The sequence below is a fragment of the Brevundimonas intermedia genome (assembly GCF_027922165.1).
In the GTDB taxonomy this organism is placed as follows: Bacteria; Pseudomonadota; Alphaproteobacteria; order Caulobacterales; family Caulobacteraceae; genus Brevundimonas; species Brevundimonas intermedia.
This window is the reverse complement of sequence record NZ_BSFD01000010.1, coordinates 55,996-107,626: the sequence shown is the minus strand read 5'-3', so window position 1 is coordinate 107,626 and position 51,631 is coordinate 55,996. Positions and strand designations below refer to the sequence as shown.

Annotated in this window: 77 protein-coding genes (1 of these 77 cut by a window edge); 56 read left to right on the top strand and 21 right to left on the bottom strand. The window is 65.5% G+C overall.

Features of this window, described 5'->3' with window-relative positions:
- Positions 1-204: 204 nt before the first annotated feature.
- The 14 genes from PKE72_RS13195 to PKE72_RS13130 form a co-directional block, all read right to left on the bottom strand.
- The gene (locus PKE72_RS13195; RefSeq protein WP_271165847.1) at positions 205-612 is read right to left on the bottom strand and encodes a hypothetical protein; all 408 of its coding nucleotides are present in this window, start codon (positions 610-612) and stop codon (positions 205-207) included.
- Positions 609-821, bottom strand: a complete 213-nt coding sequence (locus tag PKE72_RS13190) for a hypothetical protein (protein ID WP_271165846.1) — start codon at positions 819-821, stop codon at positions 609-611. Before PKE72_RS13190 ends, PKE72_RS13195 begins: the two co-directional genes overlap by 4 nt.
- Positions 811-1,371, bottom strand: a complete 561-nt coding sequence (locus tag PKE72_RS13185) for a hypothetical protein (protein ID WP_271165845.1) — start codon at positions 1,369-1,371, stop codon at positions 811-813. Before PKE72_RS13185 ends, PKE72_RS13190 begins: the two co-directional genes overlap by 11 nt.
- Positions 1,371-1,514 (bottom strand): hypothetical protein, encoded by a 144-nt coding sequence (locus PKE72_RS13180; protein WP_271165844.1) that lies wholly within the window; start codon positions 1,512-1,514, stop codon positions 1,371-1,373. Before PKE72_RS13180 ends, PKE72_RS13185 begins: the two co-directional genes overlap by 1 nt.
- Positions 1,514-1,765, bottom strand: a complete 252-nt coding sequence (locus PKE72_RS13175) for a hypothetical protein (protein ID WP_271165843.1) — start codon at positions 1,763-1,765, stop codon at positions 1,514-1,516. The genes PKE72_RS13180 and PKE72_RS13175 overlap by 1 nt, the downstream gene beginning before the upstream one ends.
- A gap of 119 nt (positions 1,766-1,884) precedes the next feature.
- Positions 1,885-2,283, bottom strand: coding sequence for a helix-turn-helix domain-containing protein (locus tag PKE72_RS13170; RefSeq protein WP_271165842.1), 399 nt, complete (start codon positions 2,281-2,283; stop codon positions 1,885-1,887).
- An 89-nt stretch (positions 2,284-2,372) separates the two neighbouring features.
- Positions 2,373-2,609 carry a hypothetical protein gene (locus PKE72_RS13165; protein WP_271165841.1) on the bottom strand — a complete coding sequence of 79 codons (237 nt, stop codon included), beginning with the start codon at positions 2,607-2,609 and terminating at the stop codon, positions 2,373-2,375.
- On the bottom strand, positions 2,606-2,863 hold the full coding sequence (locus PKE72_RS13160; RefSeq protein ID WP_271165840.1) for a hypothetical protein: 258 nt from the start codon (positions 2,861-2,863) through the stop codon (positions 2,606-2,608). The genes PKE72_RS13165 and PKE72_RS13160 overlap by 4 nt, the downstream gene beginning before the upstream one ends.
- A 2-nt stretch (positions 2,864-2,865) precedes the next feature.
- Positions 2,866-3,150 (bottom strand): nucleoid-associated protein GapR, encoded by a 285-nt coding sequence (gene gapR, locus PKE72_RS13155; RefSeq protein ID WP_271165839.1) that lies wholly within the window; start codon positions 3,148-3,150, stop codon positions 2,866-2,868.
- Between the two features lies 1 nt (position 3,151).
- Entirely contained in the window at positions 3,152-3,358 is a 207-nt protein-coding gene (locus PKE72_RS13150) for a hypothetical protein (RefSeq protein ID WP_271165838.1), read from the bottom strand.
- Between the two features lie 154 nt (positions 3,359-3,512).
- Complete coding sequence (locus PKE72_RS13145) at positions 3,513-3,815, bottom strand: hypothetical protein (RefSeq protein ID WP_271165837.1); 303 nt, start codon at positions 3,813-3,815, stop codon at positions 3,513-3,515.
- Between the two features lie 26 nt (positions 3,816-3,841).
- Entirely contained in the window at positions 3,842-4,198 is a 357-nt protein-coding gene (locus PKE72_RS13140; protein WP_271165836.1) for a hypothetical protein, read from the bottom strand.
- Positions 4,195-4,377, bottom strand: a complete 183-nt coding sequence (locus PKE72_RS13135) for a hypothetical protein (RefSeq protein ID WP_271165835.1) — start codon at positions 4,375-4,377, stop codon at positions 4,195-4,197. Before PKE72_RS13135 ends, PKE72_RS13140 begins: the two co-directional genes overlap by 4 nt.
- 238 nt (positions 4,378-4,615) lie before the next feature.
- Positions 4,616-5,041: a hypothetical protein gene (locus PKE72_RS13130; RefSeq protein ID WP_271165834.1), complete on the bottom strand. Its 426-nt coding sequence runs from the start codon at positions 5,039-5,041 to the stop codon at positions 4,616-4,618.
- Positions 5,042-5,053: 12 nt separating this feature from the next.
- On the opposite strand from PKE72_RS13130, the gene PKE72_RS13125 reads away from it, so the two are divergent.
- The 5 genes from PKE72_RS13125 (at position 5,054) to PKE72_RS13105 (ending at position 8,649) form a co-directional block, all read left to right on the top strand.
- Positions 5,054-5,296 carry a YdaS family helix-turn-helix protein gene (locus PKE72_RS13125; RefSeq protein ID WP_271165833.1) on the top strand — a complete coding sequence of 81 codons (243 nt, stop codon included), beginning with the start codon at positions 5,054-5,056 and terminating at the stop codon, positions 5,294-5,296.
- A complete protein-coding gene (locus tag PKE72_RS13120; protein WP_271165832.1) occupies positions 5,293-5,523 on the top strand; it encodes a helix-turn-helix domain-containing protein in 231 nt (76 codons plus the stop codon). Before PKE72_RS13125 ends, PKE72_RS13120 begins: the two co-directional genes overlap by 4 nt.
- 930 nt (positions 5,524-6,453) lie before the next feature.
- On the top strand, positions 6,454-6,900 hold the full coding sequence (locus tag PKE72_RS13115) for a hypothetical protein (protein WP_271165831.1): 447 nt from the start codon (positions 6,454-6,456) through the stop codon (positions 6,898-6,900).
- Positions 6,897-7,565, top strand: a complete 669-nt coding sequence (locus PKE72_RS13110) for a hypothetical protein (RefSeq protein WP_271165830.1) — start codon at positions 6,897-6,899, stop codon at positions 7,563-7,565. Before PKE72_RS13115 ends, PKE72_RS13110 begins: the two co-directional genes overlap by 4 nt.
- Before the next feature lie 352 nt (positions 7,566-7,917).
- Entirely contained in the window at positions 7,918-8,649 is a 732-nt protein-coding gene (locus PKE72_RS13105) for a hypothetical protein (protein ID WP_271165829.1), read from the top strand.
- Between the two features lie 287 nt (positions 8,650-8,936).
- On the opposite strand, the gene PKE72_RS13100 is transcribed toward PKE72_RS13105, so the two are convergent.
- Together PKE72_RS13100 and PKE72_RS13095 are read right to left on the bottom strand one after the other, a co-directional pair.
- Complete coding sequence (locus tag PKE72_RS13100; protein ID WP_271165828.1) at positions 8,937-9,371, bottom strand: type II toxin-antitoxin system HicB family antitoxin; 435 nt, start codon at positions 9,369-9,371, stop codon at positions 8,937-8,939.
- A gap of 90 nt (positions 9,372-9,461) precedes the next feature.
- On the bottom strand, positions 9,462-9,668 hold the full coding sequence (locus PKE72_RS13095; protein ID WP_271165827.1) for a hypothetical protein: 207 nt from the start codon (positions 9,666-9,668) through the stop codon (positions 9,462-9,464).
- Positions 9,669-9,842: 174 nt separating this feature from the next.
- Here PKE72_RS13095 and PKE72_RS13090 point away from each other — a divergent pair, with 174 nt between their 5' ends.
- The 4 genes from PKE72_RS13090 (at position 9,843) to PKE72_RS13075 (ending at position 11,379) form a co-directional block, all read left to right on the top strand.
- Positions 9,843-10,523, top strand: a complete 681-nt coding sequence (locus PKE72_RS13090; protein WP_271165826.1) for a division plane positioning ATPase MipZ — start codon at positions 9,843-9,845, stop codon at positions 10,521-10,523.
- Positions 10,507-10,836 (top strand): stability/partitioning determinant, encoded by a 330-nt coding sequence (locus PKE72_RS13085; protein ID WP_271165825.1) that lies wholly within the window; start codon positions 10,507-10,509, stop codon positions 10,834-10,836. The genes PKE72_RS13090 and PKE72_RS13085 overlap by 17 nt, the downstream gene beginning before the upstream one ends.
- A 115-nt stretch (positions 10,837-10,951) precedes the next feature.
- A complete protein-coding gene (locus PKE72_RS13080; RefSeq protein WP_271165824.1) occupies positions 10,952-11,164 on the top strand; it encodes a hypothetical protein in 213 nt (70 codons plus the stop codon).
- Complete coding sequence (locus PKE72_RS13075) at positions 11,164-11,379, top strand: hypothetical protein (protein ID WP_271165823.1); 216 nt, start codon at positions 11,164-11,166, stop codon at positions 11,377-11,379. The genes PKE72_RS13080 and PKE72_RS13075 overlap by 1 nt, the downstream gene beginning before the upstream one ends.
- Positions 11,380-11,709: 330 nt before the next feature.
- Here the strand turns inward: PKE72_RS13075 and PKE72_RS13070 are convergent, their stop codons facing one another.
- The 4 genes from PKE72_RS13070 to PKE72_RS13055 all read right to left on the bottom strand — a co-directional run bounded on the left by PKE72_RS13070 (position 11,710) and on the right by PKE72_RS13055 (position 16,103).
- Positions 11,710-11,976, bottom strand: coding sequence for a hypothetical protein (locus PKE72_RS13070; protein ID WP_271165822.1), 267 nt, complete (start codon positions 11,974-11,976; stop codon positions 11,710-11,712).
- Between the two features lie 132 nt (positions 11,977-12,108).
- Positions 12,109-12,918: a DNA adenine methylase gene (locus PKE72_RS13065; RefSeq protein WP_271165821.1), complete on the bottom strand. Its 810-nt coding sequence runs from the start codon at positions 12,916-12,918 to the stop codon at positions 12,109-12,111.
- A 210-nt stretch (positions 12,919-13,128) separates the two neighbouring features.
- Complete coding sequence (locus tag PKE72_RS13060) at positions 13,129-14,211, bottom strand: phage portal protein (RefSeq protein WP_271165820.1); 1,083 nt, start codon at positions 14,209-14,211, stop codon at positions 13,129-13,131.
- Complete coding sequence (locus PKE72_RS13055; RefSeq protein WP_271165819.1) at positions 14,208-16,103, bottom strand: terminase large subunit domain-containing protein; 1,896 nt, start codon at positions 16,101-16,103, stop codon at positions 14,208-14,210. The genes PKE72_RS13060 and PKE72_RS13055 overlap by 4 nt, the downstream gene beginning before the upstream one ends.
- A 159-nt stretch (positions 16,104-16,262) precedes the next feature.
- Here PKE72_RS13055 and PKE72_RS13050 point away from each other — a divergent pair, with 159 nt between their 5' ends.
- The 29 genes from PKE72_RS13050 (at position 16,263) to PKE72_RS17525 (ending at position 37,513) form a co-directional block, all read left to right on the top strand.
- The gene (locus PKE72_RS13050; protein WP_271165818.1) at positions 16,263-17,165 is read left to right on the top strand and encodes a GPO family capsid scaffolding protein; all 903 of its coding nucleotides are present in this window, start codon (positions 16,263-16,265) and stop codon (positions 17,163-17,165) included.
- Positions 17,166-17,220: 55 nt separating this feature from the next.
- The gene (locus PKE72_RS13045; protein ID WP_271165817.1) at positions 17,221-18,255 is read left to right on the top strand and encodes a phage major capsid protein, P2 family; all 1,035 of its coding nucleotides are present in this window, start codon (positions 17,221-17,223) and stop codon (positions 18,253-18,255) included.
- Positions 18,256-18,296: 41 nt separating this feature from the next.
- Complete coding sequence (gene gpM / locus PKE72_RS13040; RefSeq protein WP_271165816.1) at positions 18,297-19,310, top strand: phage terminase small subunit; 1,014 nt, start codon at positions 18,297-18,299, stop codon at positions 19,308-19,310.
- 159 nt (positions 19,311-19,469) lie between these two features.
- Positions 19,470-19,961 carry a head completion/stabilization protein gene (locus tag PKE72_RS13035; protein ID WP_271165815.1) on the top strand — a complete coding sequence of 164 codons (492 nt, stop codon included), beginning with the start codon at positions 19,470-19,472 and terminating at the stop codon, positions 19,959-19,961.
- Positions 19,961-20,179, top strand: coding sequence for a tail protein X (locus PKE72_RS13030; protein ID WP_271165814.1), 219 nt, complete (start codon positions 19,961-19,963; stop codon positions 20,177-20,179). The genes PKE72_RS13035 and PKE72_RS13030 overlap by 1 nt, the downstream gene beginning before the upstream one ends.
- 2 nt (positions 20,180-20,181) lie before the next feature.
- Positions 20,182-20,436, top strand: a complete 255-nt coding sequence (locus PKE72_RS13025) for a hypothetical protein (protein WP_271165813.1) — start codon at positions 20,182-20,184, stop codon at positions 20,434-20,436.
- Positions 20,433-20,711, top strand: a complete 279-nt coding sequence (locus tag PKE72_RS13020; RefSeq protein ID WP_271165812.1) for a hypothetical protein — start codon at positions 20,433-20,435, stop codon at positions 20,709-20,711. Before PKE72_RS13025 ends, PKE72_RS13020 begins: the two co-directional genes overlap by 4 nt.
- Positions 20,708-21,169 carry an N-acetylmuramoyl-L-alanine amidase gene (locus PKE72_RS13015; protein WP_271165811.1) on the top strand — a complete coding sequence of 154 codons (462 nt, stop codon included), beginning with the start codon at positions 20,708-20,710 and terminating at the stop codon, positions 21,167-21,169. Before PKE72_RS13020 ends, PKE72_RS13015 begins: the two co-directional genes overlap by 4 nt.
- Positions 21,169-21,618, top strand: coding sequence for a hypothetical protein (locus tag PKE72_RS13010; RefSeq protein ID WP_271165810.1), 450 nt, complete (start codon positions 21,169-21,171; stop codon positions 21,616-21,618). Before PKE72_RS13015 ends, PKE72_RS13010 begins: the two co-directional genes overlap by 1 nt.
- Positions 21,619-21,637: 19 nt before the next feature.
- Positions 21,638-21,823, top strand: coding sequence for a hypothetical protein (locus PKE72_RS13005; protein ID WP_271165809.1), 186 nt, complete (start codon positions 21,638-21,640; stop codon positions 21,821-21,823).
- A gap of 3 nt (positions 21,824-21,826) precedes the next feature.
- On the top strand, positions 21,827-22,306 hold the full coding sequence (locus PKE72_RS13000; protein ID WP_271165808.1) for a hypothetical protein: 480 nt from the start codon (positions 21,827-21,829) through the stop codon (positions 22,304-22,306).
- Between the two features lie 102 nt (positions 22,307-22,408).
- Positions 22,409-22,537, top strand: a complete 129-nt coding sequence (locus tag PKE72_RS12995) for a hypothetical protein (RefSeq protein WP_271165807.1) — start codon at positions 22,409-22,411, stop codon at positions 22,535-22,537.
- A gap of 56 nt (positions 22,538-22,593) precedes the next feature.
- Positions 22,594-24,048, top strand: coding sequence for a WD40/YVTN/BNR-like repeat-containing protein (locus PKE72_RS12990; protein ID WP_271165806.1), 1,455 nt, complete (start codon positions 22,594-22,596; stop codon positions 24,046-24,048).
- Positions 24,049-24,079: 31 nt separating this feature from the next.
- Positions 24,080-24,589 (top strand): phage tail protein, encoded by a 510-nt coding sequence (locus tag PKE72_RS12985; protein WP_271165805.1) that lies wholly within the window; start codon positions 24,080-24,082, stop codon positions 24,587-24,589.
- Between the two features lie 8 nt (positions 24,590-24,597).
- Positions 24,598-25,284, top strand: coding sequence for a phage virion morphogenesis family protein (locus tag PKE72_RS12980; RefSeq protein ID WP_271165804.1), 687 nt, complete (start codon positions 24,598-24,600; stop codon positions 25,282-25,284).
- A gap of 91 nt (positions 25,285-25,375) precedes the next feature.
- Positions 25,376-26,317 (top strand): baseplate assembly protein, encoded by a 942-nt coding sequence (locus PKE72_RS12975; protein WP_271165803.1) that lies wholly within the window; start codon positions 25,376-25,378, stop codon positions 26,315-26,317.
- Entirely contained in the window at positions 26,314-26,877 is a 564-nt protein-coding gene (locus tag PKE72_RS12970) for a phage tail protein I (RefSeq protein ID WP_271165802.1), read from the top strand. Before PKE72_RS12975 ends, PKE72_RS12970 begins: the two co-directional genes overlap by 4 nt.
- Before the next feature lies 1 nt (position 26,878).
- Complete coding sequence (locus PKE72_RS12965; RefSeq protein ID WP_271165801.1) at positions 26,879-28,723, top strand: tail fiber protein; 1,845 nt, start codon at positions 26,879-26,881, stop codon at positions 28,721-28,723.
- A 10-nt stretch (positions 28,724-28,733) separates the two neighbouring features.
- Positions 28,734-29,372: a phage tail assembly chaperone gene (locus PKE72_RS12960; protein WP_271165800.1), complete on the top strand. Its 639-nt coding sequence runs from the start codon at positions 28,734-28,736 to the stop codon at positions 29,370-29,372.
- 84 nt (positions 29,373-29,456) lie between these two features.
- A complete protein-coding gene (locus PKE72_RS12955; RefSeq protein WP_271165799.1) occupies positions 29,457-30,014 on the top strand; it encodes a phage baseplate assembly protein V in 558 nt (185 codons plus the stop codon).
- The gene (locus PKE72_RS12950) at positions 30,011-30,364 is read left to right on the top strand and encodes a GPW/gp25 family protein (RefSeq protein WP_271165798.1); all 354 of its coding nucleotides are present in this window, start codon (positions 30,011-30,013) and stop codon (positions 30,362-30,364) included. Before PKE72_RS12955 ends, PKE72_RS12950 begins: the two co-directional genes overlap by 4 nt.
- Before the next feature lie 18 nt (positions 30,365-30,382).
- Positions 30,383-31,537, top strand: coding sequence for a phage tail sheath protein (locus tag PKE72_RS12945; RefSeq protein ID WP_271165797.1), 1,155 nt, complete (start codon positions 30,383-30,385; stop codon positions 31,535-31,537).
- 60 nt (positions 31,538-31,597) lie between these two features.
- Positions 31,598-32,107: a phage major tail tube protein gene (locus PKE72_RS12940; protein ID WP_271165796.1), complete on the top strand. Its 510-nt coding sequence runs from the start codon at positions 31,598-31,600 to the stop codon at positions 32,105-32,107.
- Positions 32,108-32,265: 158 nt separating this feature from the next.
- Positions 32,266-32,640, top strand: coding sequence for a phage tail assembly protein (locus PKE72_RS12935; protein ID WP_271165795.1), 375 nt, complete (start codon positions 32,266-32,268; stop codon positions 32,638-32,640).
- Positions 32,538-32,783 carry a GpE family phage tail protein gene (locus PKE72_RS17475; RefSeq protein ID WP_309298343.1) on the top strand — a complete coding sequence of 82 codons (246 nt, stop codon included), beginning with the start codon at positions 32,538-32,540 and terminating at the stop codon, positions 32,781-32,783. The genes PKE72_RS12935 and PKE72_RS17475 overlap by 103 nt, the downstream gene beginning before the upstream one ends.
- Before the next feature lie 6 nt (positions 32,784-32,789).
- Positions 32,790-35,642, top strand: coding sequence for a phage tail tape measure protein (locus PKE72_RS12930; RefSeq protein ID WP_271165794.1), 2,853 nt, complete (start codon positions 32,790-32,792; stop codon positions 35,640-35,642).
- A 2-nt stretch (positions 35,643-35,644) separates the two neighbouring features.
- Positions 35,645-36,061, top strand: coding sequence for a phage tail protein (locus tag PKE72_RS12925; RefSeq protein WP_271165793.1), 417 nt, complete (start codon positions 35,645-35,647; stop codon positions 36,059-36,061).
- Positions 36,058-37,110, top strand: coding sequence for a contractile injection system protein, VgrG/Pvc8 family (locus PKE72_RS12920; RefSeq protein WP_271165792.1), 1,053 nt, complete (start codon positions 36,058-36,060; stop codon positions 37,108-37,110). The genes PKE72_RS12925 and PKE72_RS12920 overlap by 4 nt, the downstream gene beginning before the upstream one ends.
- 100 nt (positions 37,111-37,210) lie before the next feature.
- The gene (locus tag PKE72_RS17525) at positions 37,211-37,513 is read left to right on the top strand and encodes an Ogr/Delta-like zinc finger protein (RefSeq protein ID WP_373878099.1); all 303 of its coding nucleotides are present in this window, start codon (positions 37,211-37,213) and stop codon (positions 37,511-37,513) included.
- 180 nt (positions 37,514-37,693) lie between these two features.
- On the opposite strand, the gene PKE72_RS12915 is transcribed toward PKE72_RS17525, so the two are convergent.
- Positions 37,694-39,304 (bottom strand): AbgT family transporter, encoded by a 1,611-nt coding sequence (locus tag PKE72_RS12915; protein ID WP_271165791.1) that lies wholly within the window; start codon positions 39,302-39,304, stop codon positions 37,694-37,696.
- Positions 39,305-39,509: 205 nt separating this feature from the next.
- Here PKE72_RS12915 and PKE72_RS12910 point away from each other — a divergent pair, with 205 nt between their 5' ends.
- The 18 genes from PKE72_RS12910 to nuoL form a co-directional block, all read left to right on the top strand.
- The gene (locus PKE72_RS12910) at positions 39,510-39,887 is read left to right on the top strand and encodes an NADH-quinone oxidoreductase subunit A (protein WP_271165790.1); all 378 of its coding nucleotides are present in this window, start codon (positions 39,510-39,512) and stop codon (positions 39,885-39,887) included.
- Positions 39,857-40,480, top strand: a complete 624-nt coding sequence (locus PKE72_RS12905; RefSeq protein ID WP_271165789.1) for a NuoB/complex I 20 kDa subunit family protein — start codon at positions 39,857-39,859, stop codon at positions 40,478-40,480. Before PKE72_RS12910 ends, PKE72_RS12905 begins: the two co-directional genes overlap by 31 nt.
- Positions 40,477-41,106 carry an NADH-quinone oxidoreductase subunit C gene (locus PKE72_RS12900; RefSeq protein WP_271165788.1) on the top strand — a complete coding sequence of 210 codons (630 nt, stop codon included), beginning with the start codon at positions 40,477-40,479 and terminating at the stop codon, positions 41,104-41,106. Before PKE72_RS12905 ends, PKE72_RS12900 begins: the two co-directional genes overlap by 4 nt.
- Entirely contained in the window at positions 41,106-42,380 is a 1,275-nt protein-coding gene (locus PKE72_RS12895) for an NADH-quinone oxidoreductase subunit D (protein ID WP_271165787.1), read from the top strand. Before PKE72_RS12900 ends, PKE72_RS12895 begins: the two co-directional genes overlap by 1 nt.
- Positions 42,377-43,054, top strand: coding sequence for an NADH-quinone oxidoreductase subunit NuoE (gene nuoE, locus PKE72_RS12890; RefSeq protein ID WP_271165786.1), 678 nt, complete (start codon positions 42,377-42,379; stop codon positions 43,052-43,054). Before PKE72_RS12895 ends, nuoE begins: the two co-directional genes overlap by 4 nt.
- Positions 43,054-43,335, top strand: coding sequence for a hypothetical protein (locus PKE72_RS12885; protein WP_271165785.1), 282 nt, complete (start codon positions 43,054-43,056; stop codon positions 43,333-43,335). Before nuoE ends, PKE72_RS12885 begins: the two co-directional genes overlap by 1 nt.
- A 393-nt stretch (positions 43,336-43,728) precedes the next feature.
- Positions 43,729-45,042, top strand: a complete 1,314-nt coding sequence (nuoF, locus tag PKE72_RS12880; protein WP_271165784.1) for an NADH-quinone oxidoreductase subunit NuoF — start codon at positions 43,729-43,731, stop codon at positions 45,040-45,042.
- 2 nt (positions 45,043-45,044) lie between these two features.
- Entirely contained in the window at positions 45,045-45,416 is a 372-nt protein-coding gene (locus PKE72_RS12875; RefSeq protein ID WP_271165783.1) for a hypothetical protein, read from the top strand.
- Complete coding sequence (locus PKE72_RS12870; RefSeq protein WP_271165782.1) at positions 45,409-45,903, top strand: hypothetical protein; 495 nt, start codon at positions 45,409-45,411, stop codon at positions 45,901-45,903. The genes PKE72_RS12875 and PKE72_RS12870 overlap by 8 nt, the downstream gene beginning before the upstream one ends.
- Complete coding sequence (locus PKE72_RS12865; RefSeq protein ID WP_271165781.1) at positions 45,903-46,148, top strand: hypothetical protein; 246 nt, start codon at positions 45,903-45,905, stop codon at positions 46,146-46,148. The genes PKE72_RS12870 and PKE72_RS12865 overlap by 1 nt, the downstream gene beginning before the upstream one ends.
- Complete coding sequence (gene nuoG / locus PKE72_RS12860; RefSeq protein WP_271165780.1) at positions 46,148-48,193, top strand: NADH-quinone oxidoreductase subunit NuoG; 2,046 nt, start codon at positions 46,148-46,150, stop codon at positions 48,191-48,193. Before PKE72_RS12865 ends, nuoG begins: the two co-directional genes overlap by 1 nt.
- 3 nt (positions 48,194-48,196) lie before the next feature.
- Positions 48,197-49,276 carry an NADH-quinone oxidoreductase subunit NuoH gene (nuoH, locus tag PKE72_RS12855; RefSeq protein ID WP_271165779.1) on the top strand — a complete coding sequence of 360 codons (1,080 nt, stop codon included), beginning with the start codon at positions 48,197-48,199 and terminating at the stop codon, positions 49,274-49,276.
- Positions 49,277-49,510, top strand: a complete 234-nt coding sequence (locus tag PKE72_RS12850; RefSeq protein ID WP_271165778.1) for a hypothetical protein — start codon at positions 49,277-49,279, stop codon at positions 49,508-49,510.
- On the top strand, positions 49,507-49,725 hold the full coding sequence (locus tag PKE72_RS12845; RefSeq protein ID WP_271165777.1) for a hypothetical protein: 219 nt from the start codon (positions 49,507-49,509) through the stop codon (positions 49,723-49,725). The genes PKE72_RS12850 and PKE72_RS12845 overlap by 4 nt, the downstream gene beginning before the upstream one ends.
- Positions 49,725-50,216, top strand: a complete 492-nt coding sequence (nuoI, locus tag PKE72_RS12840; RefSeq protein ID WP_183195166.1) for an NADH-quinone oxidoreductase subunit NuoI — start codon at positions 49,725-49,727, stop codon at positions 50,214-50,216. The genes PKE72_RS12845 and nuoI overlap by 1 nt, the downstream gene beginning before the upstream one ends.
- Positions 50,217-50,289: 73 nt before the next feature.
- Entirely contained in the window at positions 50,290-50,916 is a 627-nt protein-coding gene (locus PKE72_RS12835) for an NADH-quinone oxidoreductase subunit J (protein ID WP_271165776.1), read from the top strand.
- A complete protein-coding gene (gene nuoK, locus PKE72_RS12830; RefSeq protein ID WP_008264046.1) occupies positions 50,916-51,224 on the top strand; it encodes an NADH-quinone oxidoreductase subunit NuoK in 309 nt (102 codons plus the stop codon). The genes PKE72_RS12835 and nuoK overlap by 1 nt, the downstream gene beginning before the upstream one ends.
- 2 nt (positions 51,225-51,226) lie before the next feature.
- Positions 51,227-51,631 carry the 5' end (the start) of an NADH-quinone oxidoreductase subunit L gene (nuoL, locus tag PKE72_RS12825; RefSeq protein ID WP_271165775.1) on the top strand. The gene runs 1,689 nt beyond the window's last position, so only the first 405 of its 2,094 coding nucleotides appear in the window; the start codon lies at positions 51,227-51,229; its stop codon lies off the right edge, out of view.

Below are 51,631 nucleotides of genomic sequence, written 5' to 3'. Positions count from 1 at the left end.
TGAGATTCGCTGGGGTGACGTAATAGGCGCCGCCGACATAGGAGGCCGTCAAGCGCTCACGTCCGATCTCGAGGCGCAGGGTGGACACCGCGCAGGGATAGACGCCGGAAAACACCGCCACAATTTCTGGTAGGGTCATGGGATCATCATCTGACCAATCCGAGGGGAGCGGTCGATCAATAGAGCGGTCGCGGCGACGCGCAGTCATCCGTTTGCCCCGATCTTCTCCGTCGTGAAACGGGTTCCGCGCGCGCGCATGGTCCGCAGCCGGCCCAGCGGCGTTAGGCGCCAGCTCACAGCGCGCACCGTCTCGATCGCATCCGCCCCAAGGCGTTCACGGATCTCGATCATGCAGATCTCGGGCGGCCTCGGTCGCATGTCGAGAACCTGACCGCGACGGCCGATAGTACGGGCGGCGTCTTGGAGGTGGACCAGCCGGCCGTTCGCCTGGGCTAATTGGTCCAGCAGACAGGCGGCGTCGGCGCGGAGGCCGAAAGCGTTGTGGTAGATCGCTCGGCGGCGGTCGGCCGCGCGGCGGTCTCGCAGGGATTTGCCGCCGACGACGACGTGCACCAGGCGCTGTGAAAGCTGGGCGAGATCTAGGCGCATCATGCGGCCTCTTCGAACAGATCGGGGTGGGCGTCGGCGGCGTCGCCGTAGCGGATGATCAGCACCTGGTCCGCCCAGGTGTTGTGGCCGGTGGCGTCGTGATGACGAGCCGCTAGGGCCATCGCGTTCTTGCCGGTCCAGCGTGGATCCGCGCCGTTGCAGACGAAGCAGCCGGCGCGGACGTCCGTCTTGGTGAACTTCCTACGCGCCATGCTGGATGCTCCCGAAAAACAGCCTCTGGATCCGCAGCGCCTTTTCGCGCGCCTCCTCTAGGCTCCATGATCGGGTGGCGTCGTCCATGGCAACGTCGGCGCAGTAGGCGGCCGGATCGACCAATCGGGCGATGTCGTCCACGGAAACTCTGTAGGTGGCTTCAATCGCCATCTTCAGTGCTGCTCGCGCCTGCTCATTGGTCATGACTACCTCGACGCTGTCGGGCATCTGTCCCAGCGCCATAATCCACGCTGCGTGCGCGCGGGTGAGGGTCTCTTCATCCTGTGGTGAAGGCGGGGCTTGAGACCTCATCAATGGTACGGAACTTTTGGGCGTCGGGACCTTCGCTCCCGGCGCTGTTGCAGCGGCTGCCGTGGCGACCTCGAGCTTCTGCCCGATCTCGGCCAGTCGTATCAGGGCGGCCACGAAAGCGTCTGGCTGGCCGTCGACATGGACGGTCCCCGCCGGAGTCTCGCACGTGGTCAACTGACGACCCTTGCGGGCCTGCAGGTTCTTCAACCAGGCAAAGTCGATCATCGGCCGGGCCATCAGGGTTCCATCCCTGCTTCAATGAGAACGCCGAGTTCGACGTTGAACAGCCAGGCAATGTACTTCGCCGTGACGCCGGACCGGCGCATTGCGTTGGCCCAGACCATCAGTCGCGGATGGTGCTCAGGAATCGGATCAAACATCAGGCGGCCAGCCTCCGCTTGTTCAGCAGCTCGGCCGCCTCGGCGTAGGCGAAGCCGGTGAGGAGCTCCTGCTCCCCAACGAACAGACGCGGCCCGATATACCGGCCGGCTTTGTCGTGGCGTGTGACCAGCACCATCGATGGGAACTCCAGGGCGACGTGCAGACGGTCTTCCCCGGTCTCGTCCTTGACGGTACCGCGCAACTCCATCGTGGCGTGCTCCAGATGAACCGGCCGGATAGGATGGATCAAAGGCGCGTCTGGGCACGCCGTGCAGCGGTCGGCCGACAACCAGGCGCAACCGCTCTCGCAGGCTTGAAGCTGCCAGCACCCGCAGGCGCGGCAGATCCGGGCGTCGGCCGGCGCGCGCATCAGGCGGCCGCCATCCGAGCCAGGTCGCCGGCCGAGGGGCCGGTCATGGCGCGAACGATGCTGATCAACGAACGGCGGTGATCCTCGGACATCTTGACGAAGCTGTCGGCCAGCTCGAGTCCGTCATGGGTGCGGCGGAGCTGGCTCAGCGGGTCGCCGGCGTCCGCCGCCTGATCGGCGTAACCATAGAAGTCGGCCGGGTGCGCTTGAAGGAAGGCTGCGATCAGGGCGAGCCTCGCCGCGCTGACGCGGTTCACGCCGCGCTCGTACTTCTGGATCTGCTGGAACGTCACCTCTGCGGCGGCCGCGAGCTGGGCCTGAGTGACCTTCAGCGCCTCGCGCCGTTTACGGATACGCGCGCCGAGCGCGACGTCGAAGGGGTCGGGTAAGTCGGACATGGTCTACCTCTGCAGTTGAAGGATGAGCACCACGGCGATCGCGGCGCAGTAGGCGAGAACGAAGGTCAGCAGGACAGGGCGACGGCGCATCAGCGGCTGGGCCAGAAGCACCAGGCGCCATAGGCCACCCCGATCAGGACGATGCAGAACGGCTGTCCGATTGCGACGTCCGCCAGGCCTGCCGCGATGCCAATACCGGCGGCCGCCAGGTGTGCGGTGAAGATTTGCTTGCCGGCGGCGCGCCGACGCCGGCGGCCGTAGCCGGTGCGGATCTGGACGTGGGGCAGCGGGCGTCCCGCCTCGCTGCGGATGATGTTGTGGGTCATGGGGCTTCTTGCTCCGGGTCGATTGCGGGCTGTCCGGCAACCTCGACCTTGCCCCCGTCGAGGGCGTAGGCCGTGCCGCAGAATGGGCAGTAGGTCGGGACAGCGGTCGCGATTGCGCGGTTGCGAGGGTTGATCTTCTCGACCGCGATCTTGGGAAACTCGAGGGCGGTAGGCCGCAGGACGAAGGTCCGAACGATCCGCGTGTTGTGGTCGACCAGCTTGGCGTCAAAGTCGTCGAGGCAGGTGCAGGCCATGATCAGACCTCTCCCAGGGCGGAGAGGTAGAGATCGAGGATCGCGTCCTCTTCCTGACGCTTCGCCTTGTCCTGCTTGCGGATGCGGATGACCTTGCGCAGGATCTTGACGTCGTAGCCCTCGCCCTTGGCCTCAGCGAAGACCTCCTTCATGTCGGTCATGACGGCCTGCTTGTCCTCCTCGAGGCGCTCCAGGCGCTCGATGATGGTGCGCAGCCGACCTTGGGCTGTGGCCGTCAGGACGTCGGGCGAGGCGTCAAAGCCAACGTCAGGAGCATCGAACGCCACGTCAGGCCCCAAGCTCGACGCGATGGCCGCCCTTCGTGGCGAAGAAGAAGGGCCTTCCGCCGTAGTGGTTGTTTTCGTCGCTGTAGATTTGAACGACCTCCGTGAACTTCTGCTCAATGCCGGCGGTGTCCTTGCCTGTGACGGTCATGCCGCCGCCTGAGCGACGGACCGCGAAATGGCGAAGATGAATAGTGTTGTCTGTGGTCATGACCGGATCGTCCTCAAGGCAAGGTGGGTGGGGAGGGCGCGCCAGAAGGCGTATCCCTGCGGGTTGAACTCGGCCGAGCAGCTGCAAACCAGCGTGATTGGGTTCAGCGACTTGGATCCGCAGCGCGGGCAGTCGATGGGTGCCGGCCCGGACATCAGGAGGCGGCCTGCAGCGCGGCTTGCTCGGCTCGGCCGAGGACGAAAGCCAGCGCCAAACCCGCTTCGCGGTAGGGCGCCGCGCCTTCCACATTCAGCCTGCCGACGCGGGTCCAGCCGTCCAGGACCGATTCGACGTTCGAGCGGATGGTGTTCAGATCGTCACCGAAGCCGAGATCCGGGAATGGCGGATTATCGGGATAGGCAAGGTTCAGCAGGTCAGCGAGCGCGTCGCCGGTCTTCGTCTCTCGCATCAGGCGCACATGGGATGTCAGCGTCGCCAGCACCTGGGTGCGGGTCATGCTGAAGGGCGCTTCGTCCGAGCGCTTCACGACGCCAGCCTCAAGGCTGCCAGCGCTTCCTGGACCACGGGCGACGACAGCGCCTGCAGCGTGGCCTGCTGTTCAGCCTGGTACTTGTCGCGGGAGGCCTTAGCCTCGAGCGCGGCCAGCGCCTGGGTGGGCGTCTTGCCCAGCATGGTGTCGAGGGCGACGTTGGCGCGGTGCAGCGTCTCGCCGACTTCCGCGGCCGCGGTGGACAGGGATCCATGTTCCCGCATGGCCAGCCTCAGGCGGCTCAGTTTGCCGACGGTCCAGCCGCTCAGCGTCCTCGGCAGATCACAGCGGCAGATGCGCTCTAGGTCGCAGCTGCAGTACCGGCGGATCAGGAAGGGCGTCGCGGTCATTGCCCGTCGCCCAGGTCGATCTTGGCGATGCTGCGCTCGAGGGCGTCAAGGTCGTTCAGAAGGGCGTAGGTTTGCCCGTCCAACGTCTGGCTTAAGGCTTTCCACTCGTGGCGGAGCCGCAACAGAGCCTGTCGCGCCTGTTCGACGTCATTCATCCCCGCCCGTTTGGCGATGGTCATGAACGTCATGCTTCTGGTTGCAGGCAACGGCTCTCTCCCTCAATCGTGAGGGGAGTTTGGCAAATCCAAACATTAAGAGTCAACTACGAAGTTTGGAAAAACCAACCCAAAGGGCGAGGTGGCGGGTGCAGTGTCAGATCGTGGCGGTTTGCGCGCGGTCAGGTTGGTGTGAGTCACGGCCAATTGGGCGCGCTCATTCGATGTGAGGGCGCTCCGCTAAGGTAGTGGTGGCGAAAACCTATGCGGCTTTGATCGAGGGCTTGGTGCGGCGGGCATTCGGTGAGCGGCCGGCCTTGGGGGCGGGGTCCGTCGAAGCAGGAAGGGGCGATCCTTCCGAGATGGAGCGCGCTGCGGCGCGCAGGTACCGAATGGCAATGGCCTCTTGAGGGTCCATGAGGAGTTCGTAAGGCTCTATCTGAAGCCAGGCGGCTATCTCATTCACCAGGTCGCGTCGGTAGGGCTGCTTTCCATGATAGACGAAGTTGGCGCGGGATTTGTCCCAGCCGAGTTCATTTACCAGCGACGCCTGCCGCTTGTTGAAGTGGTCGAGCCACTGCTGAAGGAACCAGTTCTTCTCCACCAAACGACTCTGACCTGTTCGGCGGCGGCGGTCGTTTGTGATCATCTCAACAATTCCGCTTGACTCGCGGTTGAGAAAAACCAAACTTCCGCCCTTATGGACCTACCATCGTGGCGAAAATCAAAGGGTTGGACGCAAAGCGTCCTTGCTGACCGACTCGGATTGAGGTCGAAGGCGCATGTCTCACGTCTAGAGACCAAGCGCGAACGGGTCTCGGCCGAGTTGGCGATCGCCATTGATCGGCTGACCACTGGCGCCGTGCGCGTCGCGGACCTTCGCCCCGACCTACACGATGTCCGCGTCATCCGGGCCGACGCCCAGACCGGGGCCTCGGCATGACCCCCCTCGAACCCGCCCTCGCCGCCGTCGCCCTGGCGGCCGCCTTCGGCCTCGGCGCCCTGATCGGCCCGTCCATCACGCGCTGGATCACCGAGGTAGATCGTCGCCAGGCGATCCGTCTCCATGCCCAGGGCTGGACCCACGGTCAGATCGCCGAACAGCAGGACCGCGACCCAAGGCAAATCGCTGAGTGGCTCGCCGAGGCCGACAGGTCTCGGACGTCCTAGGATGGCGATCGGGGGAGGCGACTTTTGCGATGACAGCGCCTGGCCCGACTGCCAGGGTGCCGGCTTCTGTCTGAGGCCGTTCGCCTCGCCGATCGCGCTCCTCCACCTCCCCCTGTCCCAGGCTGAGCTCCTGGAGCTGGCCGACGAACTAGCCGCTCCACCGCCAGACCCGGTCTGGATCGGGTACGATACGGCTAGCCCTGACGAGGTTGTCTTGGTGAAGCCGACAGACCTCGGCAAAACCAGCAGTTCATTTCTGACCTTCGTGCGAACGGACCACGCGTCCCTCGCCCTCGGCCTCGCCACCGTCAGCCTGACCGGCGCTGGTGAGAGCCCCGTCGTCGCAACCGCCATGCCAGCGGTCCCCCTCCGGAGCGACGACGGGGCGACCAATTTCAGTGAAGCGTCCGCGTCCCCCGTCTCAACAGGGACACCGTGCTGAGCCGCTTTCAGACGCAGCTTCAGCCCCCCGGCGCCGGTCTCTTTTCGCTGAGTTCCCGATTCGTCCCGAAGGTTAACGAAACCTGCTTGCGCGGGCGCGCCCGGCTGCTCGGCCGACGCCGCGGCGCCCGGCTCACCGCTCTTCGTCACCGGCTTTTGGCGAGGCTCTGCCTGGACCGCGAGAGGGGCCAGGCCCCCCAGCGTGATCAGCGCCAGACCCACATCGGCAAAGCACCCGCTTCGCCCGCCTGACGGCCATGCCGGACAGCCCTGTGAACCCGCCGGGGGCGGATTTCTGCAGCGCTGATCGTGATCGCCAGCGGCGGCGCGTGCGGGCGGCTTGCCCCCATCACAGCCATCCATGGCCGTCTTACGGACGGGCATCGGGTTTGCTCATTCCAAAACGCCGGGCGGTAGCGCTGCGGCGACCGGATCTGTGCGCCCCGAGAAGCTCTGCCGTCAGGCGGATTCGCAAGGACCGAATCCACCATGAACGCACGACAGCACACGCTGCTGGCGCGCCTGCTTATCGACGCCTGCGGCGGCGTCGATGCATGCTGCAAGCCGATAACGCGGGTCGAACGATCCGCCCTCTACGCATACCGGGACTATGAGAAACCGGCCTTCATGCCCGCCGACGTCATCGAGGCGCTGGAAAAGAAGTGCGGGAATCCGGTCTACTCGGGCTTCCTTTTCGAGATGGCCAAGGAGTCAAGCCGAGCCGACGCCATCGCCTGCGTCGGCGCCTCGGCTGACCAGGTGCATATCTCGGCCTTCCGATTGTGGGAGGCGGCCAAGGACGCCCTGGCCGACGGGGATCTCAGCGAGATCGAGAAGCGGGAGCTGGCGTCCGGCCTGCAGAAGCTCGAGGACGCGGCCCGGACCTTCCGCACGTCGCTCGATGCTGACCAGTTGGCCGAAGGCGAGCCGACATGACGGCTATCCCGATCGACCACAGCCACCGGCGTCGACGGCCGGAACCTGAGAGCCGCCGCACCCTTTCTCCCGTCCGCCGCAACAGCCAGGCGGCCGGTGGCGAAAACTGGCGGCCGATCAGCTGGGCCGAGGGCCGTAAGATCCTGCTGGCGCTCCGGATCCACGCCGAGAAGCAGCGCCGCAAGGGTGAGCGGACAGGCTGTGCGCCGAGGAATAAGACAGACGTCGGCGGCATTAGCTTCGGCGCCATCCGGCTGGCCGAGGTACTGATCGGCATCGCCACCAAACGAAGCGGTCGCCTCGAGCCATCCGTGAAGTGGCTGGCCAAGGCGCTCAACGTACCCCTGAAAACCATCCACGCCTGGAAGGCCCAGCTGAAACGCCACGGCTTCCTGGACTGGCGTCGGCGCTGGGTCTTCACCGGCCGGGAAGGCGCGCGTGGCGACCAGGTGCAACAGACATCGAACGCCTATTGGATGAAAGCGCCCCTGGAAGCCCTGGAGGCGGCCGCCAAGGTACTTGCGCCCCGCAAGGCTGAAGAGGACGACGAAGCCCGCTGGGCGTCCATGCCTGAGGCAATGCAGGCCAGCCTCCGCGCCATGAAGGCCTCGGCCGCCAAGCGAAGCGAGCGCGGCCCCCAGGTCGGTCGTAAAAGTCGAATATGAATCACCTGAGGGCTCTGAATCCGGGCTCTCATAGATTTAGAAGGCGTCGAGCTAGTCGCTCGACCACTTGATCAAGGGATGAAAGGCGTCGCGCTAGGACGCGCGACAACATTTCCCAGGATCACAACGACCGCCGACGGCGGTTTTCCTCCCCCTCACAACAGGGGGCCGAGCAGTGCTCGGCCTCATTGACCCACGCTGTCGCGTGCCAACCGGCCGCCGACGGCGTCTGTTCGCCTGTATGTGGGCTAGGCGAGGGCGGAGGGGTTTCGAATTTCGGGGCACGCGGCAGGCGCCGGATTGCCCGAACGCTGGGAGGTGTGCAAAGAGGGCGCAACTTGGGGGAGTGTATATGTTTGCTTTGGCGCTCATCGTCTTTCTGATTTCGATCCCGGCCGGGATCGCGGGCCTGGTCCTGGTCATCAAGCCCATACCGCCCATCACCAAGCGCCGCGTCGGCGCCGCGATCCTGGCGGCGTCGTTCGTGATGTTCTGGGGTGGCGCCATCACGGCCGGCGCCACCATGTCGCCCGAGATGAAGGCGGCGGGCGAAGCGCAGCAGAAGAAAGATCAGGAGGATCGCGCGCGGGCGGCGGCGGCGGTTGCCAAGGTCGAGCAGCCCGTCGGCGTCACCCAGGCCGAATTCGACGCCGTTTGGGGTGCGACCAAAGTGGTGATGGATCGCTGTGACGCCCCGCTTCGCCGGGCGGGGGAGATCGTCGGAACAGGCGACATGTACGCGGCCTATCCGGCGGTCCAACGGGCCGAGGACGAATGCAACCAGGCTATGCTCTTGATGCAGGATATCGATCCGCCGAAATCTGCGAAAGGCGATGTGAAACGAGCGTTCTTGGACGCCCGCGAAGCCTGCGCGACCACGGCCTTCATCAAGGGCGACGCCATGGCGAAGTTGGCCAAGGTCGTGAACGGCGACAGCCGGCCGTCCGCGTTCGCTGAGGTAAAGGCGGAACTCGAGCGCGGTCAGCTGTCGAACCTTCATTGCCTGGCCAAATTTGCCGCAGCTGCTGAAGCGGCTGGCTTGACCCTCCCTGAGTTCAAACCGGACGAAGCACCCGCCGCCTGACGGCCTCAGGCGCCCGTTCGCCCCTGGGATCGAGAACGGGTATGATGCCCATTCTAAAATTCCACGGAGACGATGATCATGATGACCATCTTCGAGGGACGCGGGGGCGGCCGGCGGCTGGCCTATGAGGCCGCCATCCATGCGACGCTCAGGGCAGGGCACCAGGTCATAGCGTTTGAACCGGGCGCGCGGGGGGCGGCGCGGCTCGAACTGGACGGGTTCGGCGGGATCCGCCGCGTCCTATTGACCCCGCCGGCCAGGCCACGTGATCCGGCGAGGATCCGCGATCAAGCTGCGAGCGGCGGCTCGAACGACAGAGACGGCCGGACGCCCAGGACGCGCAGCGCCTCGAGCGTCTGATCCATCTTGGCCGAGCCTGATAGGATCCGGCGGACGTGCTTCTCATCCTTGCCCATGCGATCGGCCAGGGCCCGGCCGGAAACCCCGGCGCGCAGCATCGTCGTCTCCAGGGCGGCGCGCGCGGCGATCGCCGGTTCCAGCGGAACCACGAACTCGCCGGCCTCGGCCGGGGTCGGATCGGGCACGCCCAGGCCGTCGATCAGATAGCCCTCGATGGCGACGCCCAGCGCGTCGACCGCCAGGGCGAATGATTCGGCCAGCGTGGGACCGCCGGTGATGGCCTCCGGGATATCGCGGAAGGTGACCAGGAACTCGCCTGGCGCTTGCTCTTCGATTTGAGCGGGGTATGCAAATGCCGTCATCGGCTCGTTCTCCTCATCGGCCGTTGGCGGCGGCCTGTCATCGTCATCATCGTCGAAGGCCGTTGGTGCGGCCTTTTCATCGTCGGCCTGTTAGAAGGCGTCTTTTGGCAATCCGAGTTGTTTCAACAATCCTTGCTTGACCACATTGCTGATCTCACCGGACTTCACCGTCGTGAACTTCTCGCCGACGTAGACGCGACCGTGGCCGCCCTTGCCGTGTGCTGCGTCGAAACGATACTCGACGCCGGCGTTGCGGCAGTAGGCTTTCAGGTCACGAAGGAAGGCGCTGCGGTTCATGGATCTTGTATGCGGTCAAAAATGTCCGCAGTCAAGCGGCGCGGGCGAGAATGTCCGCATTTAGCTACCAATCAGCTACCCACTAGCTATTAGCTATCGACTAGCTATTAGCTATCGACTAGCTGTTAGCTATCCACTAGCTGTTAGCTATCCACTAGCTGAAAGGTCTTTGCCGTGCCGGTCATCACCATGTCGTCGCCAAAGGGCGGCGCCGGAAAAACAACGTCACTCGCCGTCCTGGCCACCCAGCTGGCGCGAAACGCTCCGGTCGCCATCATCGATGCAGACAAGAACCAGCCCATCGTGACCTGGTCAAAGGCGCCGGGCTTTCCTGCGAACATCGAGGTGATCTCCGACATCACGGACGCCAACTTCTACGACCGCCTGGACGATGTCGCGCGGCGGACCCCGTTCGTCCTCATCGACCCCGAGGGCACCGCGAACGTCATCTCGTCGCTCGCGATCAGCGCGGCCGACCTGGTCATCATACCCCTGCAGGCGTCGCAGCTTGACGCGGACCAAGCCCAACGCGCGCTTGTCCAGGTCACGAACCAGGAGCGCGCCGCGCGTCGGCGGATCGCAACGCGGATTCTTTTCACTCGCACATCGACTGCCATTCAAACCCGCACCCTGCGTCACCTGAAGGTCGAGCTCGCGGACGCCGGCGTCGCCACCTTCGAAACCCAGCTGGTCGAGCGCGAGGCGTTCAAGGCCATGTTCAGTTTCGGCGGCACCCTTGAGCTACTGGATAGCCGTCAGGTATCCAGTCCAGACAAGGCCGTCGCCAACGCCCGCGCCTTCGCGGCCGAGGTCGTCCAGGTGCTGAAGGATCTCGAGCATGAACGAGCGGCGTAAGACCTTCGGCCCGGCCCCCGGCTCGACCGATGACCTGGGCGCCGGCGATTTCAAGCCGCGCCCGATCGCCCGGCCTGATCCCGAGGCCGCGCGCCGCGTCGCTGAGGAGGGAGGCTATGGCTCCGGCGCCTCCGTCCGCGCCCCCAGCGACACCCAGCGCCGCTACCGCACCGGCCGCAACGCCCAGCTGAACCTTAAAGTCACGCCTGAAAACCGAGCCCGCTTCGCGGCCATGGCTGACGAAGCCGGGATCAGCATGAACGAGCTGTTCGAGCGAGCCGTCGATGCCTTGGATCGGAAGGATAAGTCGTGAGGCTGCCAGTTGTAGATGTGCACGTCGAAGCCAGGATTTCAGCGGCCTGGGATCTCGCGCCCAAATCAGTGGCGGCCGATCTCCGGCGGTTGTTCCTTGGCCTGGGAGGCTGACCGTGGACCGCCGCAAGCCCTACACTGACGTGATGCTTCAGTCGGTGGCGGCCCGAGCGATGATGGACGCCAAGATTGTAGAATTCGGCGCTCACGTATGGTCGGGCGATCGCAAAGCGGCTGAGGAGGCGCGCACCGCAGCCTCCGCCGCCCTAGACGCGCACCTGGACCTGACCCGCCAGACGCTCGAGCACGAGATCCGGAGAGGGTACTGATGCTTGGCCTGTTCGACTCACTGTTTGCTTTCAAGGTTCATCGCGTTCCCTCTGGAACGACGATCAAGGATCCGGAGAGCGGCGACGAACTCGAAGTGACCGAGACCTCGGCCGTCTTCTCTCGTTGGGCCTGCTGGGTGACTATTAAGCAGTATGATGCGATCGTCGCGTCGACGGCGAGCGAGGTCGCTAAGGCGTTGGAGGAACGCAAATGAGCGAGCCGCCGAAGATCTGGTTCGACGAGTATGAGGAGATCACGGAGATCGCGCGGGACTTGCCGATGACGCTGGTCGAGTATCAGCGGCTGTTCATCGGCAGTTGGACGTGCGCGCCTGAAAACACGCCGAGGCCGCAAGAAACTGCAAGACCGGAGCCCCCAGCGAGACACCTAATCCAGCCCCGGCGGACAAGGATCCGGCGAGACTGGTGAAGTGCAATAATTGCGACCCATAAAGCGGCCAGGCGAGGCGGGGGGAAAAGCGCGATCCTCGGGGCGGCACCGGGGTGGCGCCCCTCCCGGGCTGCCCGGGGGCTCGAGAGGGCCTTCAGGCGACCGGCGGCCAGGTCCAGCGCGTATACAGGGCGGAGCCGGGGCCCTGGAACCCCTTGATCACCACCCTCGGCGAACGCGCGCCGCAGCGGCGGCAGACCATCTTCCGACGCAAGTCTCGCAGCGGCGTGAACTTCTGCTTCTGAGGGAGCAGCGCCCAGGCGATTTCGCCGGACCAACCGCATTCGCACGTCATCGACAGCTGGTCGCCTGATTGTATGTCGTCGATGGTGGTGTCGTCGGGGTACTGGCTCTTGTTCATTCTCGATCTCGGGCGTGCCGACCCAGCGACTTCTGTATGCCAGAGCCGCCGCGCCGCAAAGCAAAAATGTTCTTGTAATGTTCTCATTTAAGATTTCGGCCGGGCGCGCGGGGAGCGGCCCGGCCGAGAGGCTTAGGCGCCGCCCCCGGTGATGATGACCTCTGACGCAGGCAGGGCGCCCTGGCCGGCGAGCCCATAGTGCGTCCCGACGGTCTCGACCTGGAAGCGCGCGAAGATCTCGCGCACCTGCGGCCGATCGTTCAGCGATAGGATGAACCGGCCCTTCAGTACGGCAAGCTGCTCGGCCATGGCGCCGAACTCTTGGCGCCCGAACATGCCGTCGCCGTAGTCGTCCTCGCAGCCGAAGTACGGTGGGTCGAGATAGAACAGCACGTCCGGCCGGTCATATCTGGCCATGAACTCCGACCATCCGAGCTGCTCAATCGTCACGCCCTCGAGGCGCTTTGCGGCGGCCAGTAGGTCATCACCGACGGTGCTGGCTTGGAAGCGGGCAGGGCGCCCGAGGCTGACGCCGAAGTGGCGACCGTTCACCTTCCCGCCGAACGCGGTCTTCTGCAGATAGACGAACCGCGCCGCGCGCTGCAGGTCGGTCAGTGTGGTGGGATCCTCGCGCACCGCTCGATCAAACTCGGCTCGCGAATGGAGTTGCAGCGCGACCAGGTCAACGAGGGCGCCGGGGTGGGCGCGCATGCAGCGGAACAGATTGGCGACGTCGCCAGACCAGTCGTTGATCAGTTCGCACTTCGGCCGGGACTGCCGGCGAAAGAAGACGCCGCCCATGCCGACGAAAGCTTCGGCATATGTGGTGTGAGGCGTGGCCTCGATCAGGGCGCACAGACGGCGCGCCAGGTTGCGCTTGCCGCCGATGTAGGGTGCGATCGGGCGCACCGGCGTGACGGGAGAAAGGGTGATTGCGTTCATGGTCGACTCAACAGTATTTGCGCCGCGCCGGTCAGGCCGGTGGCGGGGCGAAAGGGGCGTGCACCCCTGGACGTGCTGAGTTACGGCTCGGCGGCTCGGGCGCGGCAAACGCCCGGCCCCCGCCTCTAGAAACGAGGGCGACGCCCAGATCCTGGACGCCGCCCGGCTAAGCCAGTCGCCGTTGTTGTGCGGGTGGGTACGACAACAGGCCTAAGCCGGATAGACCCGCTCTTTGAACCGGACGACGTCCACGCCCAGCCATTCGTTGATGGTGAGGAAACGACGCTGCAGCGGGATGATCTCGGTCATATAGAACACCTCCTCGGCCTTCTGGACGTCGCCGAACCCCCCCGCCGTCTTCGGAATGATGCCGAGCAGCTGGGGCGGCACGCGGTGTGCGGCCAGGATGTCGTCGCGGGTGACGTCCTTGATCCCGACGAACTCATCCTTCGCGGCCGCCTCGCCCGGGTGCAGGATCTGGATCGAATCCTTCTCGCCCTGGGGCAGGTGGACGAACAGGCTCTTGAAGTTCCCGACGCCCTTCGTGTCTCGGATCGCGGCCTTGATCTTCTCGGCGTCGTCCTCCTGCAGACCGCCCTTGCCGACGTACATGATGAAGCCGGCGTGCGCCCCGTTCAGGAAGAAGCGCCGACGGAACAGGGTCGCCCCTTCGTTCAGCCAGGCCGATTGAAGCCCGCCAAGATACTCAGGCACGCCGTAGATTTCCTGGTCGAGCCAGGGCTGCATGCCGTGGAAGACGGATCCGTTCTCGAACCAGTGCTCCCGCATGAACCCGTTGAGGAAGACGTAGTTGCCGGGCTCGACGCCGACGCGCGTGAAGCGAGCCAGGCTACGCTTCAGCTTCATTGGCCTGCCGCCGAGGTTGTTGATGCGCTCGACGAAATAGTCGCCGAAGACCAGGTGATCGAGGACGAGGCCCTCGAACGTCGTGAGGTCCAGGGTAGATGACGGAATGAAGTCGCGCAGCAGCTGGTTGACCTTCACGCGGAAGGCGCTGGAATGGTGGGAGGTGACATTGGCCGTGCGGCTCAAGACATCGCGCGGCAACGGGGTCTGGTAATACCGACCTCCGACGCCCTGGACCGGCCAGCACTCCAGGTGATCGAGCAACTCGCGGCGGTTCAGTATCGGCTCCGCGTCGCCCAGGCTGAAGGCCATCGGCTCGGCCGATCTGGTCGTCGGCAAGATCTCGCCCTCGATTGGCCGGCTGAAGCTGGACGAGGAGCGGGCACGCGCAAGGGCGCGCCCGCGCGAGGGCAGGGCCATGGTCATCGGGAAATCTCCACACTGGATCTGGCGGCGCCGCCGATCCCGGCCGCTAGCGGCTCGTTGAACAGGGCCTGGAACAGAGCCCAGGCGAGGTCGGCGTGTCCGCTATCCTTGGTGCGGCTCGCCTCATAGGTGACCTGACGGCCGCTCGCCGTCGTGGTGCGGCGGATCGACATCAGGGCGCCGGTCAGGTCTCGGAACTCGACGTGGTACTCGAGGCGATGCTTTCCGATGACGTCGAGGGCCTTGTAGACCATCTGCGTCTTCAGGATGGGATCGTATCGGTGCTCGGTCAGATTGGGGAAGAAGGTCCGGACCAGCTGCGCCACCGCGGCGCCTATCCCGGTCCCATCGATGTCGATCTTCGAAACCCGGTACCGCTGCGTATAGGCGCGGATCACCTCGGCCTGTTCGGTGAAGTCTGAACCCTTGAACTGCTGGCGCTCCAGGACCCGGAACTTCCCGCCCGGGCGCGCCGGCGGCGCAACGACGACCAGGCCTGCGGCGTCGGCGTTCTCGCCGTTGCCGTTCGGGTCGTAGGATAGCCAGACCTCGCCGCTGTATGCGCGCCCCGCGCCCAGGGTAATGCGCGCCATATCGACGTCGTCCCAGGCGTCCTCGCCGTCGACCATGCACGGCGTGAGCGACGTCATGGGGAAGACGCTCAGCGTATCGTCGACGAACCCGCACATGAGGAGGTTGTCGAACTCGGGCCCGGAATACTCGTCGCGCAGGTCCTCGATGTCGAACAGGTCGCAGCCCTGGGCCTCGGCGTCCTCGATCGTCACCATGTGGCGCCAGATCCGGTCGGCGCCCATCTGGCCGTCCTTCGTCGCCGCCCAGGTGACGTCGAAGTCGCGCCTCTTGTCCTTCGCGCGCTTCTTGTTCCACTCCAGGCCGGTCCAGAAGGCATAGGCCTCGTGCATCACGGAGCTGGGCGTCGAGAAGTACGTCTTTCGGTACTTCTTCTGCATCGCCATGCCGCTGGCGACCTTCTTCAGCGTCTCGAAACCGAAGACCCAGAAGAATTCGTCGAAGTAGAAATCGCCGTGATAGCCCTGGGCCGTCCGGGCGTTGGTGCCCAGGAAGATCAGGTTTGGCTGTTCGAGCGGCGTGCCGTCCTCGTCTTCACCGCGATCGATCAGAATCGGATCGCCGCTCAGTTCGACGCCGATCACTTCCAGGACGAAGGCACGGATATAGCCCCGGAACACATGGGCCTGCGCCTTCGATGCGGACAGGAAGATCTGGTTGTGGCCGGTCTCGAGCGCCTTGATCAGCGCCTCGAGCGCGAAATAGTAGGTCGCACCGATCTGACGGCTCTTCAGGATCATGCGTGACCGCAGATCCGCCTTCGACCACCAGGTGAGCTGGTAGCCGAACATGCGCTTCAGCATCGTCGCCTTCAGGATCTCGACCTGGTCGGGCGTGATGCGGTTCTTTTGGGGCTTCTTCTTCGGGCCCGCGTTCCTATTGGCGACCTTGGGATTGAGGTCGGTCTCGTTGCCGCCCTCGACCGAGTAGCGGCGCAGGCGCGCCAGACGCTCGGCCGCGCGGAGCAGGGCGTCGATTTCCTTGAAGTCCAGACCCGTTTTCTGGGCCTTCATCGTCAGGGCGATGTACCGGGCGTGGGTGACGCCCTCCATCTGCTCGAGAGGGGACGCCTCGTCCCATTTGTCGCGGCTCTTCCAGCTCGCGATGGTGCCTTCAGGCTGCTTCAGAAGCTTGGCGATGTCGGTCAGTCGCCAGAACGACCAATAAAGAAACTTCGCCGCCCGGCGCTCGTCCAGAAGTGCGGCGACGGGGAAGCCGAAACCCCCGCATTCGGTCAGCAGGGCGCCTAGGTCGTCCGCGCCGGCCGTCTGCTCCGCCTTCTTTTTCGGCCGTGTCCTCATGCGGCGGACGCTACCGGCGACATCGCCCGCTTCTGACGGCCCGCTGTTGTCAGACGCGTCAGCACAACAGGCCCGCCTTGAGACGAGAGGCGATCAGGCGGTGATCTGCAGCCTCATTCGCCGGATCGACCGGCCGCCCTGCAGATCGCCCGAGGCCCGATGTCCAAGAAGCTGACGACCAAGTTCACCCGCATCGCCGTCGCCGGCCTGACCGCGTCGGACGGCCGCACGATCGAGCCGCAATGGCTCCGCGACATGGCCGCCAACTACAACCCGGCGACCTACACCGCTCGGGTGAACGTTGAGCATTTCCGCAACGCCTCGGCCGCCGGGCCCTTCCCGGCGCTGGGCGACGTCGTCGCGCTGAAGGTCCAGGACGACGACATCGAGATCGGCGGCAAGACCGAGAAGCGCCTCGCACTGTACGCGCAGATCGAGGGCAACGAGACCCTGCAGGGTTATCTCGCGGCCGATCAGAAGAAATTCACCTCGATCGAGGTCGAGCCCAACTTCTCGGGGACCGGCAAGGCCTATCTGATGGGCTTGGCCGCGACCGACAGCCCGGCTTCGTTGGGCGTCGAGGCCCTGCAGTTTTCAGCCCGCACCGACGACGCCTTCGCCAAGATCCGCAAGGCCGACCTGGACAGCCGCAAGAAGCACGAGACCTGCCTGTTCTCGGCCGCCTTCGCCACCACGATCGAGTTCGCCGAGGAAGGCGCCCAGGTCGAAAGCGCCGACTCGGTGATCGACAAGATCGTCGCCAAGTTCACTTCCGCGATGAAGGGCGCCGAGCCCAAGGCGCCGCCCGCCGCCGATCCCGCCAACCCGGGCGGTGACCTGACCGCGTTCGCTACCGCCATGTCCGCAGGCCTCAAGGAACTCGGCCAGTCGTTCACCCAGGCCTTGGCGACCCAGAGCGGCGAGATCAACGCCCGCTTCGCCAAGATCGAGAGCGAGCACGCCGCCATCAAGCGCGACGTCGAGCAAACCCCCGACCGCAACTATCGCCAGCGCCCGGCCGCCACCGGCGGCGGCGAGGGTCAAGAGCTGACCGACTGCTGATCCGCCCCTCGCGCCACCGATCCCCTCCCGACGCCCGTCACGGAACCTGAACCCGATGAAGACGAAAACCCGCCTCCTTTACACCACCTGGCTCAGCCGCCAGGCCGATCTGAACGGCGTCGCTGAAAGCACCGTCCTCGGCGAAAAGCAGTTCGCTGTGGACCCGTCGGTCCAACAGGTCCTGATCGACAAGCAGGCCGAGAGCTCCGCCTTCCTGGGCATGATCAATGTCGTCCCTGTCGACGAACAGTCTGGCGAAAAGCTCGGCCTGGGTGTCGCCGGCACTCTGGCTGGCCGCACCGACACCAACGCCCGCGATCGCGAAACCCGTGATCCGACCACGCTCGATGCCGACCGCTTCGAGTGCAAGCAGACCAACTTCGACACCCATGTCGGGTACGCCAAGCTGGATCTCTGGGCGAAGTTCAAGGATTTCCAGCTCCGCATGCGCAACCAGACCCTGCAGCAGCAGGCTCGGGACCGCATCATGATCGGCTGGAACGGCATCATCGCCGCCGTCCAGACCGACCGCGTGGCCAATCCTCTGCTTCAGGACGTCAACATCGGTTGGCTCCAGCAGATCCGCGTCAACCGCCCGACGCACGTCTTCGCCGAGGGCGCGACCCCCGACAAGATCGTCGTGGCGCCGACCGGCAGCGACTATCGCAACCTCGACGCCCTGGTCTACGACGCCGTGGCGAAGTTCCTGCCTGAATGGGTCCAGGGCGACACCGAACTGGTGGCGATCGTCGGCAGCGGCCTGCTGCACGAGAAGTATTTCCCCATGGTCGATGGGGAGGACAAGCCGACCGAAAAGGTCGCCGCCGACATCCTTCTGTCGAAGAAGCAGTTGGGCGGCCTGCAGGCGGTCAAGGTGCCCTTCTTCCCGGCCGGGACCATTCTGGTGACGCGCCTCGATAACCTGTCGATCTACGAGCAGGAAGGCACCCGTCGCAAGACGATCGTCGACAACGCCAAGCGCAACCGGGTCGAGACCTACGAGTCGGTCAACGAGGCCTACGTCGTCGAAAACTACGATTTCGCACTGCTGATCGAGAACATCGAGGTTGGCGTCGAGGACGGCGAGTAATCGCCGTCCCACCAACCCCAACACCCACCAGGAGAACGTCGATGAGCGCCGCCGAACGCGCCAAAGCCCGAGCTGAAGCGGCCGCCGAGAAGCTGGCCGCCGAGAAAGCGGCCGAGGTGGCGGCAGCATTGGCCACGGCCAGGCCCGCAACATTCAAGCCCGCGTTCCGGCCGGCGCCATCGGTGCCTGCGCCCGTGCCTGGCCGGTTGTCGCCGGCTGCGCGTCGGCGTTCCTTCCTAATCGCCTCCTCGGCCGGCAGGGTTCTGGCCGCCGCCGGCGTCCACCTGGATCTCACCGCCGCCAACGATCCGAAGCTCGAGGGCGCTGCCGCCAACACCCTCATCATGCTTCAGGAGGACAAGCGTCGCCTGAAGCAGCTCCAGTCCCAGGAGCGCAAGATCGAACTGAAGCGCGAGCTGCTCCCGAACTATCGCGACTGGTGCAACGGCATTCTGGCCAGCGGTCGTGGCGATCGGGGCCCGCTGGACTCGATCTTCACCACCATCCTGATGTGGACCATCGACGTCGGCGACTACATGACGGCCCTGCCGATGGCCGAGCATGTGCTCCGCTACGGCCTGGAGATGCCGGCGCACGTCAAGCGGACCCCGGCCGTGTTCATCGTCGAACAGATCGCCGAGGCCGCCATCGCGTCCTACGACCTGGCCGACGACGCCGCCGAGCCATTCCCGCACGCGGTCCTGCCGATGGTCGAGGATCTGATCGCGGCCGTCGACGCCGACATGCCCGACGAAGTGACGGCCAAGCTGCAGAAGGCCATCGGCCGGGCCATCTTGGCCGGCGCCGACCTCGAGGACGAGGACGACGTCCGCGTGCGCCAGGCGCAAACCCTGAAACACTACCTTCGCGCCATACAACTGGATCCCCGCTCGGGTGTGAAGGGCGACGTCACTCGCCTGAAGAAGGCGCTCGGCAAGGCCGAGGATGGCGACTCGGAATCCGACGACGCCGCCGCCGCAGCTGTGGCAGCCCTGGGCGACGCCATCTCGGCCGCCGACCAACAGAACCCGCCCGCCTCGGAAGAGGAAGGCTGAACCCGCTCGCCCCCCGGCGCTCGGCGGCGGGGGTTGGCCCGACAACAGTGGGTTCGCCCGTCTGCAGCGTCCGACCAGCCCCCCCACCGCCGTAGCCAGGGCGATGAAACGAAAGAGATGCCGTCGGCAGGCGGCACACCAGGAACCCCCGCGAACGCCATGACCGGCATCTCTTTCAACCTTCCCGACGACGACGCGGCTCCCGCTCCGGTTCTGCCGGCGGCCGACGACGTGCCGTGCGATGGGTGGTGGCCCGGCGTCAACCTTGGCGCCCTGCGCGACGCCGTGCGCGTCCCCAGCGGCGAAACCGAGCGGCTCCGGGACGCCGTCCGCCAGGCCATGCTGGATATCGCCGGCGAACTTGCCGCGTGGCGCGCCGACCAGGTGGCCGCCGGCTACGCAAAGCTGGCTGACGTGCCCGGCCGCATCGTTGTCGATGGGAAGTCCGACTACGAACTCCGCTGGTTCCGCGCCGTCTATTCGGTCGTCGCGGCTGACGTCGGCGAACGCGCAGTCGGGCCGCAGCTGTCGTCTGCCGGCGCTGATCGGCTCGAGGCGCTGCGCGCCGACGTCGATGTCCACCTGCGCAACGTCGCCTTCGCCGTTCGCGACTTCCTGGGCAAGCCCCGCATCGTCGCCGAGGCCCTGTGATGGCCGGTCCCTTCACCGATCTGGCTTTGGAAGGCGAGACCGTGGACGCGATCTGCTGGCGCAACCTGCGCCGCAGTGCGCCCGCCATCGAGCAGGTGCTGAAGGCCAACCCAAACCTTGCCGATCACGGCCCCTTCCTGCCGCGCGGCACCCCGGTGCTGTTCCCTGTCACGGCCACGGCGCCCGCCACATCGGCGATGATCAATCTGTGGAACTGACCATGACCGCTCAACCGATCACCGCGCCGCCGCCAGCATCTATCCCGGTAAACTGGACGATGCTGGCCTTTTTCCTCGCCGTCCTGGTTCAGTTCGCTGTCGTGGTGTCCTACGGCGCCCGCGCTCAAGCCCAGATCAACGAGCTGAAATCCACGACCCAGCCGCTGCGCGATGGCCAGCTGGTCGAGATCCGCACGAATGTCGCTTGGATCCGCGCCGAGCTTGAGCGCGAACGCGAGCGGGGGAGGGCGCAGTGACCCAGAACCCGCAGGATCCTTTGCCGGAAGGGCAGTGGCTGTTCCGGCGCATCTTCACCTGGTCGCTAACCGTGGTCCTCCTCGGCCTGCTGGGCTGGATCATCTGGCGGATGCCGGCGGACGGCCTGCAGCTGGTCGCCCTCTGGCTCATCGGCCTGATCGCCCTGGTCGTCACCTACTACCTGCTCGCCCCCAGCGCAGCCGAGCTGGCGCGGATCTTCGCCGAGATCCGCGGCCGCTTCCCCTTCGCCCGTTCGTCCGGAGATCCATCGTGAAACCCGTAAAGCTGCTCGTCGTCCACTGCTCTGCGACCCCCGCCAACCGCGACATCGGCGTTGCGGAGATCCGCACCATGCACAAGGCAAAGGGCTGGCGGGACGTCGGCTATCACTATGTCATCCGCAGGGACGGCACGGTCGAGAAGGGGCGGGCCGACAATGTCATGGGCGCCCATGTCACCGGCCACAACGACGGATCGCTCGGGATCTGCCTGGTCGGTGGCGTCAAACCCGACCTGAAGGCGGAGATCAACTTCACGCCGGCGCAGTTTGCCGCCTTACGGGAGCTTCTGACCAGGCTTCAGACGAAGTTCCCTGGCTCCAGGATCTGCGGCCACCGCGATCTTTCGCCCGACCGCAATGGCGACGGCGTCGTCTCGCCCGGCGAGTGGGTCAAAGAGTGCCCCACGTTCAACGTCGATCTCTGGTGGTCGCAGGGCAAGGTTCAGCGCTGATGAAAGCCCTGACTCGAACCTTCAACTTCGCCTCGCCATGGGGCTGGGCGCTGGCCGGCCTTGCCCTCCTGGCGTTCGCCTGGCTCTGCGTGGTCGCCTTGGGCGGAGTGGGTTTCCACTTCGACCCCTTCAACTCGACCGAGAAGCGCGCCGATCGCGCCGAACAGCAGGCCGCCAAAGCGACGGCCGACGCCGGCGCGCGCGCCCAGGAGGTCGCTGGCGCGAGGGAAACGGTCGTCAAGGTCGAGGCCACCCTCCGCCAGCAGCATCAAGCCGCCGCCATTGCTGCCGATTTCGCCAACCAAGCCAGGGAAGCCCCCGATGCGAACCAACCTCTCGATCCGGACCGCGTCAGTCGCCTTGTTGCTGCTGACCAGCGCCTGTGCGCGCTCGATCCAGCTGTCTGCAATCCCAGCCCCTCCGCAACGCGTCATGCCGGCGACGGCTGAAGATCCCTGCCACGTCCCAATGCTGCCTGCCCAGCCGACCGAGAAAGATCTCGAGACGCTCTACACGGCGCGTGGCGCGGCGATCGTCGCCTGTGAAGCGAAGCGCAGGCTGGCCGTCGAAACCTATGCCGGCGAACACGCCGACGAGGCCGCCTGGCTGCGCGACCTCGCCCGCAATCCTTTCCTCCCCAAGCGCGGGAACTGAACCATGCCCCTCACGCCCCTGCCACACGGCATCACCTTCACCGAGGTCGGATACACCGCGCCCGGCGGGGGCGTGGATCCGCAGCCGATCGTCCTCGGCCCCCTGACGCTTTCAGCCGCCACCGCCCCGGCCGACGCCGAGGCAGGGACCGTGATCGGCCTGATCCAGGGCAAGACGGCCGGCTCCAGCCTATCCATCACCCCAAACGACGGCCGTGTCGCCCTCGCCGGTGACGACGTCGGCGGCTGGAACCTCGTCGTGGGTCTGACCGCCATCTCGGAAGGCGAGCTCCTCGTCACGATCCGCGAGACCCACCCCGACGCCGAAGGGCCCAGCGACAACCTGGTCGCCATCACCATCACCCCCGCAATGGACGATGGGGTGCCACCCGATCCACCTTCAGGCTTCGCCTACGTCGTGAACGATGAAGGCTCGTATTTCGTCGATGGAAACGGCGCCTACTACATCATGGAGATTGAATAATGGTCGCGACTGTTCTGATGTCGGCGCCGCTGCGTCAAACTTACACGCCGGGGAACTACGAGGTCGTTGTCCCGGCTGGGCAACGTATGCTGGAGTTGACCTTTGTCGGACCAGCGGGAGGCGGCGGCTCTGGCGCGCGCCGCGCCGCTGGTGGCGTTAGAACGGGCGGCGGTGGCGGTGCGGGCGGCAATGCGTTTCGAGCGGTCTTCAGCCTTGACGATCTGGGGCTGAGCCCCGGTGACGTCATACCCCTACATGTCGGGGTCGGCGGGCCAGGCGGTGCGGCCGTGACCGCCGACAACACCAATGGTGCATCCGGTGTTCAGGGCGGCTTCGTCGGTGTCGGGACCATGCTGCGTCCGGTCGTTCCGGCGGCGGGGACTATTGCCGGGGCCTTCAACGGCATCGCCAGCAATGCCGCCGTCGCCGTCGCTGTCGGTTCAGGCGGCCTGATCTCCTCCTCGACGGACGGCGAAACCTGGACGCCTCGCACCAGCGGTGTCGCCAGCGCTTTGAACAGCGTGGCCTGGGTGGCGGCCCTGAATCTGTTCGTGGCGGTTGGCGCGGCGGGGACTATCGTCACCAGCCCTGACGGCGTGACCTGGACCGTCCAGACCTCGGGCTCTGCAAATGCGCTGAATTCGGTGATCGTCTCGGCTTCGACCCTGGTCGCGGTCGGCGCGGCGGGCACGATTTTGACCTCTGCGGACGGCGTGACATGGGCGACGAACGCCTATTCGAGCGCCAACGCCCTGAACCAGGTCGCGCACAATGGGGCGGGCCTGGTCTGTGCGGTCGATAGTCAGGGGCAGGCCGTCACCGCCAGCAACCCGGCCGGCGTATGGACGGCGGCGCCCGTGACGCCGGTTCTGACGACGCGCCAGCCTCTGGTCGGCCTCGCCTATGGTGCGGGGCTGTGGGTCGCCGTCGCCGGTCAAAATGGCCGTTGCTACACCAGCTCCGACGCTGTGACCTGGACGGATCGCGGGCCTCGGTTCCAGCGGGTGTCTCAGCTCAACTACGTCGCCGGCAGCATCCCGAGCGACGTCGAGGGCGGTATGACGGGGATGTTCATTCACAACAGGGATTATTCGTTCGACGGCCTGACCTGGTATCGGATCGCGCATAGTGGCCCCGGAGCCTGTGCGTCGGCGACGATCTTCAAGGGCGTGCTGTACGCCGCCACGGGGGTTTCGGGTTGGTTCCTGACGAAGATGTCGCGGATCGTTACCCGGTTCACGCCGATGCACGTTATGGGCACACTCGGCGGTCAGGGCGGCTCGACGAGCGCCGCCGTGGGCGGCGGGTCTGACGGTTCAGGAACCGTGCCGGGTACGATAGGCGGCGCCAGTGCGATCTCCGGGAGCGCGTCGCCGACTGCCAATGCGGCTGCTGCCGGTGGCGGCGGCGCGGGCGGCGGGGCCACGGCGGCGAACGCGTCCATTGGGGCGTCTCTGGGCGCGGAAGGTTCGATTGCGCCGCAGTATACCTTGCAGGGGTTCCAAGGCGTTTCCGGCGGCGTCGGGCCGCTGGATGGCGGGCCGAGCGGCACGGACCCAACGAGCCTCGGCGGTTCTGGCGCCGGTGGCGGCGCTTGGACGTCCGGCGCGGCAGGTCAGGCCGGCGGCAAGGGCGGAAACCCTGGCGGCGGCGGCGGCGGCGGCGGCGCGTCGGACAACGGGTTTGACTCCGGTGGCGGCGGCGCGGGGGGCGATGGTCAAGCGCGCCTGTTCTGGTTCTAACCCCCACGCCCCTACATCGAATGTGCCGAATATGAAGAAGCCAGAGTCGCTGCTGGCCGCGCTAGTCGCGGCGCTCGAAGCCAAACACCACATCAAGGGCGACTCCTCTCGCCTGCAGATGGTGATGAGCAACGTCCGGCCGGAAGTCTCCGGCCGGCCCGGTACGGGCTTCCAGCTGGCCTACACGGTCGAAATCCACATGCCCGACTTCAACGGCAGCCCGCTCGAGGTCGTGGTTCCTATGTTGCGTTGGATAGAACGCTGGCAGCACGACCTGGTCGCCAGCGCCGACAAGGCGGCCAAGGCCATCGATATGACGTTCGTCCGGCTCGACGATCGACGCTACGATCTGCACGCGGCCGTCGATCTGACCGAGGTGTTTCGGTACGAGGGGCGCCCGGACGGTGGACAGGACCTCGTCGTTGTCGATGAGCCGATGCCGATGGCGTTGGAAACTGGTGATCCGCTTCACGCCGTCTACCTGGACGATGAACTTATCATGCATTGCTCCGCGCACCCGGAAGCGGCGATCGAGCCCTGACGGGCGCCATGGACGACATCCAGCAACTTCATCAGATCGCGACCCAGATGCTCGAAAAGCTCGAGCCTGGTCAGCGCCGCCGCATGCTCTTTCGGATGTCGATGGAGATGCGCCGCCCCAATCAGCGGCGGATGACGCGCCAGGTTGCGCCAGACGGCTCGCTTTGGGAAAAGCGTAAGCCTAGGCCGAAGGCCAAACCGGCGACGCGACCCGCGAAGTTTCTCTACCCCTCCGGCGGCGTCGGCGAGCCCCGCGTGGTCGACATGCGTTCCTGGATCGGTCGCGGCGATTACCTTGTCGGTTTTGATCGGGAGGCCGAGGGTCTTCGCACGTTCGAACGCGCGAAGATCATCAAGTGGATCACCCCCGAAGGTGTGGCCGGATCTGACGGCGAGGCGACGGCGCGGCGCGCCCCCAGGGCAAAGCAGATGTTCCGAGGCTTGCGGTCGGGGCGGCATCTTAGGGCAGGGGCCGATGCGGATGGCGGCTGGATTGAGTTCACCCAGCGCGCCAGCCGGATCGCCTTGATCCACCAAGAGGGTAGGCGGGACCGCGTGTCTCCGGACGGCCCCGAGATCGACTACCCACAGCGTGAGTTGATCGGCTTTGGCCGGGAAGATGAGGCGCGTCTGCTCAATCTATTCATTGACGAGGCCGGAGACGCCCTTGGCTGGGGGCGTCGCGCCGGCGTCTAGGGCCTGACCCACCGCGCCGCCCTGTTGTGTGGACGCGTCTGACAACAGCGCGGCGTCGCGCGCGAGGGCAGGGGACGGCGACAACCTCGCCATGTCCACCTTCGCAGGCCAAGCCAGCGGTTCCACCGCCGTCGATCTATCCAGACTGCCCATGCCGGCCGTCATCGAGGCGCTCAGCCTCGAGGAACTGATCGCGACCGGCAAGGCCGACTTTCTTGCGGCTATGAATGAGGTCGATCCAGACCAGGCCGAAGTCTTAGCCGCAGTTCTTGAGCTCGAGAGCGAGCCCTTGGTCAAGATGATCCAGGTCTTCGCCTATCGCGAGCTCGTGCTGCGCCAGCGGATAAACGACGCCGCCCGGGCGGTGACCATCGCTGGCGCGTTTGGCGCGGATCTCGACAACCTTGTGGCGCTCCTCGGCGTGCAGCGCCTGGTGATCGTGCCTGCGGATCCGGTAAATCAGACCCCAGCCGTTATGGAAACCGACGAAGCGCTGCGCCGGCGGGCTTTGCTGGCGCCGGAAGCTTATTCGGTCGCAGGGCCCGAGGGCGCCTACATCTCTCACGCCCTAGGGGCGTCGGGGGACGTCCTCGATGCGAGCTGCACCAGCCCCGCCCCCGGCGATGTCCTGGTGACTATCCTGTCTCGCTTGGACGACGGCGCACCTTCGGCCGAGCTTCTGGCGGCTGTCGCCGCCGTGGTCTCATCCGAGAATGTGCGCCCCCTAACCGATCACGTCATCGTCGCTGGCGCGGATATCCTGGAGTTCGAGGTAGTCGCCCAGGTCACCACTTTCGCCGGACCCGACGCCGACGTGGTCATGGCCTCGGCGCAATCGCGCCTCTCCGAATACCTGGCGAGCTCTTACCGCCTCGGTCGAGATATCACGCGGTCGGGCATCATCGCGGCGCTCGCCGCTGAAGGCGTCCAGGACGTCACGCTGATCTCCCCGGCGGCCAACGTCGTCTGCACCCGGCTTCAGGCCGCGCGGTGCACCGGCGTCGATGTCACCCACGCTGGACTGGGCGAATGAGCAGCCTGGACGGTCGCGGCAGCCTGCTACCGCCCAACGCGACGTCAATAGAACGCGCGCTCGAGGCGGTCACACGTAGTCTAGACGACATCTCGGTTCCGCTTCGCGACCTCTGGAGCGCGGAACGCTGCCCAATAGAACTCCTGCCTTGGCTCGCCTACGCGCTGTCGATCGACAGCTGGAATTCCGGATGGTCAGAGCAGATCAAGCGGTCAGTCGTAGCCCAAGCGATCGCGATCCAGCGGATCAAGGGAACGGCGGCTTCGGTGCGGAAGGTCGTCCAGGCCTTCGGCGGCCAGATCGCGATCCGCGAGGCTTGGCAGATGGACCCGCCGGGCCAGCCGCATACCTTCGAGCTGGTTCTCAGCCTGAACGGGCAGGGCGGGGCGCCCGTGACAGCGCGATTTGTGGACGAGGTGATTGATGAGGTCGCCCGCACCAAGCCCGCCCGCTCCCACTTCACCTTCACCCAGGGGCTGAGCGCCGAGGCTGGCCTCGGCGTCGCCGGCGGCGCTCGCCCGGCCGCTTATCGCCGCCTGCAGCTCGAGGAGGCCGCCTAACATGGCCGGACTGACGATCACCATCACCGACGCTGGTCGAGCTGCGCTCCCCAACGGCCCGAACACCGGCACCTCAGCGGTCACCATCTCGCATGTCGGCGTCAGCAATGTCCATGCGAGCGGCTCCCTGAAGGCGCTCACCACGCTGCCGGGCGAAATCAAACGCGTCGTGACATTCGGCGGGGACGTGGTCGCGGACGACGTCATCCACATCACCATCAACGACGAGACCGCCGACGTCTATTCCGTGCGGGCCTTCGGCCTCTATCTATCGACCGGCGTCCTATTTGCCGTCTTCAGCGCGGCCGATGTCGTGGTCGAGAAAAGCGCCAACGCCATGGTGCTGCTGTCGGCCGACATCACCTTCAAGACCTTGGACACCGCAGTAATCGAGTTCGGCGGGACCGGCTTCATCAACCCGCCGGCGACGACTGACCGCCAGGGCGTCGTGGAACTGGCCACCGACCAGGAGACGGCCGTAGGCACGGACGCCTCGCGCGCGGTTACGCCCAAGGGGCTGCTGTTCACGCTGCAGAGCTGGGCGACCAACTTCGCGGCGGCAGTTCACAGTCACTCGATCCTCCAGATCACAGGCCTGGACACCGCTCTGGCTGGAAAATCTGCGACCGGGCACAAGCATGACGCGGCCGACACGATCACCGGCGTCTTCGATGTCGCTCGGATACCGGCCTTGGCCATGGCGAAGATCACCGGCCTGGTCGCCGCCTTGGCGGACAAGTCTGCTATCGGCCACCAGCACGACGCCGCCGACGTCTCCTCCGGGGTATTCAACGTCGGCCGGATCCCGGCGCTGGCGATGGAAAAGATTACCGGGCTGGCGACAGCGCTCGCCGCCAAGGCCGAGAAGATCAACCCCGCCTTCACTGGCGGCGCGAGGATCTCGGGCCCGGACGCCATTCTGCAGGTTGAATTCCGGGACGACGCGGCGCGGTTGGCGGGCTTCTATGCGACCTCCGGTCTCATCCGCCTCTGGGATCAGATAAGCGGCGATATAGCCCAGTTCTCTTCCTCCGGGCTGGGCTTGCGGGTCGCCGGCGTTATTCAGACGGTCTGGCACGCCGGGAATTTTAATCCAGCGGACAAGGCGGCGGCGCTACACTCTCACACCACGGCGCAGATCGGCGGCCTCGATGGCGCCCTCGCGCAACGGTCCCTTGTTGGTCACGGGCATGGTACCGGCGAGATCGCGGGCCTCGACGGAGCGCTCGCCGCCCGAGCCGTCCTAGGCCAGGTCGCCAACTTCAACGACGTCACCACGACGCGCGGCAATGGCACCGGCGTGATCTTCCTCGGCGACGGCGCGCACTACCTCTACTGGGACGGCGCAAATTATAATCTGAACAACGGCAACCTCCTCGTCTTCGGCAACCCCGTCCTTCACACGGGAAACCCCGATTCATGGTGGCCGGCAGGCGAGCTGAAACTATTCGACACTGGCTCGCCGCCCGGCGGCGCCCGTCTTCTTGTCGCGAATGGCGCCGAGGTCAGCCGGTCTACTTACTCCCGGCTCTACAACGCGATCGGCACGCGTTACGGCGCTGGCGATGGGGCCAATACATTCAATCTGCCCGACTGGCGCGGTGTCTTCTTCCGGGGTCTGGACAACGGCCGTGGCCTTGATGGCGGCCGATCGCTGGGCGTCTTCCAGGCAAGCCAAAACCTGGCTCACACCCACGGCCTGCCCGTGCGCGACAACGCCGATTCCGGACTGAACATCGAAGACGCCGGTACGGGCGGGTCGCTTCGCTCGGTCAACACCTATTCGGAGGGCGGTTCCGAAGCACGCCCGGTCAACCAGGCGCTCCTCGCCTGCATTACCTACTGAGGCGCGACCCATGCTGATCTATCACGCCCACCCCGAAAGCGGCCTCTATCTCGAGTCCTCGGTGGCGGTCCCCGACCCTGCCGAGCTCGAGCTGGCGCGGGCGGCCGTGTTCGCCCCTCTGGCGGACGCCGCGCAGGTCTCCCTTCAGGCCGCATTCGCCGAGGCGCGAGCGATTGAGGATCCCCAACTGGCCGATCAGGCCGTCGCTGCCGCTAGCCAGGCCTATGACGCGGCGATCGCGGCGGCGACGGCGGCCCGTGACGCGGTCGCCCCGACGGCTTGGCTCATCCCCGCTCACGCCTACACTGACGCGCCGCCGGCGTTCGGCTTCGGCGAGGTCGTCGTTCGTCGCGACGGCGCCTGGGTCGTCGAGGCCATGCTGCAGCCCGTGGAAGAAGAACCGGACGTCGAAGACCTTGCTGCTGCCGCTCGTTCGCGTCGTACCTACGAGATCAACCAGATCCGTTGGCTTATCGACCGACATCGAGACGAGGTGGCGCTCGGTCGAACGACCACGCTGACGGGCGAAGATTATCTCCTGGTGCTTCAGCACGTCCAGGATCTGCGCGACGTGCCTGAGCAAGACGGCTTCCCAAGCCTGATCGAATGGCCCCTCCTGCCGCCGGAGCTGCTCGCGACAGGGGAATGACCGGGGTTCTCTGCTGTTGTGCGGGCGCGTCTGACAACAGCCGCGCCGCGAAAGCCGGTGGCGGCTGCGCCATCGTTCGCCCGCATGAACCGTAGAGCGCCCACGTCCAACGCCGAGACCGATCTCACGATCGGCAATCTCGTGCGCGTGGGCGTGGTCCATAGTGTTGATTTCGAGGCTGGGACCGCGATCGTCCGCTTCGGTGAAGAACTCTCTCCCCCCATCGACTGGGACATGCCGTCCGGCCGGATCAAGATTTGGGCGCCGCCGACTGTGGGCGAACAGGTCGAGGTCAGCTCGCCTGAGGGCGACATCGAGCAGGGGACGATCTCCTCCCGCCTGAAGTCGTCGCAGTTCGCGCCGCTCTTCCTGGGCGCGAAGTTCGGCATCGGGTTCGAGGACGGGGCGCTGATCGTATACGACCCCGAAACGCACCTGCTCAGCTTTGATCTGCCTGGGTCGGCCACCATCAGGGCGCCCGACGGTGTCCGTCTGATCGCGGACCTCGACATCGAGGGCAACCTCAAGGTCTCAGGCGCCGTCACAGCCGACGTCGATGTAGTTGGCGGCGGCAAGAGCCTGAAGGGTCACAAACATACCGGCGTTCAGACGGGGTCCGGCGTGTCCGGAGCGCCCCAATGAGTGGCCTCAATCGTTTCACCGGCCGCCGCCTGGATCCGAACAGCGACGAGCACCTGGTGCAGTCGATCGGCGACATTCTCTCGACGCCTCTGAACCTGCGTATCGGCCGTCGCGCCTACGGCTCCGAGATCCCGGACCTGATCGACCAGCCTCTCAATGCCCGGACGCGGATCCGCATCTTCGCGGCGACGGCGATGGCCCTTCAGAATTTCGAGCCCCGGGTCCGCTTGAAACGCGTCCAGCTGCTCGTCAGCGCCCTCGGCCGCGCCTCCCTCCAACTCGACGTCATCCGCACCGACCGGCCGCGCCGCACGTCGGCGACCCTTTCCGTCTCCCTCCGCACCGCCTGACCCCAAGGAAGCCCGCCCATGGCCCTTACGCCCCGCCCTCATGGCATCACCCCGGAAGAGGTCGCCGCTCGCAACGTCTATCTCGCCATCGTCGCCACCTCGATCTGGGGCGTGGTCTGCACCTCGACCGACGCCGATCCGGACGTCTTCCCCCTCAACACGGTCGTCTCCATGACGGACCCCGAGAGCTTCATTGCAGACGCCGGGCTCGAGGGCACCTTGTCCCTCACCCTGCAGGCGATCGCCGCATTCGGTCCGTCGACCGGCGTGGTGGTCCGCGTCGCCGAGGGTGTAGGCGCTACCCCCGCCGAGATCACCGCCTCTCGCGACGTCAACGTCATCGCCGGCATCGCCAAGCTCCGCGTTGCCGAGCAGGCGGTGCAGCTCCGCCCCCGCATCCTTGCCGCGCCAGGCTTGGACACCCAGCCAGTAGCCGACGCCCTGGGCGACGCCGGCGCGCGTCTGTCGGCGATTGCCTACGCCACCGCAGAGGGCGACACCCCGGCGGAGGTGAAGACCTACCGCGATAACTTCACCCAGCGCGAGCTGATACTGATCGATCGGACCTTCAAGGCGACCGATGCCGTGTCGGCGCTGATTGTCTCGACCTTCGCGCCGGCGGTTGCGGTGGGGGTGCGCGCGTACCTCGACCGCACTGTCGGCTATCACAAGACGATCTCGAACGTCGTCCTGGAGGGCGTCGTCGGCATCGAGAATCCCCGCGAATGGGACCTGGGCAGCGCTCAGACCGAAATGGGCCTGATCAATGGCGCTGACGTCACGGGTCTGATCTGGCGCGACGGTTACCGTTTTTGGGGCAACCGCACCTGCAGCGTGGATCCGCGCTACGCCTTCGAAAGCGCCGTCCGCACCAACCAGCTGGTCCGCGACACCATCGTCGAGGGGCTGTTCCCCTATATCGACCAGCCGCTGATCGGTTCGCTTCCCAACGATATCGTCGAGAGCATCAACAAGCTGTTCCGCCGAGAGGTTTCGGCTGGCCGCCTCGTCGGCGCGATCGCCTTCATCGCGCCCGGCAACACCAAGGAGACGCTGGCCGCCGGCAAGCTGAAGATCGGTTACCGGTTCACGCACGCCGCGCCGCTCGAAGAGCTGTCCGTCGCCAACGAGATCACGGACGAATTCTACGCTGACTTCGCCGTGGCCGCCTGATCGCGACGCGCCTCCACGCAACACCGCCGGCCCTCAACCGCCCCCTAGGAAACTCGCTCGATGAATCTGCCGCGTAACCTTCATGACTTCAACGTCTTCACCAACGGTACGCCGCTCACCGGCCAGGCGCGCACCATCACCCTCCCCAAGCTGGTGATGAACGTCGAGGAATATCTCGGCGCCGGCATGGGCGCTGCGGCCAAGCTGCACACCGGCAGCATCGCTCCGCTTGAGTTCCTTCACAACTACGGCGGCGAGATCCCTGAGCTGAACGCCGGGTTTGGCGATCCCCGCTTGGACGGCCAGCAACTTCGCTTCGCTGGCGCCTACAAGAACGACGCCATCGCCTCCTACGACGACGTCCAGATCTCGATGAGCGGCCGCACCAACGAGATCGACACGGCCGAGCAGGAGATCGGGTCCAAGAACGGCGTCAGCTACAAGACGGACTGCGTCTATTACAAACAGGTCCGCAACGGCGTTACCGAGTTCGAGGTCGATACCCTCAACAAAGTCCTCCTGGTCTACGGCGTCGATCGCTGGGCCCAGCTGCGCTCCATCACCCGCTGAACATGGCGGATCGGCAAACGCCAGCCTCCAACCTAATCCCGGCCGGCGTCGATCGCCGGCGACCGGACGCCGATGAGCGTCGGCCGGCCGAGGATCTTCCACCCTTCCATGCGCGGCTGCAGTCGCTGCCGCCTCAACTGCTCCGGGGAGCTTGAACCATGTCCGATGTGACCGAAACCACCACCCTCGCCAAGCCGCTGACCGACAGTAAGGGGCGTCCGCTCTTCGACGGGGCGGGCAATCGCGTCGCCTGGGTAGATCTGGACAACGCGATCAAGCGCGGCGGTAAGGATGTCTTCGAGATCATGCTGCGCAAGCCGGACACCGGGCATTTGCGCGGCACCAAGCTCGTCGATCTCTACAACATGGATGTCAACTCGGTCTCCACCGTCGTGCCGAGGATCTCGGAACCCACCATCCCCACCGCCGAATTCCTGACCATGGCGCCCGAGGACGCCGCCCAGATCGCAGGCGAGGTGGTCGGTTTTTTGCTGACGAGGCGGCAGAAGGCCGAGGGTGGCCTGGAAGCGTAGAGGACGCGATCAGCGACATCGCCGGCGTCTTCCACTGGTCGCGCGAAGAACTGCTGCGGCTTTCCCTCTCTGAACTGATCGAAGAGCGCGAACGCGCCGTCGCCTGGTGGAACCGCGTCCACGCGCCACCGAAGAAAGACTAGCCTCCGATGGACAAGAAACTTCGCCTCGATCTGATCTTCAGGGCCGCCGGCAACGCCGTCGGTTTCCTGAAGGGCGTGTCGGGCGAGAGCGCGAAAGCAGCCCAGGGCGTGAAGGCCGCTCGCGATCGGATCACCGAGCTGCAGCGCGCGACGAAGAACGTCCAGGCTTATCGAACCATGGAAACCCGTCTCGGGGCGACGCGGGCCGCCATGGAGGCGGCCCGGTCTGAAGCGGCGCGCCTGGGCAAGGCGCACAGCGATACCGAGCGACCGACCAAACAGATGACCCGCGCCCTCGAGGTCCAACGAACCAAAATCCGAGAGCTTCAGGCCCAGGAGCAGGGCCAGATTCGCGCCTTGGCCGAGATGCGCACCAAAATGCGAGATGCCGGGCTCGATGCTCGAAATCTGGCAGGCTCAGAGGCGAAGCTTGCGCGCCAGACGCGTGACGCCAACGACGCCCTGCGCGACCAGGCGCGCCGACTGACTGAAGTGGGAGAGCGCCAGCGTCGGATGCAAGCCGCGCGAAGCAGATACGATCGCACCCAGGGACTGGCCGGCACAATGATGGGGGCCGGAGCATCGGCCGTTGGCGCGGGGACGGTTGCGGCTGCGCCGTTGGTGGCGTCCGGGAACGAGGCGGTCAACTTCGAAGACGCCATGCTGGACGTTAAGAAGGTCGTCGATTTCGACACGCCGATGCAGTTCCAGCAAATGAACCGGGACGTGCTTCAGCTCGCTGAAGATCTAAACCAGGTCCCCGAGGGCATGGCGGCCATCATTGCGGCCGCCGGCCAGGCCAAGATCCCGCGTCGTGAACTGCTCGGGTTCGCCGAGGACGCGGGCAAGATGGGCGTGGCCTTCACCACCACGGCCGAGGACGCGGGGGCGAAGATGGCCACCTGGCGCACCGCCTTCGCCATGACCCAGCCGCAGGTGAAGGCCCTGGCGGATCAGATCAACTATCTGGGCGACAACGGCAACGCGACGGCGCTGAAGATCTCGGACGTCGTGACCCGCGTCGGGCCGCTTGGGGAAGTCGCTGGCCTGGCGGCCGCCCAGATCGCGGCGCTGGGGTCCACCATCGTCGGCATGGGCGTCGAAGAAGAGATCGCAGCGACCAGCATCAAGAACACGATGCTGGCCATGACCAAGGGCGAAGCGGCGACAAAGGCCCAGAAGGAAGCCTATTCCGCGCTCGGCCTCGAGGCGGTCGCTGTCTCCAAGGCGATGCAGCGCGACGCCGGTGGCGCGATCATGGACGTCATGACGCGGATTTCGCGCCTATCCCCCGATCGGCAGGCCTCGATCTTGACCCAGCTGTTCGGGTCGGAATCCGTGTCGGGCATCGCGCCGATGCTGACGCAGCTTGGCGTGCTTAAGACCAATCTGGACGCGGTCGCCGATGCCTCGCTTTACGCGGGCTCAATGCAGAAGGAATTCGAGAACCGCCAGAGCGGCGCCAAGACCGCCATCGGTCAGAGCAAGATCGCCCTGCAGGGCTTGGCCATCGAGGTCGGAACCAACTTTCTCCCGCTGATCAAGGCGGCTTCGGCCGCGACACGCGGTGCTGCGCGCGGCATTCGCACTTTCAGCCAGGCGCACCCCAACGCCGTGAAGGTCGTCGCCGCCCTGGTCGCCGTTGTTGCGGCGGGCCTGGTTGTCTTCGGCGGCCTTGCCATGGCGGTTGCTGCGGTCCTGGGTCCGTTCGCGCTTTTGCAACTGACCCTCACTCAGGCGGGCCTGCTGTTTGGCCCTGTCATCGCCGGTTTGACCGGGACCGGCGCCGCCGCAGGCGGAGCCGCCGTGGGCGTTAGTGCGCTGCTATGGCCCGTCCTCCTTGTCGTGGCGGCGGTCGCTGCGCTCGCCGCCAGTGCATTCCTGATCTACCGCAACTGGGGCACCATCGGGCCATGGCTGTCGAAGATGTGGACCAACATCAGTTCGGTCGTTCAGGGCGCGCTACGCCTGGTCGCGGGCTACATCATGAACTTCACGCCGCTAGGGTTCATCATTCGAAACTGGCAGCCGATCACCAACTTCATGGGCGCCCTGTGGGGCTTCGTCAGCGAGGCCGTCGGCCTAGGCGTCGACTCGATCAAGCTGCACCTCCTGATGTTCACTCCGCTCGGCCTGATAATGCGGAACTGGGGCGGCATCACTGGCTATGTCGGAGGTGTCTGGTCACAGGTGCAGAGCGGCGTTTCGATCGGCATTGCCGCGATCAAGAGCGTGATCGCCAACTTCCAACCGCTGAATGACTTCAAGGCGGCGTTCGCCAGCGTCTGGACCTATTTCCAAGAACTACCCGGCCGCTTGATGAACGCAGGCGCGGACGCCATGCGAGGCTTCACCCAAGGGATTAGGGGGCAGCGGTCACAGGTCCAGGCGGCGGCGGCCGACGCGGCCGGCCGCGCCGAGACCGGCGCACGTAATCGGCTCGACACCCACTCCCCGTCGCGAGTCTTCGCCGCGATCGGTCAGGACGTAATGGCGGGAATGGGCGTCGGGATCCTCGGGGGCACCGGAAGGGTGGTCGGTCGAATGCGCGCCGCCGCCGCCGCCGTCGCCGCCGCCGGCGCGCTAACCGCGCCAGGTGCGGCGACAGCCGGCGTCGGCCCGACAATCACCTTCCAGGATCCGCCGCCATTCTTGCCCGGGCCCCCGCCTGGGCCCAGGGGTGGCCCGCCGCCGGCCGCCGGCGGAGGCATGTCGATCGCTAAGGTCGAGATCCACATTCACCAGCTGCCCGGAGAATCTTCGGAGGACCTGGTCGCCAAGGTCGCCGAGAAGATGATCAGCCTGCAGCAGGGCAACACGGCCAGTTATGAGGCCGATCCCGATTCCTACGGCGACTGACCATGCTGCTCGCTCTCGGAATGTTCGATTTCTCGATCGACACTGCGCTGTTCAACCAGCTGCAGCGCCGGCGGAACTGGCGTCATCCGTCAGGCGACCGCGTGGGAGCACGCGCCGCCAGCCAGTACGCGGGCCCGGGCGATGATATCATCGTCCTTGGCGGCTTGTTGGCGCCCGGGCAGATCGGCCACGCCGAGGCCCTGGACGATATCGCCCTCATGGCCAAGGCCGGTTCTGCTTATCCGCTCCTCGATGGCGAGGGCTACGTCTACGGCGCCTATGTCATCACCGACCTGGACGAAACCAAGCGCAACTTCCTGGTCGACGGCCAGGCGCTCATGGTCGATTTCACCATCACCCTGAAGCGGGTCGATGACGACGATGACGACGCCGCTGGCGTTAGCACGGTGGCGACGTGAGCACGTCGGACGGCGCCGCCGCGCGGTATGTTCACCGCCGCCCGGTCTATGATCTGGTCGTCGACGGCCAGAGCATCAACGTCGCGGTCAATCCACGCCTAGAAAGCCTGTCCCTCACTGAAAAGCGCGGCGCGGATGCTGACGAGCTCGAGATCATCCTGAAGGACCATGACGGTAAGTTGGCCATCCCCAGCGCCGGCGCGATGATCACCCTTAAACTCGGGTGGCTCGAACTACGGGACGGCGCCGTGCCTCAGTTGGTGGACAAGGGCAGCTTCAAGGTCGACGAACGATGCTGGTCGGGGACGCCCGACGTCCTGACGATCAGAGCCAAGTCGGCCGACCTGACGCGGGCTTTCCGAACGCGCCGTTCTCAAACCTGGTCGAACACGACCCTTGGCGCCGTGCTGAACGAAATCGCGGCGCGCAACGCGCTGGAGGCGGCTGTGGCCGCCGACAAGGCCTCCATCGTCGTCGATCACCTCACCCAGGGCCGGGAAAGCGACAGCGCCCTCCTAGCGCGCCTGGGGCGGCTTCACGACGCTGTGGCCACCGTGAAAGCCCAGAAGCTGCTGTTCGCGTCCGTAGGGGCAGGGGAGACGGCCGGAGGGCAACCTATCCCGCCGGCCACCATCACCCGCCGCAAAGGCGATGGATGCCGCTGGGAATCGGCCGAGCGTGAGAATTATTCCGGCGTCACGGTCGAGTATCACGACCGTGGGAGCGCTCAGCGCCGCCAGGTAACCGTCGGCTCAGCCACCAATCCCAAGAAGCTGGGAAGGACATATGCGAGCGAGCGGTCGGCCCGTCGGGCCGCCGAGGCCCACCAAGCGAAACAGAAGCGGAAGGTGGCCAAGTTCTCGATCACGTTGGCGATCGGGGATCCAACCCTCTACCCCGAACGCAAGGTGACGGTCAGCGGCTTCAAGCCCGAGATCGATCACGCCGAATGGCTGATCGTGGAAACCAGCCACCGCCTGGACGGGGCGGGCGGTCTTAAGACCAGCCTGCAGATGGAGCTGGGCGCGCCGCCGGCGACGACTGCCTGACGATGGTCGGTTACAAACCGCATAACCTGAAGTTTTTTTACAGCACCGCTGGAACCATTTCTGTTATGAGACATGTGGGGGCCGCGCAGGGAAATGCAGAATGCTTGGGATGAAGCGATACGGCGGCCGTGTGCCTTGCCCTCACTGTGGTTCGGCCTCCGCCGCGCGATCGTCCAGGGGTGTTTCCCCAACGTATCGGGAGACCTATCTGCGCTGTTCTAACCTAGAATGCGGATGGGTCGGGGTCGCCTCGATCATCATCGAACGCACTGTCGTTCAGAGCGCCAGCCCTAACCCGCGCGTCGCGCTACCCGTAACGGCCACGAGGCGAAAGGCCGCCGGCGCGCCGACGCCGCAGCCGGCCAATGACGACCAGGTCCTAGCGCCGGCCGAGGCGCTGTAGTTTCCCAGCTATTTCCCGGAAACTGCCAAAATTACCGGGAACGAAAACGGAAACATAGAAAGGTTGAAAGCCCGCCATTGCTGGCTTCCAGCCTCAAAGCCAGTTGTTTACACCGAGAGGGTCGGCGGTTCGAACCCGTCGCCGCCTACCACCGTTTCCGCTCCATCGCAGCGGCCGCCGTCACGGCCTCGCCGCCGCCTGGGGCGGGCTGTGCGGACCCGCCAGACCGCCCGTGACCGGCTCTTGCGCGGCGACAGCGGGGACAGGCGGCTCGTAGTGGACGCCCACGCCCGGGCCCACGGGCAGATCGAACGCCACCCAGGCCGCCACCATGGCCAGGCCTGCGACCAGGAAAGCGCCGGCATAGGGCAGCATGGTCGCCATCAACGACCCCAAGCCAAACCGCGGATCCCAGCGTTGGGCGAAGGTCAGGATCAGGGGGAAATAGCTCATCAGCGGCGTAGCGATATTGGTCACCGAGTCGCCCATTCGATAGGCCGCGGTCGTCATCTCGGGCGAGATTCCCAACAGCATGAACATGGGCACCACGATGGGCGCCAGGGCGGACCATTTGGCCGAGGCCGAGCCGATGAACAGGTCGAAGACGCATGAGACCAGCACGACGCAGATCAGCAGCAGCGGGGCGGGCAGGGCGAGGGTCTTCAGCTCAGCGGCGGCGTTGACCGCCAGAATCGGTCCCAGGCCCGACCAGTTGAACATGGCGACGAAATGGGCGGCGAAGAAGGCCAGGACGATATAGGGCGCCAGCTGGGCGATCCCGTCGCGCATCATCTTCACCAGGTCGCGATGAGACTGGATCGAACCGGATCCGGCTCCATAGGCGCCGCCCAGAACGAAGAAGGTCACAGCGAAGAAGGCGACCAGAGAACGATACAGCGGGTTGAACCTCTGTTCCGCCACCGCCTCTGGATCCACAAACGGCGAACCGGGCAGAAGGGTGATCAGGGTCCAAAGGCCGATCATACCCAGAAGCGCCAGGCCGGCCCAGGACAGACCGCGCTTCTCTGTCGTGGTCAGGGGCTGCTTTTCCGACGCTGCGGGCGCAGCCACGCCTTCGGACGGGACCCAGCGACCCAGCCGGGGCTCGATCACCCGGTCGGTCAGGAACCAGACGATGGGGGTGAAGACGACCACCACTCCGACAATGAAGAACCAGTTGCCGGCGATGTTCACCGAATAGGAGGGGTCGATCAGATGGGCCGCCGGTTCGGTGATGCCCAGGATCAGAGCGTCGCTGGCGCCGGGGAACAGATTGCCGGCGTAACCGCCCGATACGGCGGCGAAGCCCGCCGCCAGCCCCGCCAGAGGGTGACGGCCCGCCGCTGCGAAGATCACCGCCGCCAGCGGGATCACCACCACATAGGAGGCGTCCGAGGCGTGATGAGAGACCATGCCTGTGATCACCACCACCGGCGTCAGTATGGCGCGCGGGGCATTCAGCAGGGCGCCGCGAATCGCTGTGGCGAAAAGCCCGGTCCTCTCGGCCACGGAGGCGCCGTAGATGATGGTGATTACGATCCCCAGCGGTGGGAAATCCGCCAGGGTGCGCGGCATGCCGATGATCAGCCGCTCGAGATTCTCCGCCGACAGCAGGCTTTGCGCCACCAGCCGATCACCCGTGACCGGATTGACGGCGGACCATCCCAGACCGGCCCCGACCAGACTGAGCAGGATCAGGCCGCCGATCAGCCACAGAAAGAGAAAGACGGGATCGGGCAGCCGATTCCCCACTCTCTCGACGGCGTTCAGGATACGGCTGCCAGCGCTCATCCAGATGACTTTCGGTTACGATTTCAAGGCCGCAGTAGGGCCGTGAAGGGGGCGAAACGGCAAGCCGCGCCGCTGCGACATATGGCCTCGCGACTTGCGATCCATTCTCAATAAAAAACCAATCACAGCAGGGGTTTGAACCGCGCGAACGTTGGGTCTAAGAAGCGCCGAATCCCGCCTCTCCCCGGCGGCCGAGGTTCTTTGAATGAACGCATTTCTGCTCGAGTATCTGCCGGTCATTATCTTCGCCGGCATCGCCGCCTTCATCGGCGTGCTTTTCATCGCCCTGCCGATGCTGCTGGCGCCCAAGAATCCCGATTCAGAGAAGCTGTCCGCCTATGAATGCGGGTTCAACGCCTTCGACGACGCCCGGATGAAGTTCGACGTCCGCTTCTATCTGGTGTCGATCCTCTTCATCATCTTCGACCTGGAAGTGGCCTTCTTGTTCCCGTGGGCGGTGTCGATGTTCGACCTGTCGCACGCCGGCATGATCTTCGCCTTCTGGTCGATGATGGTCTTCCTGGGCGTCCTGACCATCGGCTTCATCTACGAATGGAAGAAGGGAGCCCTGGAATGGGAATAGTCGCACCCTCCTCGCCGCTGGCCAGCGTTTCGGCCGGGGCAGTGGTTCCGGCCAACTCGGCCGCCCGTTCGATGGTCGAGGGCTATGATCCCAAGATCCACGACAAGTTCTTCGAGTCAGTCAATATGGAGCTAGGCGAGCGCGGCTTCCTGACCGCCTCGCTGGACGACGTCATCACCTGGGCGCGCACCGGCTCGCTGATGTGGATGACCTTCGGCCTGGCCTGCTGCGCCGTCGAGATGATCCAGATGTCGATGCCGCGTTTCGACGTGGAACGTTTCGGCATGGCTCCGCGCGGCAGCCCGCGTCACTCAGACCTGATGATCGTCGCCGGCACCCTGACCAACAAGATGGCCCCCGCCATCCGCAAGGTCTACGACCAGATGCCCGACCCGCGCTACGTCGTGTCCATGGGCAGCTGCGCCAACGGCGGCGGCTACTACCACTACAGCTACAGCGTTGTTCGCGGCTGCGACCGGGTCGTGCCGGTGGACGTCTATGTGCCGGGGTGCCCGCCGACGGCGGAGGCGCTGCTGTACGGCCTGCTGCAGTTGCAGAAGAAGATTCGTCGCACGGGGACCATCGATCGATGAGCTCGCTGGCTGTTCAGGCCCAGTTCGAGGCCGCGTTGACGCCGATGGGCGCCGAGCTGGTGGGGGCCCTGGGTGTCGAGGCTCAGGTGGCGTTCGGGGAGCTGACCCTGGTCGCGCCGCGCGAGCGGATCGTCGAGGTCATGACCGGGTTGCGCGACCGTTTCGGCTTCCAGCAACTGCTGGACCTCTGCGGCGCCGACTATCCGGATCGTGAAGAGCGGTTCGAGATCGTCTATCATCTGCTGTCGCTGACCCGGAACGCGCGGGTCCGCGTCAAGGTCGTGACCGACGAGGTCCAGCCTGTGCCGACCGTGTCCGAAGTCTATCCTTCGGCCGGCTGGTTCGAACGCGAAGCCTACGACATGTATGGCGTGATCTTCTCGGGCCACCCCGACATGCGTCGCCTGCTGACCGACTACGGCTTCGAAGGGCATCCGCTGCGCAAGGACTTCCCGATGTCCGGCTATGTCGAGGTCCGTTACGACGAAGAGCAGAAGCGGGTCGTCTATGAACCCGTCAAGCTGACGCAGGAATTCCGGACGTTCGACTTCCTGTCGCCGTGGGAAGGGGCCGATTATCCGGCGCCCGTGCTTCCCGGCGACGAAAAGGCAGGAGTGAAGGGCTGATGGCTGACGGAGCCCCCGTAACCGCGCCCGTGAACGGCGCCATCGATCCTTTCGAGGACATGCCGGTCGATCACCGCACCGACCACGCCAAGGCGATGGACGACCGCAAGTTCACCATCAACTTCGGCCCGCAGCACCCGGCTGCGCACGGCGTGCTGCGCCTGGTGCTGGAGCTGGACGGCGAAATCGTCGAACGCGTCGATCCGCACATCGGCCTGCTGCACCGCGGCACCGAAAAGCTGATGGAGGCTCGCACCTACCTGCAGAACGTGCCCTATCTGGACCGGCTCGACTATGTCGCGCCGATGAACCAGGAACACGCCTTCTGCCTGGCCATCGAGAAGCTGCTCGGCGTCGAGGTGCCGTACAGGGCCCAGCTGATCCGCGTCCTCTATTCGGAGATCGGCCGGATCGGGAACCACCTGCTGAACGCGACCATGCAGGCCATGGACGTCGGCGCTCTGACGCCCCCGCTGTGGGGTCACGAAGAGCGCGAAAAGCTGATGGTCTTCTACGAGCGGGCTTGCGGCGCGCGTCTGCACGCCAACTATTTCCGTCCCGGCGGCGTCCACCAGGACCTGCCGATGGACCTGATCGACGACATCGGTCGCTGGTGCCTGGAGTTCCCCAAGGCCCTGGCCGATATCGAGAGCCTGGTCACCGAGAACCGCATCTTCAAGCAGCGCAACGTCGACATCGGCGTGGTGTCCAAGGAACAGGCCCTGGCCTGGGGCTTCACCGGCGTCATGCTGCGCGGCTCGGACATCGCCTGGGATCTGCGCAAGTCACAGCCGTACGAGTGCTACGCCGAGCTGGAGTTCGATGTTCCGGTCGGCAAGAACGGCGACTGCTGGGATCGTTACCTCTGCCGCATTGAGGAGATGAAGCAGTCGGTGCGGATCATGGAGCAGTGCATCCACAAGCTGCGCAACTGCCCCGGCGAGCCGGTGATGATCGAGGACAACAAGATCGTTCCGCCGCGTCGCGGCGAGATGAAGCGGTCGATGGAATCCCTGATCCATCACTTCAAGCTGTACACCGAGGGCTTCAAGACGCCCGAGGGCGAGGTCTACGCCTCGGTCGAAGCGCCCAAGGGCGAGTTCGGCATCTATCTGGTGTCGGACGGCACCAACAAACCTTACCGCGTCAAGATCTCGGCGCCGGGCTTCCGTCACCTGCAGGCGATGGACTGGATGAACCGCGGCCACCAGCTGGCTGACGTCTCCGCCATCCTGGGCTCGCTCGACATCGTTTTCGGAGAAGTGGACCGATGAGCGTTCGTCGTCTCGCCAAGGAACAGCCGGCCTCGTTCGCCTTTTCGAAGGACACCAAGGCCAAGGCCGAATGGTGGATCAAGAAGTATCCGGAAAACCGTCGCCAGTCGGCGGTGATCCCGATCCTGTGGCTGGTCCAGAAACAGGAAGGCTGGGTCTCCGAACCCGCCATCCGCGCCATCGGCGAACTGCTGGGCATGCCCTTCATCCGGGTGCTGGAGGTCGCGACCTTCTACACCATGTTCATGCTGGAGCCGGTCGGCAAGACCGCCTTGATCCAGGTGTGCGGCACCACCCCGTGCATGCTGCGCGGCGCCAATGAGCTGATGAAGGTCTGCAAGGAGAAGATCGGTCCCAAGGACCATCTGTCCGCCGACGGCCGTTTCACCTGGCAGGAAGTCGAATGCCTGGGCGCCTGTTCGAACGCGCCCATGGCCCAGATCAACGACTATTATTTCGAAGACCTGACGCCCGAAACCATCGGCCAGATCATCGACGACTTCGCCGCCGGCAAGACGCCCAAGCCGGGCTCCTATCAGGGCCGCGCGACGTCCGAACCGGCCGGCGGGGCCAAGACCCTGCTGGATCCGAAACTGTATGACGGTTCGGCCGCCAAGCCGATCAAGAAGCTGCCCAACAGCGATCCGGCGCCGGTCGAGAAGGCCCCGGCCTGATGCCTGCACCCGACCTCGACAGCGACGAAGGCCGCGCCGCATACCGCAAGGAGCTGCGCCAGGTCGCGCGCCCCCTGCGCGCCGGCGGGCTCGCGCTCGTGGTCGGCGCGGCCATGCTGATCCTGCTGACCCGTCAGGGGACGCCGGGCCTCGGCGAATGGGCCTTCACCCTGTCCTACGTCATGCTCGGCTTCGGCTGGGCCTGCGTCATCGGCGCCATCTACACCCGCAATCGGCATCACAAACGCCGGATGCGCGAGTTGGAAGGCGCAACGTCATGACGGCGTCGATCTATTATGGTTCCATGAATTCGATGCAGCGTGCCGGGGGGCGCCATGTCGATGGATCAGAAACGGGCAGGGCGCCGCGCGCCCAAGCGCGGCCGAGGCGGGTGGAGCCCCGCCGGGACGGGCCGATTGCTGGTCAATCTGGCCGGCGCGGCCAGCCTGTCGCTGAGCGCCGGGCCCGTATCGGCGCAAACCCCGCCAACATCCCCTTCGGTCGCCCCCGCGACCGCGTCCTCTACGCCTTCACCCGGTCCTGCTGATGCTTCCGAACCGCGTAACACCCCCAGCCCTGAACCGCGTCAGCCGCCTCCCGGCCAACGCGATCTCGGCCTCGAACGCCAGTCCGCTCTCGGTCCCCCCCGTCGGCGTAGACGGAGGAGCAGCCTGATGGTCGGCATTCTCGAAGACAAGGACCGGATCTTCACCAACCTGTACGGCTTCCAGGACTGGACGCTGGACGGGGCGAAGAAACGTGGCGCCTGGAACGCCACCAAGGACATGCTGGATCTTGGCCGCGACTGGATCATCAACAACGTCAAGGCGTCCGGCCTGCGCGGTCGCGGCGGCGCCGGTTTCTCGACCGGGCTGAAGTGGTCCTTCATGCCCAAGGAAGTGAAGGATCGTCCCCACTACCTGGTTGTCAACGCCGATGAATCCGAACCCGGCACCTGCAAGGACCGGGAGATCATGCGTCATGATCCCCAACTGCTGATCGAAGGCTGCCTGATCGCCTCCTTCGCCATGCAGGCCCACGCCTGCTACATCTATCTGCGCGGCGAATATGTGCTGGAACGCGAGCGGATGGAGGCGGCGGTCAAGCAGGCCTATGAGGCCAAGCTGATCGGCAAGGACAACGTCCACGGCTGGGACTTCGACGTCTATATCCACCACGGCGCCGGCGCCTATATCTGTGGTGAAGAGACCGCCCTGCTGGAATCGCTGGAGGGCAAGAAGGGCCAACCCCGTCTGAAGCCGCCGTTCCCGGCCGGCGCAGGCCTGTACGGCTGCCCCACCACGGTGAACAACGTCGAGTCGATCGCCGTCGTCGGCACCATCCTGCGTCGCGGCGCCGGCTGGTTCGCCGGCTTTGGTCGTCCGAACAACACCGGCACCAAGCTGATGGCCATCTCGGGCCATGTGAACGCGCCCTGCGTGGTCGAAGAGGCCATGTCGATCCCGCTGAGGCAACTGCTGGAAGAACACTGCGGCGGCGTGCGCGGCGGCTGGGACAATCTGAAGGCTATCATTCCGGGCGGTTCGTCCGTGCCGCTGATCACGCGCGAAATGTCCGAGACGGCGCTGATGGACTTCGACAGCCTGCGCGAAATGCGTTCGGGCCTGGGCACCGCCGCCGTCATCGTGATGGACAACTCCACCGACCTGGTGAAGGCCATCGCCCGCATCAGCTATTTCTACAAGCATGAGAGCTGCGGCCAGTGCACGCCGTGCCGTGAAGGCACCGGCTGGATGTGGCGCGTGCTGGAGCGTATGGCTGTGGGCGAGGCCGATCCGTCGGAAATCGACCTGCTGCTGGACGTCGCTGGCCAGGTCGAGGGCCACACCATCTGCGCCCTGGGCGACGCGGCCGCCTGGCCGGTTCAGGGCCTGATCCGTCACTTCCGTCACGAGATCGAAGAGCGTATCGCCAACTACCGCAGCCGCCGCGCGAACTTCGCCGGCCACGCGATCGCGGCGGAGTAGTGATGCAAGGCTACGAAACCCCAGTCCTGAACCAGATTGCATTCGCCTTCGGTATGAGCGCGGTGATATTCTGGCCTGCGTGGCTTGCGGCTTTCGTTGTCGGAGCCGTGCGCTTCCTGCGTTACCAGCTTCGGTCGGGGGCGCTGCTGGTCGTTGCAGCGGCTATCCCCGCCATGACCGTCCTTGTCTTCTTTGTTCTTGTGCAAAACGACGTTGAAGTCGGGCCCATGGAGGGTTTGTTCGCTCAAACTCTAAGTGCGGCCTTCTGGCCTTATCTGATCAGCACCAGTCTTTGCGTCCTCGGCCTGATTGCCGTTGTGATGAGGTCTGGCATGAACTGGCTTAAGTCCAGGTGGGAGGGCTTATATGCTTAAGCTCCTCGTAGTTCTGGGCCTATCCGGATTGGCTTTGGCAGCCTGTGGCCAGCCTGCTGAGAAGACTGCCCCGACTGTGGCCCAGAAGGCTGCGGCCAAACCGTCCGACGCCGTGCAGACGGCCCCTGAGGTTCTGAGCGCGGCCGATCTGCGCCGCGTCTGCCGCGCCGGCCTAGCCGCGATCCACGGTCAGCCGCCGATGGCGATCGACGTCGACGGTGTCGACGGCGGGGTGGTTCATGCCTCGTGGCGTGCTCCGGTCGACGGCGGCCGGATGCGTGCTGACTGCCGGGTCGAGAAAGACCTGATCGTGTGGAAGCCGCTCGATCTGCCTGACGCCACGCTCGTTCGCTGGATGAACCAGGCGGATGACCCGGTGGTCCGCTACGTCATGGACGGTCAGGCGATCACCGTCACTCAGACCCTCCCGGACGGGACGACGGAACAGGCCGAACTGGCTGTTCCCGCAGAAGAGGAGGCGCGGTGATGGCGGATGAACCCGACAACCTCGTTCTCCAGATCCTGCGTCGCGTCGAAGGACGTCTGACGTCCATGGAAACCAAGATGGATCGGCTCGGCGAGGACATGCACGACCTGAAGGTCCGCACCACCCACGTCGAGGAAGGGCTTGCAGGCGTCAATCGTCGCCTGGATCGCCTGGATCAACGTATCGAACGGGTCGAGACACGTCTGACCCTCGTAGACAGCCCGTACGGCGGAGTTCGAGAATAATGCCCATCGCCAAGGTCAACGGCGTCGAAGTCGAGTTCGAGCCCGGGATGACCGTGCTCCAGGTCGCCGAGCGCGCCGGGCAGGAAATCCCGCGCTTCTGCTATCACGAGCGCCTGTCCATCGCAGGCAACTGCCGCATGTGCCTGGTCGAGGTGAAGCCTGGACCGCCGAAGCCGCAGGCCTCGTGCGCTCTGCCGGCCGCCGAAGGCCAGGAAATCTTCACCGACACCCCGATGGTCAAGAAGGCCCGGGAAGGCGTGATGGAATTCCTGCTGATCAACCACCCGCTGGATTGCCCGATCTGCGACCAGGGTGGCGAGTGCGATCTTCAGGACCAGTCCATGGCCTATGGCCGCGACGGTTCTCGCTATGCCGAGAACAAGCGCGCGGTCGAAGAAAAGAACATGGGTCCGACGATCAAGACCTTCATGACGCGGTGCATCCAGTGCACCCGTTGCGTCCGCTTCATCACCGAAGTCGCCGGCGTGCCGGACATCGGCATGATCTCGCGCGGCGAAGACGCCGAGATCACCACCTATCTGGAGAAGTCAGTCGCCTCGGAACTGTCGGGCAACGTCAACGACCTGTGCCCGGTCGGCGCTCTGACGCACCGGCCCTGGCAGTACCACTACCGTCCGTGGGAACTGAAGAAGACCGAGACCATCGACGTCATGGACGCTCTGGGCTCGAACATCCGCGCCGACTTCCGCGGCTCCGAGGTCATGCGGGTTCTGCCGCGCGTGAACGAGGGCATCAACGAGGAGTGGCTGTCGGACAAGAGCCGCTATGTCGTCGACGGCCTGACCGCGCGCCGCCTGGACCGCCCGTGGATCCGTGAGAACGGCAAGCTGCGCGCCGCCTCGTGGAACGAAGCCCTGGACGCGGTCGCCGCCAAGCTGAAGGCGGCTTCGGCCGACCGGATCGGCGTGATCGCCGGCGACCTGCAGGACGCCGAGTCGATGAAGGCGACCCTGGACCTGTTCCGCGCCCTGGGCTCCAAGAACACCGACTGCCGCCAGGACGGCGCCGCGCTCGGCTATGGTCCGCGCGAGAGCTGGCTGTTCAACTCCGGCCTCGAAGGCATTGAAAAGGCGGACGCCATCCTGATCGTGGGCGTCAACCCGCGCGTCGAGGCGCCGCTGCTGAACGCCCGCCTGCGCAAGAGCTGGATCAAGGGCGGGGTCGAGATCGGCGTCATCGGCGAACAGGCCGACCTGACCTTCGACTACGCCTATCTGGGCGCCGGTTCCAAGACGCTGGCCAAGCTGCCCAAGTCGGCGATGGACTTCCTGACCAAGGCCGAGCGTCCGGCGATCATCGTCGGCTCCGGTGCGCTGAACGGGGAGGGCGGCGCGGCCGTCCTGAACGCCCTGGGCGCCCTGGCCAAGAAGGTCGGCGTCATCGGCGAAGGCTGGAACGGCTTCAACGTCCTGCACCACGCCGCCGCCCGCGTCGGCGGTCTGGACATGGGCTTTGTGCCGACCGAAGGCGGTCTGACGGTTTCGGACATGCTGAAGCCGGGCGCGCTGGACGTGTTGTTCCTGCTGGGCGCCGACGAGGTCGATCCGACCGGTTCGAACGCCTTCCGCGTCTATCTGGGCAGCCACGGCGACCGCGGCGCGCACGGCGCCGACGTCATCCTGCCCGGCGCGGCCTATACCGAGAAGTCGGGCCTCTACGTCAACACCGAGGGCCGGGTGCAGATGGCCGAACGCGTCGTCTTCCCCAAGGGCGAAGCCAAGGAAGACTGGGCCATCATCCGCGCCCTGTCCGCCCGCGTCGACCAGACCCTGCCCTACGACACCCTGGACCAGCTGCGCGCCAAGCTGATGGCCGATCATCCGACCTTCGGCCGGATCGACTATCTGCCGGCGCCGGCCGCCTTCGATCCGTCCAAGCTGGGCGTCAAGGGCGACCTGGGCGACCGGGTCTTCGCCTCGGCGATTACGGACCCCTATCTTTCCAACCCGATCGCGCGCGCCAGCGCGACCATGGCCGAGCTGTCCGCCCTGCGGATCGCCCCGGTCGCGATGGCGGCGGAGTAAGTCATGGACGCTGCTACTTCCTTCTGGGCCACGCCGGGCGGCTGGACGCTGATCACTGTCGGTCAGATCCTGCTGATCACGGTCGGCGTGCTGATCGCCGTGGCCTTCCTGCTGCTGGCCGACCGCAAGGTCTGGGCCTCGGTGCAGATGCGCAAGGGACCGAACGTGGTCGGCCCCTTCGGCCTGCTGCAGTCGTTCGCCGACATGCTGAAGTTCGTGCTGAAGGAGGTGGTCATCCCCTCCGGCGCCGACAAGGCGGTCTTCATCCTGGCCCCCATCATCACCGTCATCCTGGCCTTCATGGCCTGGGCCGTGATCCCGTTCGCGCCGGGCTGGGTGGTGTCTGACCTGAACGTCGGCATCCTGTACATCTTCGCCGTCTCCTCGCTGGGCGTGTACGGCATCATCATGGGCGGCTGGGCTTCGAACTCGAAGTATCCGTTCCTGGGCTCGCTGCGTTCGGCGGCCCAGATGGTGTCCTATGAGGTCTCGCTGGGCCTGATCATCATCAATGTGATCCTGCTGGCCGGCACGATGAACCTGTCGCAGATCGTCGAAGGCCAGAGCGGCTATTTCTGGAACTGGTACGCCTTCGGCGGCGGGCAGGGCACCTGGCCCCTGATCGTGATCCTGTTCCCGATGTCGATCGTCTTCTTCGTCTCGGCCCTGGCGGAAACCAACCGCCCGCCGTTCGACCTGCCGGAAGCGGAATCCGAACTGGTGGCCGGCTATCAGGTCGAATACAGCTCGACGACCTATCTGCTCTTCATGATGGGCGAGTACGTCAACATCGTCTTCATGTCGGCGATGATGAGCATCCTGTTCTTCGGCGGCTGGAACCCAGGCTTCCTGTCGCAGGAAACGCTGGACGATCTTCCGGCCTGGATCGCCTACACCATCTATCTGCTGACCTTCGTCACCAAGACGGTGTTCTGGTTCCTGGCCATCGCCCTGGTTAAGGCCTTTGTGCCCCGCTACCGCTACGACCAGCTGATGCGCCTGGGTTGGAAGGTCTTCCTGCCCGCCTCGCTGGTGGCCGTGGTCATCACCGCCGCCTGGCGCGTCTTCGCGGTGGGTGCATAGATGAACCGACGCCCCGTCATCCTGGCCCTGGTCGCATCGTGGGGCCTCGCCGCCTGCACCTTCGCGCCCATCGCCGCTCCGACGCCGACCGATCCGGTCGCGTCGATGGAGCGGCGCGAGGATGAGGCGCGTCGCGGCGGCGAACGGGTCAACCTGTGCCGGATGATGAGCCGGGACGATCCGCGCTATAAGGACATGGACTGCAAGGACGTGCTGCGGGGAGGCGGGGCGTGAACCGTCTGACCCCTCTGCTGCTGATCCTCGTACCTATGGTTACGGCCTGCGCGCCCGATACGCGCATGCCTGAGTCCGGTTATCAGTGGGAACGTCGCCAGGAACGCATCGAGCGAGAATGGCGCGACGCCCAGTCTAAGACCCAGGGCGCGGCCCCCGCCGCACCCGCCCAGACTTCAACCAACGGCGCTCCGGCGCCAGAGGATCGCTTCTGATGTTCACTCGTATCGCCCAGGCCGCGAAGGGCGCGATGATGCTCGACGCCATCGGCGCCATCGGCCTGACCCTGAAGTACATGGCCCGCCCCAAGGCGACCGTGAACTATCCGTTCGAGCGCAATCCGCAGTCGCCGCGCTTCCGTGGCGAGCACGCCCTGCGTCGCTACGCCAACGGCGAGGAGCGGTGCATCGCCTGCAAGCTGTGCGAGGCTATCTGCCCCGCCCAGGCCATCACCATCGAGGCCGAACCGCGCGCCGACGGCAGCCGCCGCACGACCCGCTACGACATCGACATGGTCAAGTGCATCTACTGCGGCCTGTGCCAGGAGGCCTGCCCGGTGGACGCCATCGTCGAGGGACCGAACTCCGAATACGCCGTCGAAACGCGCGAGGAGCTGCTGTTCGACAAGGCCCGACTGCTCGACAACGGGGATCGCTGGGAACGGCAGATCGCCAAGAATCTGGAACTCGACGCGCCTTACCGCTAAGGCGCATCTCGCTTGAACGGGTCGGCGATTCCCAACGGGGTCGCGGCCGATACGAAAGGGGCTTCGTCCCGACATGCTGCAAGGCATAGCCTTCTATCTGCTGGCGGCGACCGCCGTGGTGTCCGGCCTCCTAGTCGTGACCGCGCGCAATCCCGTGCACAGCGTGCTGTGGTTGATCCTCGCCTTCTTTTCGGCGGCGGGTCTGTTCGTCCTGCTGGGGGCCGAGTTCCTGGCCATGCTGCTGGTCGTCGTCTACGTCGGCGCCGTGGCGGTGCTGTTCCTGTTCGTCGTCATGATGCTGGACGTCGACTTCCTGAAGCTGCGCGAAGGCTACGCCAAATATCTGCCGATCGGCGGCGTGGTCGCGGCCGTGCTGCTGGCCGAGATGATCGTGGTGTCCAGCGCGGTGATCCAGGGCGGCGCGACCGCCGGTCTGACCGGACCCGGCGCCCCCGATCCCGACATGAGCAATGTCGAGGCCATCGGCCGGGTGCTCTACACCGACTATATCTACTTCTTCCAGGCCGCCGGCATCGTGCTGCTGATCGCCATGATCGGGGCCATCACCCTGACCCTGCGCCACAAGACGCACGTCAAGCGTCAGGACATCACCGCCCAGGTCAACCGCTCCGCCGCCAAGGCGATGGAGATCAAGTCGGTTCCGACCGGGCAGGGCGTCTCGCCCGAGGAGCTTCTCTGATGGACATCGGTCTCATCCATTATCTCAGCGTGGCGGCGATCCTGTTCACCATCGGGGTCTTCGGCATCTTCGTGAACCGCAAGAACGTCATCATCATCCTGATGTCGATCGAGCTGATCCTGCTGGCTGTGAACATCAATTTCGTCGCCTTCTCGACCTATCTGAACGACATCAGCGGGCAGATCATGGCCATGTTCGTCCTGACCGTCGCCGCGGCCGAGGCCGCCGTCGGCCTGGCCATCCTGGTGACCTTCTTCCGTAACCGCGGCGACATCGCCGTCGACGACGCCTCCGTGATGAAGGGCTGAGCGTGAACCTCCACACCCTGATCATTCTCGGGATCTTCGCCCCGCTGCTGGGCGCGACCGTCGCCGGCCTGTTCGGCCGCCGGATCGGCAATATCCCGTCGCAGACCATCACGACCGGTCTGCTGTTCTTCTCGTGCGCCGTCGCTTGGACGGTGTTCGGCCAGTGGACCTGGGGCCATCTTGAGCCCTTCACCATCCGCCTGGCCCCCTTCATCAATGTGGGCGACTTCCAGTCGGCCTGGTCGATCCGCATCGACGCCCTGTCGGCGACCATGCTGATCGTGGTCACCAGCGTCTCGTCGCTGGTTCACCTGTATTCCTGGGGCTATATGGCCGAGGACGACAGCCGGCCGCGCTTCTTCGCCTATCTGTCCCTGTTCACCTTCATGATGCTGGCGCTGGTGACG

Bases quoted from the DNA above. Each gene is read 5' to 3' on its own strand.
- PKE72_RS13030 (WP_271165814.1), top strand. From the start codon at position 19,961: ATGGCCGGTCCCTTCACCGATCTGGCTTTGGAAGGCGAGACCGTGGAC.
- PKE72_RS13100 (WP_271165828.1), bottom strand. From the start codon at position 9,371: ATGACGGCATTTGCATACCCCGCTCAAATCGAAGAGCAAGCGCCAGGC.
- PKE72_RS13160 (WP_271165840.1), bottom strand. From the start codon at position 2,863: ATGGCCTGCACCTGCCTCGACGACTTTGACGCCAAGCTGGTCGACCAC.
- PKE72_RS12915 (WP_271165791.1), bottom strand. From the start codon at position 39,304: ATGAGCGCTGGCAGCCGTATCCTGAACGCCGTCGAGAGAGTGGGGAAT.
- PKE72_RS13085 (WP_271165825.1), top strand. From the start codon at position 10,507: ATGAACGAGCGGCGTAAGACCTTCGGCCCGGCCCCCGGCTCGACCGAT.
- PKE72_RS12925 (WP_271165793.1), top strand. From the start codon at position 35,645: ATGCTGCTCGCTCTCGGAATGTTCGATTTCTCGATCGACACTGCGCTG.
- PKE72_RS13125 (WP_271165833.1), top strand. From the start codon at position 5,054: ATGGACCTACCATCGTGGCGAAAATCAAAGGGTTGGACGCAAAGCGTC.
- PKE72_RS12945 (WP_271165797.1), top strand. From the start codon at position 30,383: ATGGCCCTTACGCCCCGCCCTCATGGCATCACCCCGGAAGAGGTCGCC.
- nuoF (WP_271165784.1), top strand. From the start codon at position 43,729: ATGGTCGGCATTCTCGAAGACAAGGACCGGATCTTCACCAACCTGTAC.
- PKE72_RS13135 (WP_271165835.1), bottom strand. From the start codon at position 4,377: ATGACCATCGCCAAACGGGCGGGGATGAATGACGTCGAACAGGCGCGA.
- PKE72_RS12970 (WP_271165802.1), top strand. From the start codon at position 26,314: ATGAGCAGCCTGGACGGTCGCGGCAGCCTGCTACCGCCCAACGCGACG.
- PKE72_RS12930 (WP_271165794.1), top strand. From the start codon at position 32,790: ATGGACAAGAAACTTCGCCTCGATCTGATCTTCAGGGCCGCCGGCAAC.
- PKE72_RS12935 (WP_271165795.1), top strand. From the start codon at position 32,266: ATGTCCGATGTGACCGAAACCACCACCCTCGCCAAGCCGCTGACCGAC.
- PKE72_RS13180 (WP_271165844.1), bottom strand. From the start codon at position 1,514: ATGTTTGATCCGATTCCTGAGCACCATCCGCGACTGATGGTCTGGGCC.
- PKE72_RS13035 (WP_271165815.1), top strand. From the start codon at position 19,470: ATGACCGGCATCTCTTTCAACCTTCCCGACGACGACGCGGCTCCCGCT.
- PKE72_RS13115 (WP_271165831.1), top strand. From the start codon at position 6,454: ATGAACGCACGACAGCACACGCTGCTGGCGCGCCTGCTTATCGACGCC.
- PKE72_RS12885 (WP_271165785.1), top strand. From the start codon at position 43,054: ATGCCTGCACCCGACCTCGACAGCGACGAAGGCCGCGCCGCATACCGC.
- PKE72_RS13095 (WP_271165827.1), bottom strand. From the start codon at position 9,668: ATGAACCGCAGCGCCTTCCTTCGTGACCTGAAAGCCTACTGCCGCAAC.
- gpM (WP_271165816.1), top strand. From the start codon at position 18,297: ATGAGCGCCGCCGAACGCGCCAAAGCCCGAGCTGAAGCGGCCGCCGAG.
- PKE72_RS12910 (WP_271165790.1), top strand. From the start codon at position 39,510: ATGAACGCATTTCTGCTCGAGTATCTGCCGGTCATTATCTTCGCCGGC.
- PKE72_RS13060 (WP_271165820.1), bottom strand. From the start codon at position 14,211: ATGACCATGGCCCTGCCCTCGCGCGGGCGCGCCCTTGCGCGTGCCCGC.
- PKE72_RS12980 (WP_271165804.1), top strand. From the start codon at position 24,598: ATGGACGACATCCAGCAACTTCATCAGATCGCGACCCAGATGCTCGAA.
- PKE72_RS12955 (WP_271165799.1), top strand. From the start codon at position 29,457: ATGAACCGTAGAGCGCCCACGTCCAACGCCGAGACCGATCTCACGATC.
- PKE72_RS13045 (WP_271165817.1), top strand. From the start codon at position 17,221: ATGAAGACGAAAACCCGCCTCCTTTACACCACCTGGCTCAGCCGCCAG.
- PKE72_RS13005 (WP_271165809.1), top strand. From the start codon at position 21,638: ATGCTGCCTGCCCAGCCGACCGAGAAAGATCTCGAGACGCTCTACACG.
- PKE72_RS13025 (WP_271165813.1), top strand. From the start codon at position 20,182: ATGACCGCTCAACCGATCACCGCGCCGCCGCCAGCATCTATCCCGGTA.
- PKE72_RS13165 (WP_271165841.1), bottom strand. From the start codon at position 2,609: ATGACCCACAACATCATCCGCAGCGAGGCGGGACGCCCGCTGCCCCAC.
- PKE72_RS13190 (WP_271165846.1), bottom strand. From the start codon at position 821: ATGGCGCGTAGGAAGTTCACCAAGACGGACGTCCGCGCCGGCTGCTTC.
- nuoE (WP_271165786.1), top strand. From the start codon at position 42,377: ATGAGCGTTCGTCGTCTCGCCAAGGAACAGCCGGCCTCGTTCGCCTTT.
- PKE72_RS12940 (WP_271165796.1), top strand. From the start codon at position 31,598: ATGAATCTGCCGCGTAACCTTCATGACTTCAACGTCTTCACCAACGGT.
- PKE72_RS13140 (WP_271165836.1), bottom strand. From the start codon at position 4,198: ATGACCGCGACGCCCTTCCTGATCCGCCGGTACTGCAGCTGCGACCTA.
- PKE72_RS12950 (WP_271165798.1), top strand. From the start codon at position 30,011: ATGAGTGGCCTCAATCGTTTCACCGGCCGCCGCCTGGATCCGAACAGC.
- PKE72_RS12875 (WP_271165783.1), top strand. From the start codon at position 45,045: ATGCAAGGCTACGAAACCCCAGTCCTGAACCAGATTGCATTCGCCTTC.
- PKE72_RS12895 (WP_271165787.1), top strand. From the start codon at position 41,106: ATGGCTGACGGAGCCCCCGTAACCGCGCCCGTGAACGGCGCCATCGAT.
- PKE72_RS13070 (WP_271165822.1), bottom strand. From the start codon at position 11,976: ATGAACAAGAGCCAGTACCCCGACGACACCACCATCGACGACATACAA.
- PKE72_RS12975 (WP_271165803.1), top strand. From the start codon at position 25,376: ATGTCCACCTTCGCAGGCCAAGCCAGCGGTTCCACCGCCGTCGATCTA.
- PKE72_RS13120 (WP_271165832.1), top strand. From the start codon at position 5,293: ATGACCCCCCTCGAACCCGCCCTCGCCGCCGTCGCCCTGGCGGCCGCC.
- PKE72_RS13170 (WP_271165842.1), bottom strand. From the start codon at position 2,283: ATGTCCGACTTACCCGACCCCTTCGACGTCGCGCTCGGCGCGCGTATC.
- PKE72_RS12865 (WP_271165781.1), top strand. From the start codon at position 45,903: ATGGCGGATGAACCCGACAACCTCGTTCTCCAGATCCTGCGTCGCGTC.
- PKE72_RS12850 (WP_271165778.1), top strand. From the start codon at position 49,277: ATGAACCGACGCCCCGTCATCCTGGCCCTGGTCGCATCGTGGGGCCTC.
- PKE72_RS13145 (WP_271165837.1), bottom strand. From the start codon at position 3,815: ATGACCCGCACCCAGGTGCTGGCGACGCTGACATCCCATGTGCGCCTG.
- PKE72_RS13010 (WP_271165810.1), top strand. From the start codon at position 21,169: ATGAAAGCCCTGACTCGAACCTTCAACTTCGCCTCGCCATGGGGCTGG.
- PKE72_RS12900 (WP_271165788.1), top strand. From the start codon at position 40,477: ATGAGCTCGCTGGCTGTTCAGGCCCAGTTCGAGGCCGCGTTGACGCCG.
- PKE72_RS13150 (WP_271165838.1), bottom strand. From the start codon at position 3,358: ATGACCACAGACAACACTATTCATCTTCGCCATTTCGCGGTCCGTCGC.
- PKE72_RS17525 (WP_373878099.1), top strand. From the start codon at position 37,211: ATGCTTGGGATGAAGCGATACGGCGGCCGTGTGCCTTGCCCTCACTGT.
- nuoI (WP_183195166.1), top strand. From the start codon at position 49,725: ATGTTCACTCGTATCGCCCAGGCCGCGAAGGGCGCGATGATGCTCGAC.
- PKE72_RS12870 (WP_271165782.1), top strand. From the start codon at position 45,409: ATGCTTAAGCTCCTCGTAGTTCTGGGCCTATCCGGATTGGCTTTGGCA.
- PKE72_RS13065 (WP_271165821.1), bottom strand. From the start codon at position 12,918: ATGAACGCAATCACCCTTTCTCCCGTCACGCCGGTGCGCCCGATCGCA.
- PKE72_RS13050 (WP_271165818.1), top strand. From the start codon at position 16,263: ATGTCCAAGAAGCTGACGACCAAGTTCACCCGCATCGCCGTCGCCGGC.
- PKE72_RS13185 (WP_271165845.1), bottom strand. From the start codon at position 1,371: ATGGCCCGGCCGATGATCGACTTTGCCTGGTTGAAGAACCTGCAGGCC.
- PKE72_RS12835 (WP_271165776.1), top strand. From the start codon at position 50,290: ATGCTGCAAGGCATAGCCTTCTATCTGCTGGCGGCGACCGCCGTGGTG.
- nuoK (WP_008264046.1), top strand. From the start codon at position 50,916: ATGGACATCGGTCTCATCCATTATCTCAGCGTGGCGGCGATCCTGTTC.
- PKE72_RS12905 (WP_271165789.1), top strand. From the start codon at position 39,857: ATGGAAGAAGGGAGCCCTGGAATGGGAATAGTCGCACCCTCCTCGCCG.
- PKE72_RS13195 (WP_271165847.1), bottom strand. From the start codon at position 612: ATGATGCGCCTAGATCTCGCCCAGCTTTCACAGCGCCTGGTGCACGTC.
- PKE72_RS13105 (WP_271165829.1), top strand. From the start codon at position 7,918: ATGTTTGCTTTGGCGCTCATCGTCTTTCTGATTTCGATCCCGGCCGGG.
- PKE72_RS12965 (WP_271165801.1), top strand. From the start codon at position 26,879: ATGGCCGGACTGACGATCACCATCACCGACGCTGGTCGAGCTGCGCTC.
- PKE72_RS13000 (WP_271165808.1), top strand. From the start codon at position 21,827: ATGCCCCTCACGCCCCTGCCACACGGCATCACCTTCACCGAGGTCGGA.
- PKE72_RS13110 (WP_271165830.1), top strand. From the start codon at position 6,897: ATGACGGCTATCCCGATCGACCACAGCCACCGGCGTCGACGGCCGGAA.
- PKE72_RS13075 (WP_271165823.1), top strand. From the start codon at position 11,164: ATGCTTGGCCTGTTCGACTCACTGTTTGCTTTCAAGGTTCATCGCGTT.
- PKE72_RS12985 (WP_271165805.1), top strand. From the start codon at position 24,080: ATGAAGAAGCCAGAGTCGCTGCTGGCCGCGCTAGTCGCGGCGCTCGAA.
- PKE72_RS12960 (WP_271165800.1), top strand. From the start codon at position 28,734: ATGCTGATCTATCACGCCCACCCCGAAAGCGGCCTCTATCTCGAGTCC.
- nuoH (WP_271165779.1), top strand. From the start codon at position 48,197: ATGGACGCTGCTACTTCCTTCTGGGCCACGCCGGGCGGCTGGACGCTG.
- nuoG (WP_271165780.1), top strand. From the start codon at position 46,148: ATGCCCATCGCCAAGGTCAACGGCGTCGAAGTCGAGTTCGAGCCCGGG.
- PKE72_RS13055 (WP_271165819.1), bottom strand. From the start codon at position 16,103: ATGAGGACACGGCCGAAAAAGAAGGCGGAGCAGACGGCCGGCGCGGAC.